The organism is Streptomyces argenteolus, assembly GCF_042902585.1.
GTDB lineage: Bacteria > Actinomycetota > Actinomycetes > Streptomycetales > Streptomycetaceae > Streptomyces > Streptomyces argenteolus.
Map to the genome: position 1 here is coordinate 114225 of NZ_JBIBEG010000010.1, position 54306 is coordinate 168530.

Annotated in this window: 59 protein-coding genes (1 of these 59 cut by a window edge); 23 read left to right on the forward strand and 36 right to left on the reverse strand. The window is 71.1% G+C overall.

All coding sequences use genetic code 11. The features are described 5' to 3' along the window. Window positions 1-86 precede the first annotated feature (86 nt). From ACFY8O_RS29110 to ACFY8O_RS29120, 3 genes are all read right to left on the reverse strand, one after another. Window positions 87-1316, reverse strand: a complete 1230-nt coding sequence (locus tag ACFY8O_RS29110) for a cation:proton antiporter (protein ID WP_387907526.1) — start codon at window positions 1314-1316, stop codon at window positions 87-89. 380 nt (window positions 1317-1696) lie between these two features. Further along, window positions 1697-2152, reverse strand: a complete 456-nt coding sequence (locus ACFY8O_RS29115) for a VOC family protein (RefSeq protein WP_387907528.1) — start codon at window positions 2150-2152, stop codon at window positions 1697-1699. Window positions 2153-2254: 102 nt separating this feature from the next. Beyond that, the gene (locus ACFY8O_RS29120) at window positions 2255-2902 is read right to left on the reverse strand and encodes a DUF6766 family protein (protein ID WP_387907530.1); all 648 of its coding nucleotides are present in this window, start codon (window positions 2900-2902) and stop codon (window positions 2255-2257) included. A 4-nt stretch (window positions 2903-2906) separates the two neighbouring features. Between ACFY8O_RS29120 and ACFY8O_RS29125 the strand changes: the two genes are divergently transcribed. Continuing rightward, window positions 2907-3032 carry a hypothetical protein gene (locus ACFY8O_RS29125; RefSeq protein WP_387907533.1) on the forward strand — a complete coding sequence of 42 codons (126 nt, stop codon included), beginning with the start codon at window positions 2907-2909 and terminating at the stop codon, window positions 3030-3032. 53 nt (window positions 3033-3085) lie between these two features. Here the strand turns inward: ACFY8O_RS29125 and ACFY8O_RS29130 are convergent, their stop codons facing one another. After that, window positions 3086-3505 carry a hypothetical protein gene (locus ACFY8O_RS29130; RefSeq protein WP_387907535.1) on the reverse strand — a complete coding sequence of 140 codons (420 nt, stop codon included), beginning with the start codon at window positions 3503-3505 and terminating at the stop codon, window positions 3086-3088. A gap of 436 nt (window positions 3506-3941) precedes the next feature. Here ACFY8O_RS29130 and lepB point away from each other — a divergent pair, with 436 nt between their 5' ends. Further along, the gene (gene lepB / locus ACFY8O_RS29135; protein ID WP_387907538.1) at window positions 3942-4601 is read left to right on the forward strand and encodes a signal peptidase I; all 660 of its coding nucleotides are present in this window, start codon (window positions 3942-3944) and stop codon (window positions 4599-4601) included. Between the two features lie 44 nt (window positions 4602-4645). Here the strand turns inward: lepB and ACFY8O_RS29140 are convergent, their stop codons facing one another. From ACFY8O_RS29140 to ACFY8O_RS29150, 3 genes are all read right to left on the reverse strand, one after another. Next, on the reverse strand, window positions 4646-5356 hold the full coding sequence (locus tag ACFY8O_RS29140; protein WP_387907541.1) for a hypothetical protein: 711 nt from the start codon (window positions 5354-5356) through the stop codon (window positions 4646-4648). Beyond that, a complete protein-coding gene (locus ACFY8O_RS29145; protein WP_387907804.1) occupies window positions 5353-5982 on the reverse strand; it encodes an RNA polymerase sigma factor in 630 nt (209 codons plus the stop codon). The genes ACFY8O_RS29140 and ACFY8O_RS29145 overlap by 4 nt, the downstream gene beginning before the upstream one ends. A gap of 63 nt (window positions 5983-6045) precedes the next feature. Beyond that, a complete protein-coding gene (locus ACFY8O_RS29150; RefSeq protein ID WP_387907544.1) occupies window positions 6046-6441 on the reverse strand; it encodes a hypothetical protein in 396 nt (131 codons plus the stop codon). Between the two features lie 309 nt (window positions 6442-6750). On the opposite strand from ACFY8O_RS29150, the gene ACFY8O_RS29155 reads away from it, so the two are divergent. The 3 genes from ACFY8O_RS29155 to ACFY8O_RS29165 all read left to right on the forward strand — a co-directional run bounded on the left by ACFY8O_RS29155 (window position 6751) and on the right by ACFY8O_RS29165 (window position 10196). Then, window positions 6751-8070 carry an amidohydrolase family protein gene (locus ACFY8O_RS29155; protein ID WP_387907546.1) on the forward strand — a complete coding sequence of 440 codons (1320 nt, stop codon included), beginning with the start codon at window positions 6751-6753 and terminating at the stop codon, window positions 8068-8070. A gap of 354 nt (window positions 8071-8424) precedes the next feature. Then, window positions 8425-8997 carry a dihydrofolate reductase family protein gene (locus ACFY8O_RS29160; RefSeq protein WP_145808565.1) on the forward strand — a complete coding sequence of 191 codons (573 nt, stop codon included), beginning with the start codon at window positions 8425-8427 and terminating at the stop codon, window positions 8995-8997. An 839-nt stretch (window positions 8998-9836) separates the two neighbouring features. Next, window positions 9837-10196, forward strand: coding sequence for a hypothetical protein (locus ACFY8O_RS29165; protein ID WP_145808567.1), 360 nt, complete (start codon window positions 9837-9839; stop codon window positions 10194-10196). A gap of 282 nt (window positions 10197-10478) precedes the next feature. Here the strand turns inward: ACFY8O_RS29165 and ACFY8O_RS29170 are convergent, their stop codons facing one another. Both ACFY8O_RS29170 and ACFY8O_RS29175 read right to left on the reverse strand, forming a co-directional pair. Further along, on the reverse strand, window positions 10479-11468 hold the full coding sequence (locus ACFY8O_RS29170) for an ArsR/SmtB family transcription factor (protein WP_387907549.1): 990 nt from the start codon (window positions 11466-11468) through the stop codon (window positions 10479-10481). A gap of 186 nt (window positions 11469-11654) precedes the next feature. Continuing rightward, window positions 11655-12455 (reverse strand): peptidoglycan DD-metalloendopeptidase family protein, encoded by an 801-nt coding sequence (locus ACFY8O_RS29175; protein ID WP_387907551.1) that lies wholly within the window; start codon window positions 12453-12455, stop codon window positions 11655-11657. A 282-nt stretch (window positions 12456-12737) separates the two neighbouring features. Here ACFY8O_RS29175 and ACFY8O_RS29180 point away from each other — a divergent pair, with 282 nt between their 5' ends. Beyond that, a complete protein-coding gene (locus ACFY8O_RS29180; RefSeq protein WP_387907552.1) occupies window positions 12738-14015 on the forward strand; it encodes a hypothetical protein in 1278 nt (425 codons plus the stop codon). Between the two features lie 159 nt (window positions 14016-14174). Here the strand turns inward: ACFY8O_RS29180 and ACFY8O_RS29185 are convergent, their stop codons facing one another. Continuing rightward, complete coding sequence (locus tag ACFY8O_RS29185; RefSeq protein WP_387907555.1) at window positions 14175-15059, reverse strand: LysR family transcriptional regulator; 885 nt, start codon at window positions 15057-15059, stop codon at window positions 14175-14177. 200 nt (window positions 15060-15259) lie between these two features. Between ACFY8O_RS29185 and ACFY8O_RS29190 the strand changes: the two genes are divergently transcribed. Then, window positions 15260-15628 carry a DoxX family protein gene (locus ACFY8O_RS29190; protein ID WP_387907558.1) on the forward strand — a complete coding sequence of 123 codons (369 nt, stop codon included), beginning with the start codon at window positions 15260-15262 and terminating at the stop codon, window positions 15626-15628. 72 nt (window positions 15629-15700) lie between these two features. Here the strand turns inward: ACFY8O_RS29190 and ACFY8O_RS29195 are convergent, their stop codons facing one another. Continuing rightward, window positions 15701-16279, reverse strand: coding sequence for a TetR/AcrR family transcriptional regulator (locus ACFY8O_RS29195; protein ID WP_387907561.1), 579 nt, complete (start codon window positions 16277-16279; stop codon window positions 15701-15703). Between the two features lie 114 nt (window positions 16280-16393). On the opposite strand from ACFY8O_RS29195, the gene ACFY8O_RS29200 reads away from it, so the two are divergent. The 3 genes from ACFY8O_RS29200 (at window position 16394) to ACFY8O_RS29210 (ending at window position 18558) form a co-directional block, all read left to right on the forward strand. Then, a complete protein-coding gene (locus ACFY8O_RS29200; RefSeq protein WP_387907564.1) occupies window positions 16394-17086 on the forward strand; it encodes an SDR family oxidoreductase in 693 nt (230 codons plus the stop codon). 49 nt (window positions 17087-17135) lie between these two features. Then, complete coding sequence (locus tag ACFY8O_RS29205) at window positions 17136-17423, forward strand: hypothetical protein (RefSeq protein ID WP_387907567.1); 288 nt, start codon at window positions 17136-17138, stop codon at window positions 17421-17423. A gap of 130 nt (window positions 17424-17553) precedes the next feature. Next, window positions 17554-18558: an NADP-dependent oxidoreductase gene (locus ACFY8O_RS29210; protein WP_387907570.1), complete on the forward strand. Its 1005-nt coding sequence runs from the start codon at window positions 17554-17556 to the stop codon at window positions 18556-18558. A gap of 468 nt (window positions 18559-19026) precedes the next feature. Here ACFY8O_RS29210 and ACFY8O_RS29215 read toward each other — a convergent pair whose 3' ends face one another. Next, the gene (locus ACFY8O_RS29215) at window positions 19027-19755 is read right to left on the reverse strand and encodes an SDR family oxidoreductase (RefSeq protein WP_387907573.1); all 729 of its coding nucleotides are present in this window, start codon (window positions 19753-19755) and stop codon (window positions 19027-19029) included. 75 nt (window positions 19756-19830) lie between these two features. On the opposite strand from ACFY8O_RS29215, the gene ACFY8O_RS29220 reads away from it, so the two are divergent. Next, entirely contained in the window at window positions 19831-20208 is a 378-nt protein-coding gene (locus ACFY8O_RS29220; protein ID WP_145808587.1) for a MerR family transcriptional regulator, read from the forward strand. Between the two features lie 171 nt (window positions 20209-20379). Here ACFY8O_RS29220 and ACFY8O_RS29225 read toward each other — a convergent pair whose 3' ends face one another. Continuing rightward, complete coding sequence (locus ACFY8O_RS29225; RefSeq protein WP_387907576.1) at window positions 20380-20961, reverse strand: TetR/AcrR family transcriptional regulator; 582 nt, start codon at window positions 20959-20961, stop codon at window positions 20380-20382. Between the two features lie 60 nt (window positions 20962-21021). On the opposite strand from ACFY8O_RS29225, the gene ACFY8O_RS29230 reads away from it, so the two are divergent. Then, complete coding sequence (locus ACFY8O_RS29230; RefSeq protein WP_387907579.1) at window positions 21022-21879, forward strand: alpha/beta fold hydrolase; 858 nt, start codon at window positions 21022-21024, stop codon at window positions 21877-21879. A gap of 201 nt (window positions 21880-22080) precedes the next feature. Here ACFY8O_RS29230 and ACFY8O_RS29235 read toward each other — a convergent pair whose 3' ends face one another. Together ACFY8O_RS29235 and ACFY8O_RS29240 are read right to left on the reverse strand one after the other, a co-directional pair. Continuing rightward, window positions 22081-22746 (reverse strand): anthrone oxygenase family protein, encoded by a 666-nt coding sequence (locus ACFY8O_RS29235; RefSeq protein ID WP_387907582.1) that lies wholly within the window; start codon window positions 22744-22746, stop codon window positions 22081-22083. A gap of 4 nt (window positions 22747-22750) precedes the next feature. Then, window positions 22751-23197, reverse strand: a complete 447-nt coding sequence (locus tag ACFY8O_RS29240; protein ID WP_387907584.1) for a hypothetical protein — start codon at window positions 23195-23197, stop codon at window positions 22751-22753. Window positions 23198-23816: 619 nt separating this feature from the next. On the opposite strand from ACFY8O_RS29240, the gene ACFY8O_RS29245 reads away from it, so the two are divergent. Next, window positions 23817-24185: a VOC family protein gene (locus tag ACFY8O_RS29245; protein ID WP_387907807.1), complete on the forward strand. Its 369-nt coding sequence runs from the start codon at window positions 23817-23819 to the stop codon at window positions 24183-24185. Window positions 24186-24651: 466 nt separating this feature from the next. Here the strand turns inward: ACFY8O_RS29245 and ACFY8O_RS29250 are convergent, their stop codons facing one another. Then, the gene (locus tag ACFY8O_RS29250; RefSeq protein WP_387907586.1) at window positions 24652-25410 is read right to left on the reverse strand and encodes a MerR family transcriptional regulator; all 759 of its coding nucleotides are present in this window, start codon (window positions 25408-25410) and stop codon (window positions 24652-24654) included. Between the two features lie 263 nt (window positions 25411-25673). On the opposite strand from ACFY8O_RS29250, the gene ACFY8O_RS29255 reads away from it, so the two are divergent. Then, window positions 25674-26279 carry an SMI1/KNR4 family protein gene (locus ACFY8O_RS29255; protein WP_387907589.1) on the forward strand — a complete coding sequence of 202 codons (606 nt, stop codon included), beginning with the start codon at window positions 25674-25676 and terminating at the stop codon, window positions 26277-26279. Window positions 26280-26385: 106 nt separating this feature from the next. Here the strand turns inward: ACFY8O_RS29255 and ACFY8O_RS29260 are convergent, their stop codons facing one another. Beyond that, window positions 26386-27213, reverse strand: a complete 828-nt coding sequence (locus ACFY8O_RS29260) for a helix-turn-helix domain-containing protein (RefSeq protein ID WP_387907809.1) — start codon at window positions 27211-27213, stop codon at window positions 26386-26388. A gap of 112 nt (window positions 27214-27325) precedes the next feature. On the opposite strand from ACFY8O_RS29260, the gene ACFY8O_RS29265 reads away from it, so the two are divergent. Beyond that, window positions 27326-28102 carry an alpha/beta fold hydrolase gene (locus ACFY8O_RS29265; RefSeq protein ID WP_387907592.1) on the forward strand — a complete coding sequence of 259 codons (777 nt, stop codon included), beginning with the start codon at window positions 27326-27328 and terminating at the stop codon, window positions 28100-28102. 922 nt (window positions 28103-29024) lie between these two features. On the opposite strand, the gene ACFY8O_RS29270 is transcribed toward ACFY8O_RS29265, so the two are convergent. Next, window positions 29025-30326, reverse strand: coding sequence for a YncE family protein (locus tag ACFY8O_RS29270; protein ID WP_208766068.1), 1302 nt, complete (start codon window positions 30324-30326; stop codon window positions 29025-29027). 557 nt (window positions 30327-30883) lie between these two features. Here ACFY8O_RS29270 and ACFY8O_RS29275 point away from each other — a divergent pair. The 3 genes from ACFY8O_RS29275 (at window position 30884) to ACFY8O_RS29285 (ending at window position 31867) form a co-directional block, all read left to right on the forward strand. Continuing rightward, window positions 30884-31051: a hypothetical protein gene (locus tag ACFY8O_RS29275; RefSeq protein ID WP_387907596.1), complete on the forward strand. Its 168-nt coding sequence runs from the start codon at window positions 30884-30886 to the stop codon at window positions 31049-31051. Then, window positions 31005-31160, forward strand: coding sequence for a hypothetical protein (locus tag ACFY8O_RS29280; RefSeq protein WP_387907811.1), 156 nt, complete (start codon window positions 31005-31007; stop codon window positions 31158-31160). Before ACFY8O_RS29275 ends, ACFY8O_RS29280 begins: the two co-directional genes overlap by 47 nt. A 494-nt stretch (window positions 31161-31654) precedes the next feature. Then, complete coding sequence (locus ACFY8O_RS29285; RefSeq protein WP_387907598.1) at window positions 31655-31867, forward strand: hypothetical protein; 213 nt, start codon at window positions 31655-31657, stop codon at window positions 31865-31867. A 639-nt stretch (window positions 31868-32506) separates the two neighbouring features. Here ACFY8O_RS29285 and ACFY8O_RS29290 read toward each other — a convergent pair. The 4 genes from ACFY8O_RS29290 to ACFY8O_RS29305 form a co-directional block, all read right to left on the reverse strand. Further along, on the reverse strand, window positions 32507-32899 hold the full coding sequence (locus ACFY8O_RS29290; RefSeq protein WP_387907601.1) for a type II toxin-antitoxin system death-on-curing family toxin: 393 nt from the start codon (window positions 32897-32899) through the stop codon (window positions 32507-32509). Next, window positions 32896-33090 (reverse strand): ribbon-helix-helix protein, CopG family, encoded by a 195-nt coding sequence (locus ACFY8O_RS29295; protein WP_031089472.1) that lies wholly within the window; start codon window positions 33088-33090, stop codon window positions 32896-32898. Before ACFY8O_RS29295 ends, ACFY8O_RS29290 begins: the two co-directional genes overlap by 4 nt. A gap of 421 nt (window positions 33091-33511) precedes the next feature. Further along, complete coding sequence (locus ACFY8O_RS29300; RefSeq protein WP_387907604.1) at window positions 33512-34885, reverse strand: class I SAM-dependent RNA methyltransferase; 1374 nt, start codon at window positions 34883-34885, stop codon at window positions 33512-33514. A 116-nt stretch (window positions 34886-35001) separates the two neighbouring features. After that, a complete protein-coding gene (locus tag ACFY8O_RS29305) occupies window positions 35002-37053 on the reverse strand; it encodes an APC family permease (RefSeq protein ID WP_387907607.1) in 2052 nt (683 codons plus the stop codon). Window positions 37054-37442: 389 nt separating this feature from the next. On the opposite strand from ACFY8O_RS29305, the gene ACFY8O_RS29310 reads away from it, so the two are divergent. Together ACFY8O_RS29310 and ACFY8O_RS29315 are read left to right on the forward strand one after the other, a co-directional pair. After that, entirely contained in the window at window positions 37443-38111 is a 669-nt protein-coding gene (locus tag ACFY8O_RS29310; protein ID WP_014153600.1) for a potassium channel family protein, read from the forward strand. Then, window positions 38111-38788, forward strand: a complete 678-nt coding sequence (locus ACFY8O_RS29315; RefSeq protein ID WP_145808634.1) for a potassium channel family protein — start codon at window positions 38111-38113, stop codon at window positions 38786-38788. Before ACFY8O_RS29310 ends, ACFY8O_RS29315 begins: the two co-directional genes overlap by 1 nt. A 74-nt stretch (window positions 38789-38862) precedes the next feature. On the opposite strand, the gene ACFY8O_RS29320 is transcribed toward ACFY8O_RS29315, so the two are convergent. The 8 genes from ACFY8O_RS29320 to ACFY8O_RS29355 all read right to left on the reverse strand — a co-directional run bounded on the left by ACFY8O_RS29320 (window position 38863) and on the right by ACFY8O_RS29355 (window position 46536). After that, window positions 38863-39729 carry a DUF3159 domain-containing protein gene (locus ACFY8O_RS29320; protein ID WP_387907611.1) on the reverse strand — a complete coding sequence of 289 codons (867 nt, stop codon included), beginning with the start codon at window positions 39727-39729 and terminating at the stop codon, window positions 38863-38865. A 3-nt stretch (window positions 39730-39732) separates the two neighbouring features. After that, window positions 39733-40149, reverse strand: coding sequence for an OB-fold nucleic acid binding domain-containing protein (locus ACFY8O_RS29325; RefSeq protein WP_145808636.1), 417 nt, complete (start codon window positions 40147-40149; stop codon window positions 39733-39735). A gap of 150 nt (window positions 40150-40299) precedes the next feature. Beyond that, window positions 40300-41007, reverse strand: coding sequence for a response regulator (locus ACFY8O_RS29330; protein ID WP_387907615.1), 708 nt, complete (start codon window positions 41005-41007; stop codon window positions 40300-40302). Window positions 41008-41062: 55 nt separating this feature from the next. Continuing rightward, window positions 41063-43606, reverse strand: coding sequence for a DUF4118 domain-containing protein (locus ACFY8O_RS29335; RefSeq protein WP_387907617.1), 2544 nt, complete (start codon window positions 43604-43606; stop codon window positions 41063-41065). Window positions 43607-43763: 157 nt separating this feature from the next. Continuing rightward, window positions 43764-44498: an ABC transporter ATP-binding protein gene (locus ACFY8O_RS29340; RefSeq protein WP_387907620.1), complete on the reverse strand. Its 735-nt coding sequence runs from the start codon at window positions 44496-44498 to the stop codon at window positions 43764-43766. Between the two features lie 154 nt (window positions 44499-44652). Beyond that, window positions 44653-45423 (reverse strand): DUF3710 domain-containing protein, encoded by a 771-nt coding sequence (locus tag ACFY8O_RS29345; RefSeq protein ID WP_145808643.1) that lies wholly within the window; start codon window positions 45421-45423, stop codon window positions 44653-44655. Window position 45424: 1 nt separating this feature from the next. Beyond that, entirely contained in the window at window positions 45425-45955 is a 531-nt protein-coding gene (gene dut / locus ACFY8O_RS29350; RefSeq protein ID WP_145808645.1) for a dUTP diphosphatase, read from the reverse strand. Beyond that, a complete protein-coding gene (locus ACFY8O_RS29355) occupies window positions 45952-46536 on the reverse strand; it encodes a PaaI family thioesterase (RefSeq protein WP_145808647.1) in 585 nt (194 codons plus the stop codon). The genes dut and ACFY8O_RS29355 overlap by 4 nt, the downstream gene beginning before the upstream one ends. Before the next feature lie 58 nt (window positions 46537-46594). Here ACFY8O_RS29355 and ACFY8O_RS29360 point away from each other — a divergent pair, with 58 nt between their 5' ends. Further along, window positions 46595-47050 carry a DUF3093 domain-containing protein gene (locus tag ACFY8O_RS29360; RefSeq protein ID WP_145808649.1) on the forward strand — a complete coding sequence of 152 codons (456 nt, stop codon included), beginning with the start codon at window positions 46595-46597 and terminating at the stop codon, window positions 47048-47050. Window positions 47051-47054: 4 nt separating this feature from the next. Here the strand turns inward: ACFY8O_RS29360 and ACFY8O_RS29365 are convergent, their stop codons facing one another. From ACFY8O_RS29365 to ACFY8O_RS29380, 4 genes are all read right to left on the reverse strand, one after another. Then, complete coding sequence (locus tag ACFY8O_RS29365; RefSeq protein WP_387907624.1) at window positions 47055-48011, reverse strand: hypothetical protein; 957 nt, start codon at window positions 48009-48011, stop codon at window positions 47055-47057. 11 nt (window positions 48012-48022) lie between these two features. Further along, window positions 48023-48319, reverse strand: coding sequence for a DUF4193 domain-containing protein (locus tag ACFY8O_RS29370; protein ID WP_003965732.1), 297 nt, complete (start codon window positions 48317-48319; stop codon window positions 48023-48025). 404 nt (window positions 48320-48723) lie between these two features. After that, window positions 48724-49965: a sensor histidine kinase gene (locus ACFY8O_RS29375; RefSeq protein WP_145808651.1), complete on the reverse strand. Its 1242-nt coding sequence runs from the start codon at window positions 49963-49965 to the stop codon at window positions 48724-48726. A gap of 7 nt (window positions 49966-49972) precedes the next feature. Continuing rightward, the gene (locus tag ACFY8O_RS29380; protein ID WP_145808652.1) at window positions 49973-50626 is read right to left on the reverse strand and encodes a response regulator transcription factor; all 654 of its coding nucleotides are present in this window, start codon (window positions 50624-50626) and stop codon (window positions 49973-49975) included. A 359-nt stretch (window positions 50627-50985) separates the two neighbouring features. Between ACFY8O_RS29380 and ACFY8O_RS29385 the strand changes: the two genes are divergently transcribed. After that, complete coding sequence (locus tag ACFY8O_RS29385; protein WP_164992724.1) at window positions 50986-51159, forward strand: hypothetical protein; 174 nt, start codon at window positions 50986-50988, stop codon at window positions 51157-51159. A 100-nt stretch (window positions 51160-51259) separates the two neighbouring features. On the opposite strand, the gene ACFY8O_RS29390 is transcribed toward ACFY8O_RS29385, so the two are convergent. Together ACFY8O_RS29390 and ACFY8O_RS29395 are read right to left on the reverse strand one after the other, a co-directional pair. Next, window positions 51260-52060 carry an inositol monophosphatase family protein gene (locus ACFY8O_RS29390; protein WP_145808653.1) on the reverse strand — a complete coding sequence of 267 codons (801 nt, stop codon included), beginning with the start codon at window positions 52058-52060 and terminating at the stop codon, window positions 51260-51262. 123 nt (window positions 52061-52183) lie between these two features. Next, entirely contained in the window at window positions 52184-53308 is a 1125-nt protein-coding gene (locus ACFY8O_RS29395; RefSeq protein WP_387907629.1) for a ferrochelatase, read from the reverse strand. 127 nt (window positions 53309-53435) lie between these two features. Here ACFY8O_RS29395 and ACFY8O_RS29400 point away from each other — a divergent pair, with 127 nt between their 5' ends. Beyond that, window positions 53436-54306: the 5' portion of an MFS transporter gene (locus ACFY8O_RS29400; protein WP_387907632.1), read on the forward strand. The gene runs 374 nt beyond the window's last position; 871 of the gene's 1245 nt are visible here — the first part of the coding sequence; the start codon lies at window positions 53436-53438; the stop codon falls past the right edge of the window.

Genomic DNA, 54306 nt, shown 5'->3' on the forward strand with positions numbered 1-54306 from the left:
CCCCCGCCCACCGGGGTGCGGGCGGTGCACGGGCACCGGCCCGGCGGGCGACCGCGCGGCGGCGGCCTGCGGGACCTGACCGCCGCTCACCACGCCTCCGCGTCCTCCGCCTCCCCGGGACCGGGCCGGTCCGTGTTCCGGGCGGGCCCGGCACGGGAGGAGCGCAGCCGGGTCGCGAGCAGAGGAAGGAGGAGTACGGAGATCATCGCGGCGCCCACCAGCGAGGCGGCCCGTTCCGTGTCGAGGATCTTCTGGTCCACACCGATGGTCGTGACCGCGACGACGAGCGGCAGGCACGTCGAGGCGAACAGTGCGAGCGCCAGCCGGTCCGTACGGTGCAGGTCCTTCGGAGCGAGGACGTACACCGGTCCGCCTCGTACGAGCAGGCACAGCAGCAGGAACACCGGAATCAGCAGCAGGGACACCGGGTTGTCGAGCAGCGCGTCGAGGTCGAACTCGATGCCCGTGACCACGTAGAACAGCGGGACGAGGAAGCCGAACCCCATGGCCTCCACCTTGCCCAGGACCTCTTCGCTGCTGACCGGGTCCGACCGGTGCAGGACGAGGCGCGTCAGGACACCGGCGGCGAACGCACCCAGCAGCACGTCGAGGCCGAAGACCTCGGCGAGGCCGAGCATGCAGGCCAGCAGCAGCATGACGAACCGGACCGCGAACTGCCCGCTGCTGTGCAGGGTCCGCTCGGTCAGCCGGCCGAACCAGGCCGGGCGCGGGCGGAGCGCCCAGAAGACGGCCGCGGCGGTGATCGCACCGAACGCGATCAGCAGGGCGGCCGATTCGGCGGGCCTGCGTCCGCTGAGCAGCAGCGCCATGGCCACGACGGGGCCGAACTCCCCGACCGCTCCGAACGCCGACACGACCGTCCCGAAGCGGCCGTTCAGCTCACCCCGGTCCCTGAGCATCGGCAGGATCGTGCCGAGCGCCGTACTGGTCAGCGCGGTGCCGACGACAAAGGCCTCGAACAGCTCGCCCTCGCTGATCAGGAAGCCCAGCCCGATGCCGAGGACGAGCGAGACCGGCCAGGCCCACAGGGAGCGGCGCAGCGTGTCGCCACGGACGGCGGCGAACTCGATCTCGTAGCCCGCCAGGAAGATCAGCATGGACAGCCCGAGGTCGGCCAGGGTGTCGACGACGTCGTCGGGGTGCGCCCAGCCCAGCACCTGCGGGCCGATGAGGACGCCGAGGGCGATCTCGAAGATGACCAGCGGCACACGGACCCGGCGCCCTGTGACATGGACGAGCAGCGGCGCCAGCACGGCTGCGGCCAGGATGAGGATGAGGGTGCCGGGATGGGACATGGGCAGCCGCCGCTCGCCGGGTCAGGGGGTGACGACGGAGAAGCCGGGCATCGTGGTCTCCCTCGCGGACGTCATGCGGAGGCCGGAGCCGTGTCGGCACCTCCGGCGACCGCCACTCTCGCCTGCCGAGGCTGCCGGGACGACCGGATGTGGGCCGTACGGAGGAACAGGTGCACCCCCGGGTGGCCCGCTCGCCCCCCGTCGGCCGGCCGGACGCCGGAACACCACCTCGGCGCCCGGCAGCCTCTGTGGTCCCCGCCGTGGCGGCGCCCGTGTCCCCGGCGCGGCGACCGGCCACGACGTCCGCTCGCCGTCCCTGACGAACAGGCCCCCCTCACCCGTCCGTTGCCACCCGCCGTCCACCGTCGCCGCGACGGCCCTCAGACGACGTCGAATTCATTGCCCTCGGGGTCCTGCATGGCGGCGGCGTGGAGTCCCGAGTCCGGATCGTCCCTGATCCGCAGCACGGTGGCACCGGCCTCGACCAGCCGCTCCACGGTGGCCTGGACCCGCTGGACGCGGACGTCCCGCGGGACGTCGCGTCCCCCTCCGACCTTCAGGTCGAAGTGCCACCGGTTCTTGGCGGCCTTCGGCTCGGGAACCTGCTGGAACCAGACCCTCGGCCCGCGCCCGGCGGGGTCGATGATCGATTCCGCGAGGTCCCCCGCACCGGGCGGCAACTCCTCCTCGGGGACCCCCGCGCTCGCCCAGTAGGCACGCCAGGTGGCGTGCCCGGCCGGCGGGGGCTCAGGCACGTAGCCCAGGGCTTCGGCCCAGAAGCTCACCATCGTCCGCGGATCGGAACAGTCGATCGTCAGCTGCACGGTCATCTCCATGCCCGGAGCATCCCAGGCGGGTCCGACAGCGGACCGGCTCCCGCCGGGAGGGGCTCGCCGTCCGTCCGGCCCTCCCGCGTGTGAGGGTGCCGTTCGGGCCGCTCACCCCTCGACACCGGTGGAGGTGTGCGGGGCACCGACGGGCTTGGACTCCGGGGACCCGCGCTGGCGCAGGTAGACGGAGAGGATGGCCATGGAGGCGACGGCCAGGAGCTCGGACTGCCAGTTCTGCAGGCTCCGGCTCCAGAAGTCCGCCGACCCGATGTACTGCGTCCAGCCCATGGGGGCTTGGAGCCGCCTCAGCTGTTCCGCGTTGTAGGCCGCGACGCCCGCGACGGACTGGGCCAGCCAGGACAGCAGGAAGATCCCGGCCATCACCAGACCGAGCGACCGGGAGAACACGGCCTGGCGCGCCCCGCCCACCCCGGCCCAGCGCGGCGATCCCTCGCGGGCGTGGGCACCGGCCCACTGTTCCTCGTCCGATTCGGTGCCGGCCTTGTGCATCTCCTTCGACTCCGGCGAACCACGCTGGAGCAGCCAGACCGTGGCGAAGATGTACAGGAAGAACTGCAGGTATTCCGACTGCCAGTTCTCCGTCACATCCACCGCGAAGTCCGAGGTCGTCAGGTAGTCGAGGAAGCCGACCCGCGCCAGACCGTCGGTGATGAGCTGGTTGTTGAACTCCGCGCACCCCGCGACGGCCTGCCCGGCGAGCGCCAGCAGGAAAGCGCCGCCGAAGCCGAGACTCATCCCGTTGTCCCGCACGAACCGGCGCAAGCTGCGTTCCATCGAGGTCTCACCCCTCCCTCTGGCCGAGGACGCCCTGGAGCGGCGGGCGGGTGGCGGTCATCGCTGCATCAGCCCCACCGCGATGAAGTAGGCCAGACCGCCCAGTACGACGATCAGACAGAGCGAGAACATGAGGCGCATCCGTCACCCTCCTTGGACCGAGCACCGGTACGGGCGGCCCGAACGCGGGACGCACCCCGCGGCGACGATCTTCCAGCCGCCCGGGAACCGGGACAGGAACAGGGTGTCCGACCGCAGCACCGCCCGCGCCTGGTGCCCGTACACGTCGACGCTCCGGACCGGCCCTCCGGCCGGGAGATCCTGGGCTCCTACGGCGTCGAGGCACGGCTTCTTCTCGGACTCCTCCACCTCGCTCCGCGTCTCCGGGGCCAGAGCCGCACACAGCGCCGCCCGGTCGTCCCCGTCCAGCGCGCGCTCGAACGCCGTGGCCGCGGCGGTCACCTGGTCACCCCGTTCGCCGGGCCCGCCGCAGCCGGCCAGCACCGGCAGCACGGCGCACAGGGTGAGGAGGACACGAGGGACGCGCCGGCCTCGTCCGTTCACGTCGGCTCCCTTCGCCACGACCCTTCACCCGGCCATCGTGGGCGACCGCCCCTCCGAATCGGCGCGGGACACGCCCGCCCCGCCCCTCACCGCGCGGGGGCGGCGAGGGCGCTTCGCCGTCCAGCGTCCGAAACCTCGCAGGTCACCGCGGCCCGAGGCCTCGGGCGGGCGAATTGTCCGTACGTTTTCGCGCCGGGCCCGGCGTGGGGTATAACCAGCCGGATTTAACCGCCACGCACTTCGGGAGGGGCCGCACGCGCGTGTCCGCACCCGGGCGACGTGCCCGCCCGGACGGGAGGCCGGAAGCGGCTGGATCGGGCGCCGAGGCGGTGGCCGCCTCCGTGGGCCGCCGTCCGCCGACGCGGTCCGCTCCCTCCCACCACCGCCCCGCCCAGGGGCCCGATCCGTCGGCGTACGGGCAAGCGAAGGACATGCGATGCAGGAGCAGCGGCACCCGTCCACCGGGCGCGGCGTACTGATAGTGGGAACGGTCCTCCTGGCCCTCGGGGTGGTCATGGCCGCCGGGGCCCTCTGGTCCCTCCGGACGTCGTACACCTCGGTGACCGCCCGTGGGGCGATGGAACCCACCTTCCCCGAAGGCACACGAGTCCCCGTGGAGAGGGTCGGCGGCGACGCGGTCCGGCGGGGCGACGTCGTCCTCTTCGCGCTCCCGAACCGGTACGGCGGACTGCCGGTGCTGCAACGCGTCGTCGGGCTCGGCGGCGATCACGTGGTCCTCGCGGGCGGCGTCCTGACCGTCGACGGCCGTCCGGTCAAGGAGCCGTACGTGAAGCCGGAGACGTTCGCGCCCGCCGGCCCCGACGTCGACGTGGTGGTGCCTCCCGGGCGAATGTTCCTGCTGGGGGACAACCGGGGGAACGCGAACGACTCTCGGTACTTCCTGTCCGAGGACTCGGGCACCGTGCCCGTCACCGCGGTCCAGGGGCGTGCACGCGCGGGGAGCGCCGCCCCGGCGATACTCGGGCTGTCCCTCGTCCTGGGGGTGCTCCTCGTGGTCGGCGGAGGCGTCTGTGTGCTGGTCGGCCGCAGGACCCGGCGGCGCGTGACCACGCCGGGGCCCGTGATGTACGTGTAGCGACAGCCCCCGGCCCCGAAGACGGGCCAGGACCCACCGCCCGCTCAGGGACGCGCCGTGCCCCCGTGGGGGCCGTGCTCCCCCCTCCGTCCCCTCGCCGGGGGTGACACGGGGTCCTCCTTCGGCCGGCCGGGGGCGGCGGACGCCGCCGGCGCGGCCGGGGCGGGGCTGCCCGCCCTCGCGCAGTGGTCCTCGACGGCGCCCTCCCCTCCCGCCGCGTCCACCGGTCGCCGCCCTGAACCCTGGAGCCGGCGTTTCTCCCACGCGTGGCACGGCGCCGCGTGGTCCGGCGGGCCGTGCACCGTCGCGGGTCCGGAGGCCGCTGGAGAGGGGAGACTCCGGCCCGGCGCCCCGGGTGTCCCGGCCGCCCCGGTCCCGGTGGGGGTGCGCGGAGCGTCCACGCCCGGCGCCCTCCCCGGTCTGTGCTCGGGTTGCCCGGGACCGGCCTGCCCGGGGAACATCCCGCTGCCGGCCGCCAGGGCCACTCCCCCGAGTGCCACGCCCGCGACGGCGGCGCCGAGCGCCACCCTGAGGGGGACGCGGACGGTGGAGCGGCGGCTGCCCGGACGCCAGTCGTCACGCCGACGGGGCCGCAGGCGCGGGCCGGCTCCGCCGGTGGCACCGAACGCCGCGCGGAACGCCGCGAGCGCCCGGTCCGCACCCTCGGTCCCGGCGTCGCCGCGGACGGCCTCCGCGAGCCTCTCGATCTCGGGCGTGACCCGCACCGCCTCCGTCGTCCGCGCCCTGCGCTTCATGCCTCGTCCTCCGATACGCACAGCGCGTCCCCTGCCCCGTCCCCGGTCCGGCCGGCGGCGTTCAGCTGTTCGGCCAGCCGTCTGAGCCCTCGGTGAGCCGCCGTCCGCACGGCTCCCGGGCGCTTGCCCAGCACGCGCGCCGCGGCGAGGCCGTCGAGCCCCACCACCACCCGCAGCAGCACCGCCTCCGCCTGGTCCGGCGGCAGCCCGGCTATCAGCGCGACCGCCCGGCGCGTCGACACCGACTCCAGCACGGCTTCCACCGTGTCGGCGCGTCCGGGCAGGTCCAGTGCGTCCTCCTCGATCAGTGAGGTTCGGGGTCTGCGCTTCTGCCGCCGCAGATGATCCAGCGCCCGGTGCCGTGCGATGGTCGCCGTCCAGCCGCGAAAGCCCGCCCCGTCACCGCGGAACCGCCGCAGATCCCGGGCGATCTCCAGCCAGGCGTCGGAGGCCACGTCCTCCGCGTCGGCCCCCACCAGGCCACGCAGGTACCCGAGAAGCCCGGGGTGGACGAGGTGGTACGCCGTCTCGAAGGCACCCTCGTCCCCCTGCTGGGCGAGCGACACCGCCCTGCCGAGCTCCAGGTCGCGCGCCTGCTCCCGTCCCCGATCCCCGCCCCTGACCACGCATGCCTCTTCGGTCGCCCAGCCCTGCTCCCCCTTCCTTCTGCGGCCTGACACACGGAATCGTCACAGCTGACGGCGAGTCGCTCCCGTCTCCGCGTACGGAGACCGGGCTAACCCGTTCACCGGCGCCCTCCCGTGCAGCAGGAAGTACATCTGCTGCACGGACTCCTCGGGCCCGACGGCGAAACGGTTGACCACCTTCCCGAGCGGGTTCCACACCCGCCCGTCGGGCATCCGGATGCCCACCGGCTGCCCGAACAGCTCCCGCTGCCCCGGGTCGAGATCCACCCACTCGGCGCCTGCCCGCCGGACGAACACCTCGCCCGCGTACGCCCCGAGCCAGAACAGGTCGCGCGCCACGGTCTCCCGCCCCGGCCCGGCCGCACGCAGCCCGTCGGTGACGCGGTCCACCACCCGCAGGCTCGCGACCGAGTAGTCCAGCGGCAACCGGTTCCGCACGGTCACCCTCCGTATGAACTCGGCCACTCCCGGCCGTATCTGACCAGCAGTCGGACGTCGCCCCGCATCCCCGCTCGCCCCCACCGTGCCCCCACGTCTCGCTCCTGGCCGGGTGTCGTCGCACCACCCGGCGGGGGCCTGATCCACCCCCTCTCCTGTTTAGCGATCGCGCGGCCCGGGACGTCACAGTGCCGGTCCGGAACAGCGCCCGCACGGGCCTGGACACGGCCTCGGCGGCGGCGTCACCAGGCCGGACGTGGTGCCCTCGGGTAGCGTGCGAAGACGATCTCGCAGCCGAGGAGTGTGACCGTGCCCCGCCCCTTCGCCCTGACCGGTGCCACGATCGTCGACGGTGACGCGGAGGGCACGGTCCTTCCCGGACAGACGGTCGTCGTCGGCCGCGCAGGACTCATCGAGGCCGTCGGGCCCACCGTCACCACCGAGGTCCCACCTCGCTACCGGCACCTGGACGTCACGGGACGCTTCGTCGTACCGGGGCTGATCAACGCCCACGCCCATCTGTTCTCCGACGGTCTGCCGCTGCCCCGGTACCTGGTGGCCGAGAGGACGAGCGGGCTGGTCGCCGCCGTGGGCAGGAGCCCGCTCGGCAGGATGGTGTTCAAGAAGCGCGCCAGGGCCAACGTCCTCACCCAGCTGCACTCCGGTGTGACGACGCTGCGCAGCCTGGGTGATGTCGCCTACGAGGTGGTCGAGGTCGCGGCGGAGATCGAGAGCCGCAGGTACCCCGGCCCGAGGGTGCTGGCGTCGGGCCCGCTCCTCGCCGTGACCGGCGGGCACGGCGCGCCACAGATCGCACTCGTCAGCGACTCCCCCTGGGACGCCCGCCGCAACACGCGCATCAACCTGCGGCACGGTGTCAAGGCCATCAAGATCGCGGCCACGGCGGGCGTGACCGACGCCCGGTCGGTCGGGTCCGCCGGGCGGCAGGAGATGACCGAGGAGGAGATGACGGCGATCTGCGAGGAGGCGCACAACGCGGGTATCCGCGTCGCCGCGCACGCCCAGGGCGCCGCCGGCATCCTCGCCGCGCTGCGCGCCGGGGTCGACACCATCGAGCACGGGGCGGGCATGACCCCGGAGATCATCGACCTCTTCCACGACAACCCCCGGTCGCTGGCGGGTTCGTCGGCCCTCGTCCCCACCCTCCAGGCGTGCCTGCCGCTGGCCAGGCTCGACCGGCGTACGACCGGCATCGACCGCATCGTCAAGGCCAATGCGGAGATGGTCCTGGACGAGACCCTGAAGGGCATTCAGGACGCTCGGGACAACGGCATCGCGATCGGCATGGGCACCGACTCGGCCCTGACCTACGTCACGCACTACAACACCTGGCGCGAACTGGACCTCCTTGTCCGTCACGGCGGGCTCACCCGGCCCCAGGCCCTCGCTGCCGCGACCCGGACCAACGCGGCGATCCTCGGCCTGGACGCCGTCACGGGCTCCGTCGAGGTCGGCAAGGCGGCCGACCTGGTCGTCCTGGACGCCAACCCGCTCGACGGGTTCCGCGCCTTCATCGACCCCGTCATGGTCGTCGCACGGGGCAAGATCATCGACCGCCCGGCCGTCACCCGCCACCCTGAACTGGACGTCCAGCTCGACATGCTCTGAGCCCGTTCCGCTGTCCGTGCCGCCGCGCGGTGCGGAAGGGCCGGGCGGTGCCGGGGCCTTCGTCCGGGGACGGGACGCCCCCACGCGTCCTCCCCGACGCGAGCGTCCACAGCGTCACGACCGGTACGCCGGCCCCGGGCCGTCGGCGGCGCTCATCGGCCTGCGCACACGCTTCGCACGGGGCTGCCCGAGGTGGCCGTCCGCCTGGGCGCCGGATCACCTCATGAGGGAGGGCTCACCTCATGAAGGGCCGGCGCGCGGGAGGGGCGATCCGGGGAGGCATCCGCGAGCCGCGATGAGTTCCGCGGGCGCCGGCGGTCATAGTGTCGAACCTGATACCGAGGAGGACTTCGTATGCGCAGCGTGACCTACTCGATGGGCGTCTCCCTCGACGGCTACATCGTCGATCCGCAGGGCAGCCTCGACTGGGGGGCACCCGACCCGGAGGTGTTCCGCTTCGTCACCGACGAGACCCGGGAGCTCGGCGTCCATCTGATGGGCCGGCGGCTGTACGAGACGATGCTGTACTGGGAGGACGCCGACCCCGAGGCGCTCGACGCCTCCGAGCGCGAGTGGGCGGCGCTCTGGAACCCGCTCCCGAAGGTGGTGTTCTCCACCACGCTGGGTTCGGTGCGGGGCAATGCCCGCCTGGCGTCCGGCGGCCTGGCGCAGGAGATCGAGCGGTTGCGGGCCGAGCCCGGAGAGGGCGGCATCGCGATCGGCGGCGCGACCCTCGCCGCCGAGGCGGCCTCGCTGGGGCTGATCGACGAGTACCGGACCCGGGTCCATCCGGTGCTGCTGGGCGGCGGCATCCCCTTCTTCCCCCGGAGTGAGCGCCGGGTGGACCTCGAACTCGTCGAGAACCGCACCTTCGCCTCAGGGGTGCTCTACCTCCGCTACCGCGTGAAGCGCGAGGCGTCGCACTAGAGCGCGCCGGCACCCCGGGGGCGTTTCCCGGGCGTCCCTCGAGGGCGCCCAGGATCGGCACGCGCCGAGGGGCCCTGGTGCCGTGCGGCACCAGGGCCCCGAAGGAACTGCTACACCATCCGCCGGCTCGCGTACATCGCCGGCTCTTCGTTTCCGCGGACCCGGCCGGAATGCTGTCGGGCGCGCGGGGATCGCGGTTGCCTGACCGGAGACCACCTCACTGTCGATGTCCTGCGGTACCCGGGCCCGTTACGTCCTCCCGGGCGATCCTGATGGCGCCTCGCTCCTCCGTTCTTCCCTCTGGTACCGATCACTTGCTGGTGCCGAACCCCCGGTGCGCGCGTCCGCAGCCGACGCCTTCACCGAGGTACTGCTCACCGACTTCGCTGCTGTGTCCTGCTCATGGCGGCCCCTGACTACCTCGGGCCCCCCGGTCCGATGGTCAGCCCCGTCACCGTCCTGCGACTTCCCTGGCTCCGGAACTCCACCACCGCACCGTCCTGCGACGTGCACCTACGCGAATCTCCCGGCAGTTCGTCTCTGCCAGGCCCTGCTGTCCCTCTGGGTACGAAAGAAACCCTAGCCGCACCACGCTCCAAAGTCTACTTCCATCGACATAGATTTCCGCGCGCTCAAAGATGAGGTAGTCGACTACGGTCCGCACAGGCGTGCGCCGGGAATCGCCACCGCCCGGAAGGAACGTTTCCGCCCGTATGCCCGCCGCGTCCGGAATGAGGGGCGGACCCGTCCGGGCCGGCAGGGCCGGGGCCGCCCGTTCCGCTGCACCCGAGGACGCCACCCCTGGAGCGGCCGATCGGGCAGTGAATAGAATCAGCCCCATGTCGAAGCCTGACGAGCTGCTCGTTGACGTCGCCGCCCTGGTGGAATCCGGGCAGAGCAATCAGATGTCGCTGACCGTGGTCACCGGTGGTGCTGTCATCACCGGTCGACTGGCCCCCGAAGCCGTGTGGAGGCTGAGGGTGTCGGATGTACTGACGGACTCGGACCGCCTGGGAGAGTTCTCGTCCGTCTTCGACGCACCCCCTGAGAGGGTCGGGCCGCCCACACATCTGCACTTCCACGTCGCCCGCATCCTGCAGGGCACGGTGGGCATTCCGGAGACGGGCGGGATGTACCGGGTCGCGATCAAGGACGTCAGCGCCTGGAGCGTGGGCGACTTCCGCTATTCCGACCACTGACCGGACCTCCTCGCCGACCCGGCCCCGCGAGGGCCGGTCGGGACCCCTCACGATGCCGAGGGCCGGTACCGATTCCGGTACCGGCCCTCGGCCATGTCCGCGCCTCCCCGCGAGAAGCGGGAGCCCTCCCGGCCGACACCGCGACGGAGCCAGGGTGACGAAGCGCCACCACCGCGGTTCCAGCCGCGCTTCCGGACCGAGCGTGTCGCCGTCGCCGCGGTCCCGGCCACGGCGAGGCGACCTACCTACCCACAGCCCGCCCACACTGCGGGCGGGAGTGGGTCACTTCAGCGCGCCCTCCAGGACCGCCCGGCCGAGCAGGGTCCGGTGGTGGAGCACACGTACCCCCTGGCGCCGGGACAGCAGCAGCCCGGCCTCACGGAGCACGGTGGCGTGACGGCTGGCCGTGGACGGTGCGAGCCTCAGGGCCGCCGCGATCTCCATCGTGCTCATCGGCCGGTCCAGCATGCGCAGCAGCTCTGCGCGTGAGGCACCGATGAGCTGGGCCGCCGGGGCGTGCGAGTCCCGGCGGGCGCGTTCGAGCCAGCCGGGAGCGGGCGAGAGCGGATGTACGAGGACCGGAGGCAGCGCCTCGTCGACCAGGGCGAGCGGGGCGCGCACACAGAAGAACGCCGGGACGAGCGTCAACGCCCGCCCACCAAGGCTCAGTTCGCGCTCCACAGGGTACGGCGCACGCAGCCTTCCCTCTTGGTAGCGCCAGCCGGGCAGGTGGTCGTACCCCTGGAACAGCCCCTCCGCACCGTGGCTGAGCACGGCGTCCGCCCGTACGGCCCGGTCGGCCGCGGCCTGGGCCCGCATCGCCGGCAGGTAGGGCTCCACGGCCACCTGGTGATAGGCGCGCAGGGCGGATCCGAGACGGTTCAGCGCCCTCGGACAGCCGTCCGCCAGCGGGTTCCCGCCCGCCGGGACGGGGCGCCCCGTGTGCGCGTGCAGCCGGGTGAGCTCGGCGCGCAGGCGGCGCCGGGGGGTGGAGAGCAGCCGGTCGAGGCCGGTGTCGAGATCGGCGTCCCCACGGCCGGGCGTCAGGAAGTCCGGGAAGTAGGAGCCGTCCGGGCACAGACGCGTCAGCGCCCCGGTGACAGAGACCAGCCCGGACCGTCGCAGGGCCGCGCCGACCTCGCGGCGCCAGGCTCCGAACACCAGGGGCGCCTGCCGGTTCTGGAGCAGGTGCAGGCTCAGCGCCGTCTCCCACAGCAGGTCCAGGCCGGGCGCGAGGCGCAGGCGGGCCAGCTCCTGGCTCGTCAGATCCACCCGCAGCACTGCGCACCCCCGGTGGTCACAGGCACGCGCCGGCACCCGCCCACCCCGGACTCTACGCGCATCACGGGCATGACGCATACATGCCACGCACCTGCGCGGTGGCCTCCCGGCAGGTCCGGCGGGGAGGCCACCGCGGTCAGGGTCCGGGGTCAGGCGTCAGGGGCCAGGAGACCGTGATCAGCAGAGCGGAACTCCGGGCAGCTTCGCGTCCGGGTGGTCGATGTAGATGTTGCTGATGAAGCCGTTCTGGTCGCGCAACTTGCTCCACCAGTTGTTGCTGTAGCCCTCGGCGTTGACGGTGTCGCCCTGCTTCTGGCACAGCACCCGCACGGCCGTCGGGCCGGCGAGGGTGGTGACGACGGGCGCGTCGACGCGGGCGTCCGCGCGTACGTTGACTCCACTGCCCCAGGTGCTGAACGGGTAGCCGCTGCCGCCGCATCCGTTGTCGCTGGTCAGGTACGCCTGGTAGTAGCTGCCGGGGTAGGACAGCGCGGCGCCGTTGATGACGATGTTCTGGCCCACGCCGTTGTAGAGCTGCTCGTAATGGATGTGCGCGCCGGAGGAGTTGCCCGTACTGCCGGTGACACCGATCTGCTGCCCCTGGGCGACCGACGCCCCGCTCGCGACCGAGTAGGCCGACAGGTGGAAGTAGTACGTCTTCCAGCCGCCGCCGTGGTCCACGGCTATGTAGTTGCCCGCGCCGCTGGGCTGTGAGTAGCGGGTCGCCGTGCCGGCCGCCGAGGCCAGCACCGGGGTACCGGCCGTCGCACCGCCGTCGGAGCGTACGAAGTCCAGGGCGCGGCGCACCTCGGCCGAGTGATGGCTGTACGTCCATTGCTGGCCGCAGGGATAGGGCGCCTTGAAGAGGGGCCCGGCCGTCGCGCCGGTCTCCCCGGCCTGTGCCGGGGTGGCCGACAGGCCGGCCAGTACCAGAAGGGCTCCGGCGACGAGGGCCGGAAGGCGTCTGAGGATCCTCACGGTTGCTCCTAGGTGGGGGTTGCGGCCCGGACGGAACACCGGGCCGAGGCGCAGTGAGACGTCGGGAACGTAACGGCGGCCCGAGCCGGTGACAAGCGTGCGGCGGACTCCTTCGACCAGGAACGAATGGCTTGCGCGGCAGCCCGGGCCTCACCACCCTGGCGCCACGTGCCCCGCCCGGCGCCGCGCCGGCGGCCCTCCGCTCCCGTGTGCCGGTACACCTGTAGGTCTGTGCGCCGTGCACCCGTACGCGACCGCCCCCCACCCCGAAGGAGTCGAACCGTGCGCCCCAACCGGAGACCGAACTCCCGCGCCTTCCTGACCCCCTTACGCCGCGGGCCGATCCTGGCCGTGTCCCTGCTGGCCGTCGCCGCGCTCTCCCTCACCTCCGGCCCTGCCGCGGCGGCCCCTGAGGCGGCGCCGGAAGGGGGGATCAGCTGGCGGGTGGACCTGTCCACGCCCGTCGGGGACGAGACCAACATCAGCCGGGCCGCCGGCACGGTGCGCCTCCGCGACCCGGGACCGCGCCTCTCCTCCTCCCGCTCCCCTCTCGGGCAGGGGACACTGCTGTCGCCCGCACGCGACCTCGGGCGCGCGGTCGACACCGTGGTCCCGGAACTCGAAGCCGCCGTTCCCGCCGGAGCCCAGGTCCTCGTGGACGTACGCGGGCAGGACGGTCAGGGCCGCTGGACCGAATGGCGCGAGGCCCGTGAGGACGCCCCGGCCCGCCTGCCGCGGGCCGTCACGCGTGTGCAGGCGCGGCTGATCCTGGTCTCGGCGCCCGGCGGCACGGCACCGGTCGTCAGCGCCCTGCGCCTGAGCGCCGAACTCGGCGTCGTGGCGGGGGAGGCCGCAGCGGCCGAGCCGTACACCGCCCGTGTCTACGCCACCCGGGAGGGCCTGGTCGGCGGCACCACCGCGAACGGGCACGTGATCGTCCCCGAGGATCACTTCGTGGCACTCCCCTCCCGGCGCGGCCTCTCGCCGGAGGGCAGCGGTCAGTACTCCGTGCGCGTCTGCGGTCCCGTACGCTGCGAGACCGCGCCGGTGTGGGACGTGGGCCCGTGGAACACCCGTGACGACCACTGGAATCCGTCCTCCGTACGCGAGAGCTTCAAGGACCTGCCGCAGGGGAAGCCCGAGGCGCAGGCCGCCTACGAGGACGGTTACAACGGCGGCCGGGACGAGTTCGGGCGCCAGGTGCTCAACCCGGCCGGGATCGACCTCGCGGACGGCACCTTCCACAACGTCGGCCTGAACGACAACGGCTGGGTGACCGTCACCTATCTGTGGACCGGTGACGGTGCAGCGACCACGTCGTTCCCGACCTGGGGCACCTCGGTCAACATACGCCTGCAGCCGACCAGCACGTCCGCGCGGGTCGCCCAGCTCGCCGGCCCCACGACCGTGCGCGTGCGGTGCCAGGTGCGCGGTCAGCTGGTCCAGGTCGACGGTCACAGCAACGACGCGTGGTCCTATCTGCCGGACTACGGGGGTTACGTCTCCAACATCTTCATCGACGTCGCCGACAGCTGGCTGCCCGGCGTCCCGACCTGCTGAGCCCCGGTGCGCACGGTCCTCGGGCGCCGCCGCGCGGCGCCCGAGGACCACCGCCGCTCGACCGGATCCCGCTTCCGCGTGTGCGCCGCGGTGTCCAGGGGACCTCGGTCGCTGCGGGACGGAACCCCCGTGCTCCCGGGGCACGAGCTGAGCCAGGCTCTAACCCCTGCTCCCGCGCGGTCCGGCGGCGGTCGGGTCACGCAGGGCCCTCGCGGCGGCCTCCGCGAAGGAACGGACCAGCGGATCGGTGGCCCCCGCGTTCCACGCCACCACCGCCCGGCTCGGCTCCATGTCGACGAGCGGTACGACGACGAGCCCCGCTCCCGGCTCGTGGGTCAGGAGCGTGATGCCGACCGTGCCGTTCCAGAGCACGGCTTGACGGCACTCCTGGACGGCGCGCACGACCGGCCCTTCACGCCGCTCACCACCGTTCCAGTACGACTGCCACAGGGGGTCGGTCCCCTCCGGGAAGACGAACCACCGGCGGTCGGCCAGATCTGCCAGGCGCAGGGCCTCGGAGTCCGCCAGCGGATCGTCGGCACGCAGCAGCACTCCCACCCGATCGGCGCTCAACTCCTGCACGGTCAGGCCGGTTTCGTCGAACGGGGCCCGGGTGAGCGCGATGTCGACCAGCCCGGCGCGCAGTCCGCAGGTGGGGTCGGCCAGGCCGGCCTCCCGCACGTGGACGTCGACGTGCGGATGACGGCGGCGGTAGTCGTCGGCCAGCCGGCGGACACCGGGATCGGTACTGTCGCCCAGGAGTCCCACGGTGAGGGACGCGGTACCGGCCGCCGCGGCCACGCGTACACGCACCCGGTCAGCGTGGTCGAGCAGACCGCGCGCCTCGTCGAGGAGCACCGCCCCCACCTCGGTGAGGGAGACGCCGGCGGACGACCGGTCGAACAGCAGGGCGCCGGCGTCCGCCTCCAGCCGCTTGATCGCCCGGCTCAGCGGCGGCTGGCTCATGTGCAGCCGGGCGGCGGCCCGGCCGAAGTGCAGCTCCTCGGCGACTGCCACGAAGTAGCGCAGCGTGCGTAGCTCCATGCCGCAACGATACCCATTCGGTATCGAGAGTCCGCAAAGAGTCTTGGACAGCCCGGCGGCCCGTCCCGTGGAATCGGCACATGCCCCGCCGCCGCGGTACGCCTGCGCCGTACCGCCCCCGGGAGACGGCAGGACCTTCACGCCCTTCCCGCGTGTGGACGCGGGTTGACGGGCGCCCCCTCAACAAGGAACGGACTTCCGTGGACGTCGCTTACTGGATCACCGCCGGCCTGCTGGCCCTCTTCTACCTGTACGGGGGCGGCCTGAAGCTGCTCCGCAGCCGCGACCGGCTCCGCCCGATGATGGCCTGGGTGGACACCGTGCCGATGCGGACCGTCCGGATGATCGGCCTGGTCGAAGTGGTGGGCGCGACCGGGCTCGTGCTCCCGCCCCTGACCGGCATCGCCCCCTGGTCGGCCCTCGTCGCGGCCATCGGCTTCGTCCTCCTCCAGATCGCCGCGACGGCGGTCCACCTGCGCCTCGGGGACCGCAGGATCGCCCTGAACCTCACGCTGATGCTGCTCGCGGCAGCGACAGCGACCGTCGGACCGGCGACGACCTGGCTGTGACGCCCCGGCCGGCCGGCGCGGCGGGTGCGGGCGCCATCGAAGCCCTCCCGAACCGGCCGCCGAGGCGGATGGTCACGCCTGTGGCGCTTGATCAGGCGCCTCGGCCAAGGCCGCGTGCGCGGCGGCAAGGATCTCCCCGGAGAGCGGGGAGCCCTTGGTGGCCCGGGACAGCACCAGCGCGCCGAACAGGGTGCAGAGGCGGACGATGCCGTCCTGGTCGTCCCCGGCCAGGAAATCGGCGAAGTCGGCCACTCCCTCGGTGTAGACGCGACGGGCCTCGCGCCCCCCACCCTCGCGCGCGATGTCGGCGGCGAGCCCGGCGACCGGGCAGCCGTCCGCCGGATCGTCGCGGTGCTCCACGGAGAGGTAGCTGTCGATCAGCGCCTGCTGGGCGGAGGCGCGCCGCCCGTCGTAGCGCTCGAGTCCGGCGCCGTAGCGCTGGGCGAGCTCGGCGAAGGCATGGGCGGTGGCCTCGTCGACGAGAGCCTCCTTCGAGGCGAACTGCTTGTAAAAGGCACCGTGCGTCAGACCGGCCGCCTTCATCAGGTCGGCGACGCTGACCTGCGTGCCCTGCTCCCGGAACAACCGGGACGCGGTGTCCACCACTCGCCTGCGATTCTCCTCCGCCTGCGCCTGCGATACGCGGCCCATGGCCACCTCCCATTTGGATGTCGACTGGCATCTATCATAGACCCGTGCTTAGATTTAGTTCGTAATCTAATTTCTCGCGGGTGCCGACCGTACCCACGACGACCAGGAGCAAGCATGGAACTGAACAACGCCGTCGCCCTCGTCACCGGTGCCAATCGAGGCCTCGGGCGGCACGTGGCCCGCCAGCTCGTGGAGCGCGGCGCGAAGGTGTACGGCGCGGCGCGGCACCCCGAGTCGGTCGACGTCCCGGGCGTCGTCCCGCTGCGGCTGGACGTCACGGACGAGACGTCGGTACGGGAGGCCGCTCGTACCGCTTCCGACGTCACGCTGCTGATCAACAACGCCGGCATCTCCACCGGTGCGACCCTGATCGGAGGCGACGTGGCCGAGGTGCGCCGGGAGATGGAGACCAACTTCTTCGGTCCGCTCACCGTGACCCGGGCCTTCGCCCCCGTCATCGAGGGCAACGGCGGCGGCGCCGTACTCAACGTCCTGTCCGCCCTGTCCTGGCTCCATCCGGCAGGGCTCGGCTCCTACGCCGCGTCCAAGGCCGCCGCGTGGGCGCTGACCGGTGCCACCCGCGAGGAGCTGGCGCCCCGCGGCATCGCCGTCTCGGCACTGCACGTCGGTTACATGGACACCGACATGGCCGCCGGCGTGCCCGCCGATCAGAAGGTCGCCGCCACCGACGTCGCGGCTCAGGCCCTGGACGGCATCGCGGCAGGCCTGCCCGAGATCCTCGCGGACGACGCCAGCCGGTACGTCAAGCAGAGCCTGTCCGCGGCCCACCAGCCGGCCACGGACTGACGCTCCCCCTCCACCCCGACGCCACCACCCATTCCTCCGAGGACAGCTCATGCGTCACACGGCCTTCGGCCACCGGACCGGACTGCGCGTCTCCGCGTACGCGCTCGTCACCGCGGACTTCGGCACCGGCTGGGGCGCGGGCGCCGAGCCGGCCGCCCAGCCCGAGAGCTGCCTCGGCACTCTCGAGGTCCAGCCGGCCGACGCGCAGTGCACCCGTCCGGCCGAGGTCAGCAGGGTCCTGCTCGGCGTGTCCCACGAGGGGATCGCCGCCTCCCCGGACCGCCTCCAGGAAGGCGCTGTCGATCGCGTCACGACTCCGGTGCCGCCGGTGGCCTGACGGGTGAACGCGGCTGAGGACGCGGTGCGCCCGCGCCCCGGCCAGGAGAGCGACCCACGCTGTCCCGTACGGGGAGACCCGGGTGAGCGAAGGCCCGACCCTCACGGACGGGAAACGAAAGGAGACGACGATGAAGGCTTTCACCCTTGAGCGCTACGGCGACCGGACCGGGATGCGCGCTGCCGATCTACCCGACCCCCAGGTAGGGGCCGACGACGTCTTGGTCAAGGTCCACGCGGCGAGCGTCAACCCGCTGGACATCAGGATCCGCAACGGGGACTTCAAGACGTTCCTGCCCTATCGTCTCCCGCTCGTGCTGGGCAACGACCTCGCGGGAACGGTCGTCAGGGTCGGGCCGTCCGTCACCCGCTTCACGGTGGGCGACGAGGTCTACGGCAGGCCCGACAAGGACCGCATCGGCACCTTCGCCGAACTCATCGCCGTACACCAGGACGACCTGGCGCCCAAGCCCGCCACGCTCACCATGGCCGAGGCGGCCTCACTCCCCCTGGTCGCCCTGACCGCATGGCAGGCCCTGGTCGAGCGGGCCCACGTACAACCCGGCCAGAAGGTCCTCATCCACGCGGGCGCCGGCGGTCTCGGTTCCGTAGCCGTCCAGCTCGCGCGGGCGCTCGGCGCGCACGTGGCCACCACCGTGAGCACCGCCAAGGTCGACCTCGCCGAGGACCTCGGTGCGGACGAGGTCATCGACTACCGCACCCAGGACTTCGAGACCCTCCTCGACGGCTACGACGTCGTCCTGGACAGCCTCGGCGGAGAAAACCTCACCAGGTCCCTGCGCATCCTCAGGCCCGGCGGCACCGCCATCTCCGTGGCGGGCCCGCCCGACCCGGCCTTCGCCCGCGAACTCGGCGCCAACCCGTTCCTGCGCCTGGCCATGACCGCGCTCAGCTTCAGGACGCGTCGCCAGGCCAAGAGCCTCGGAGTGACGTATGCGTTCCTGTTCATGAAGGCCGACGGCGACCAACTGCGCCGGCTCACCACCCTCGTCGACACCGGCGAGATCCGCCCCGTCGTCGACCGCGTCTTCCCGTTCGAAGAGACTCTCCAGGCCATGGAGCACGTCGAGAAAGGGCGGGCGAAGGCGGGCAAAGTCGTCGTCTCCATGGCATGACGCGGCAGAGTCCGGACACCGCTCACCTCCCGGAACGACAAACCGCTGCACACCCGGCCCCCGCATGCCCCCGGCCGTGAACGCACCGCCCGGCGCCTCCGCCCGTCCCGACGCCGGACGGGAAATACGCCGAACCGCGCCGCGTCCGTACGTGGCGTGACCCGTCGGCCGACGACCCGGCCCCGACGACGGCGTACCCCCTGGTGCCCCTCCGTCCGCAGTCCCGGACGAACGGCGCATCCGGCAGACGCGGACGGCCCCGGCCCATCCCGACGGCCGAGCCCCGCGGGCACCCGGTGAAGCGAGCGGGAGGCAGGGGACAGGACCCCCGCCTTCGGCGGGCACCTGCCGGCTGCCGGCCGCCACAACCGCATCACCGATGAGGTGGCCTCCTACCGCTTCTTCAACCGCGGCCACGTGACCGCCCTCAGGGACACCCGACCGAAGCCGGCACGGTTCGAGGGCCCCTCAGCCCGCCGTCAGCGCCGCCAGGGCCCGGTCCATCGCGGCGTTGAACTCCTCCGGCGCCAGCGGCAGTCGGGACTTGACGTCCCGGCTCCACCGGTCGGCGAGGACCTCGGCGGAGCCCGCCTCGACACCGTCGAGCGCCGCGTCGGCCAGGTCCGACGGCGCGATCTTGTCCACCGGCCAGCCCGCGGCCATGTCGGTGTCCGCCAGGCCAAGGTGCACCGCTGTCACGAGCGTGCCCTGCTCGGCGAGTTCGAGGCGGACGCCGTTGGTCATGGCCCAGGCGGCGGCCTTGGTCAGGTGGTAGGCGTTGGCACCCTTGCCCCCGAACCACGCCATGGCGGAGAGGACGTTCACGATCGCGCCCCCGCCGTTCCTGGCGAGCGCCGGCGCGAACTCCCGGATCATTCCCAGGTGGCCGAACACGTTGGTCTCCAGCTCGCGTCGCACCGCGTCCAGCGAGCCGGTGACCAGGTCGGTCCCTGTCTGGATCCCCGCGTTGTTGACGAGCAGCGAGACGTCCGGTGCGGCCTCGGCGGCGGCCCTCACGGATGCGGGATCGGCGATGTCGAGAGGCAGCACCTCGACCCCGGGCAGGTCCACGGTCTCCGGTCGGCGGGCCGTCGCGTAGACCTTGCGTGCGCCCCGTTCGACCAGGCGCTGGGCGAAGGCGCGGCCCAGGCCACGGTTGGCTCCGGTGACAAGGGCGACTGAGTTGTTGATGTCCATGCCCGGTACGCTAAAACCTGACGTTGACGTCAGAGGCAAGTGCCGGCCGTCAGGACTGAGGTGAGAGGAATCACCATGACCGTCACGGAACCTGCGGCCGAGCGGCTGGTCCGCATCGGCGAGGTGGCGCGGGCCGCCGGCGTCTCGGTGCGCGCCGTGCGCTACTACGAGCAGCAGGGACTGCTCATCGCGGAGCGCAGCCCGTCCGGCCAGCGCCTCTACCGGCAGGACGCCGTCGCCCTGGTGCGCTTCTTCCAGCAGATGTTCGCCGCCGGTCTGACCAGCCGAAGGATCACGGAACTCCTCCCATGCTGGGACTCCGGGCACACCGACGCCGGACAACGAGCCATGCTGCGCGCGGAGCGCGACCGCATCCAGGCCAAGGTCGACGACCTGCAGGCCGCCCTGGACCGCCTCGACGAGGTCATCGCGACCACGGACACGCATCCGTAGGCGCGGGAGGCCAGGACGGCGTACCGGCGATCCGCGGCTGGAGCACCCCCGACGCCGCGTGAACACTCTGTGCGCCTGGACGGCCCCGCCAATCCCGGACCGCAGGGCAGGCGCCCTGATCGGCGGGCTCCGGAATCGCCGCGCACCCCACATGAGGGGTCACGAACCTCGTCAACGGGGCACGGAAGCGGCGCGCACCAAGGCGGCCATCGACCGGCCGGCCACCCGGAGCGGTTCCGGATCGCGGGCAGCACGGCTGAGCATGAAAGCCCCCTCCAGCAGCATGACCAGGGAGTACGCGAGGGACTGCGCCGCCTTCGGGTCGTCCACCCACTGACCGAACCACCCCGTCGCCATGCCGACCCACTCCTCGAAGACCTCCGCAGTGGCGACCCGCAACACGTCATTGCTGCTCGCGACTTCCAAGGCCACGGTTCCGATCGGGCACGCGTCGGCGTAGTCGGCCGCGGCAAGGTCGCCCGCAGCTGCTTCGAACGCGCGCACGAGAGATTCCTCGGGATCCGACACGCTGTCCAGGAGAGCCAGGACCATGCGGCCGTACTCGGCTCCGGACGTACGGATCGTGTCCTCGGCCAGCTGTTGCTTGCCGCCCGGGAAGAAGTGGTAGATCGATCCGAACGGCGCGTCCGCCTCTGCCGCGATCCGCTTCAGGCCGGTGGCCGCGTAGCCGTGCCGGCGGAACAGCACCGTGGCGGCGCTCTGGATCCTGGCTCGTGTGCCCGACTGCCCCATTGCCCTTCCCCCCTCTTTCGTCCAATCTTACTAGAACGATCTATCAAGAGAGAGGTCGCGATGCCCAGAATCCAGTTGTCGTGCGGACCGGTTGACTACCAGGACACCCGCGGCCCAGGGCCCGTGCTGGTGTTCGGCCACGGCCTGCCGATGAACGAGACCCAGTGGCGCAAGGTGATCCCCATGCTGGGCGGATATCGCTGCATCCTGCCCACGTTGCCCCTGGGCGGGCACCGGCAGCCGATGCACCCGGATGCCGATCTCTCCCAGCGCGGCGTCGCCCTGCTTCTGGGTGAGTTCATCGAGCGGCTCGGGCTGGGCGCGGTGACCCTCGTGCTCAATGACTGGGGCGGGGGCCAGTTCCTGGTGTCCGAGGGTCAGGACCAGCAGATCGCGCGCCTGGTGCTGGTGGCCTGCGAAGCCTTCGACAATTTCCCTCCGGGACCGGCCAAGGCACTGGCGCACGTGTGCAGGGTTCCCGGCGGCGTATGGCTCCTGACGCGCCTCATGCGCGTCCCCGCCGTCCGCCACAGCCGGGGTGGATACGGCGGAATGAGCCTGCGCGGGATCCCTGACGAGATCATGGACGACTGGTTCGCCCCCGCCGGCCGCGACAAGGCCATCCGCAGGGACTTCGCCAAGTTCGCCACCGGAGCACCCGGACGGGAGACCCTGCTCGCCTGGAGCGAGCGCCTGCGTGACTTCGACCGCCCGGTGCTGGTCGTCTGGGCGACCGAGGACCGATTGATGCCGCGTGAGCACGGTCCCCGGCTGGCCGAGTTGTACCCGCAGGGCCGACTGGTCGAGATCGCGGACTCGTCCACCCTCATCCCGGAGGACCAGCCCGAACGGCTCGCCGAGGTGCTCACCGACTTCCTGATCCACACCGGAGCGGAGCCGGTCCGGCCCCTGCCCTGAACGCGGGCGGGGCCGGAGGGTCCGCAGCCGCTGCCGCCCTCCCCTCGATGCCGGACCGCCGTGGCAACGGCAGGTCCTCGCCCACCCGATCCGCCGACACTCCGGTCGCCGCGGCGCGGGGAGCGCTGCTGACACGAAGGCGGCCATGATGACGGCAGCGCCGTTCGCGGCGCTGCCGTCGCCCACTGCCGTGTGGAGGGCCTACCGGCGCGGGCCGTCGGTCCGACGACCCTGCGGTTCCTGCGAGACCGGCCCTGGCTGCGTCGTGCGGCTCTCCGTACCCCGTGCAGGGCCGGGGCGCGTGCCGCCGGCGTGGTGCTCGGCGGTGAGCGGTCGTGGGGCCGGGGAGGTGGCGGCTGCGGTCGTCTGCGTCCGGTGCGCGCCGAAGACGATCAGCGCCCACAGCAGGCAGCCGAAGGCAGCGGTGTGGAGCAGGGCGCGCACGATGTTCCCGGCAACCCAGGTGCTTTCGAAGTTCTCCCGTACAGCTGCGGGGTCCCTGATGTGATCGGGGCTGCCGGCTCTGGCGAGCTGGTCGTTGAGCGGGACGTTGAGGCCGCTGGTGACCACGAAGGCGAGCAGGTAGAGCACCAGCGCGGCCATCAGCCATGGCAGCGTGGCCCGTCCGTGGCCCCGCCAGGCCAGAACGACCGCAAGGCCGAGCAGGGGGATCGCGGCCATGAAGGGGAGCATGAAGACGGGATTGAGGATCGCCTTGTTGATGTTCTGCATCGCCTCGACGAAGGTCCGGTCGGAAGAGCGCGCCAGGCCCGGCATCACGGAGTAGGCGAAGGCCGCGAACAGTCCGGCCATCAGGCCGGTGGCGAGCGTGGTCAGGAGCAGGACGGCCTGCTGGAGGTTTTTCATGGTGTCACCTTTCGTTCCAGATGCGGGCCGCGGCGCGGCGGGCGCAGTCGGCGAAGTCGCAGGGTGGCGTCCCGGAGGGCGTCGGACGCCGGGCCGAACGCCCCACCGTCCACTGCGCGCCGGACTGCCTCAGGGCCTCCTCCGCACGCACCGCTTCGGGCTCGTCACGGCGGGAGAGCAGCGCGAGCCGGCGTACCCCCCACGCCACCGCGAGATGGCCGACCTCCTCTGCGGCGCCCGGGGCGGCAGGTCCGGGCTGGTCAGCGACGTACGCCGCACGAACGTCGGCAAGCACCGCTTCCCTCGCGGGGGGCCGCTGCCCGTCGAACGGCAGGCCGCCCGGACGGGACCCGCTCCGTACGGGAAGGCGCGGAGCCGCACGTCGCTGGACCACCCGGCGGCCCGTCCTGCCGGTACCGCCGGGAACCAGCATGGGTGGGTGTGCGCGCACGGTGGGGCTCCTTCGACCTCTTCGCTTCGATCGCTGCATCGGTCCGCGCGTCCAGCATCGGGCCGCAGCGGGTACCAGCCAACTCCGTTTGCAGACACGGTTGTTGATGTAAGGGTTGCCCCAGCGAGGCGGGGCGTCGCCCCGAGCGGGCGTGGCAGGGAGTGTCGCGGCATCGAGATCTTCCTGACCGTTGCCGAGGAACTGCCCTTCGGCCGCACTGCCGCCCGGCTGCGTGTCTTCCCCGCCCGGGTGGTCGGACCGTCAGGCACCTGAAGCGCCGCTCAGGCGAGATGCTGTCGGAGCGGTCCAGCCGCTGGGTCGCGCCCGGCCCCGTGGGACAGCGCCTGTACGACGACATCCGCCACGGCTACGACCGGATCGTCGAAGGCGTACGACGCGCCGAAACCACTGCCGGGCCACCGGAGGCATCCGGCGCGCAGGGTTAGCCGGAGCGTCGGGAGGCTTGTTCAGCCTTGTCCACGAGACCAGCTCCGGGCGGAGGACCGGACCCGGACTCCAGTTCTGGGAGGCTCAGCGTCTGGCACGGTGAGGACGGCCGATGAGTTTCCCCCTCCCCGACGGTCTGTCCAGCACCATGACCGTCCACGACAGGAGTGCCATGTCCACCATCCAGCCGGTGATCCTGACAGCCGACCAGAAGTCTCTGGCCCACTTCTACACGCAGTTGTTCGGTGCCGAGGAGATCTTCCGGATTCCCGAGAAGGGGCCCACGTTCTACCTCGGCCTGCGCATCGGCGACACGGAGCTCGGGCTGGTGGCCGATGCGGGCACGGAAGACCGGGCGGCGCCGCGGATCCTGCTGAGCATCGGTGTCGCCGACGTCGACGAGATGCTCGCCCGGGTGGAGGCACTGGGCGGTTCGGTCCGCGGTGCCCCCAACGACATGCCGTGGGGGCAGCGCGTCGCCCACATCTGTGACCCGGACGGCAACCCGGTGAACCTGACCCAGCCGATCCCGGCCCGCTGAGCACCGTCCGAGCGTCCGCAGCGGCGGCGGTGATGACGGCGCCCACGAGGGGGCTCTCGGTGCGGTACCGGTGGAGGATGTCGGCCGCCTGAACCTCTGGGCCGACCTGCCACGCGTCGCCGTCGGCATCCAGGGATTCGATGACCTCTTCTGCCCCCACCACGACCGCACGGAACCGGAACCGTTCGACGTCGAGGGCGTGATGCTGGACCAGACCGAGGCAGTGCCGACCGAGGGCAGCGGAGGTCGGCGCAGGACATCGGTGGCGAGGCCGCCCCTTGGCCGACTGTGTACACGAGTGGCGGCAGCGAGCCTTTCGCTCGTTGGAAGGCTCTCACTCGGCCGGGGTCCGATGGTCTCGACAACGGCAGCACCTCGCCCGGCAACTGACGAGCCGGGCGAGGTGAGCCTGTGGGTGCGACGGATCGACGGCTACGAGCCGGCCCCCGGGACAGCCCGCGACCGGTCAGCTGAGCCGGGTTGTGGCGTACGCCTCGATGGCGTCGCGCTGGTACGCCGCCAGGCCCGGTGCGATCGCCTCGTACGCGGAGCGCCAGGCGCTGTTGTCCACGCAGGAGCGCCCGACGGCACGGAACTCCTCGGCCGACACGGGCCGCAGTTCGGTCATGGCCTGGTACTGCGCGTCGATCTGGGCCTGCACAGGCGCGGCGTCCGCCGGGTGACCGGCGGCCATCAGGTCGGCCAGCAGGATCATCTGGGTCGTTCGCTCGCGCTGGCCGGCCTCGATGTCCTGCGGGGTCATCGCGGCAACCCTTCGGGCGACTTCCTCGGCGTGCTCGGGGAAGTCGTGCAGGCTCTCGTGGTACTGGGAGGGCTGGATGCCCTCGAACAGGTTCTCCGGTCGGTTGATGGTCATGGGATCGCCGTCCTTTCTGGACTGTTCCAGTTCGGCGATCGTGCGGGAGACGGTGCCTGCCAGGGCGTCGAGGCGGTCCCGCTCGGCGAGCAGCCGCAGGTGGTGGCCGCGCAGGGCGTCCACCTGGTCGACCTGCTCTGCCAGGATCCGGCCGACCTCGGGAAGCCCCACGCCCAGCGCCCGCAGTACGAGAATCTGCTGGAGTCGCAGCAGCTGCTGCTCCTCGTAGTAGCGGTGGCCGTTGGCCCCGATCCGGGCGGGCGGCAACAGGCCGACCTCGTCGTAGTGCCGCAGGGTCCGGGCGGTCACGCCCGACATCCGAGCGACCTCCGCGATAGGCCAGTCCATCGCTGTCTCCCTCACGATCGCGTCACCGGGCCGGCTTCTCCGGCCCTGTCAAGGACGGTAGAAGCTGCCGCAGCGGCAACCGCAAGCCCGCGCCCTCACCATCCGGAGGGCGGCCCGCGCCCCTCCCCGACTGCCCACCCAGCACAACGGCAGCTTCCCGATCACGGCCCGGGTGTGTCTCTGGGATCAGCCTGACTCCCCCCTCGGTGCCGGCCCCCGTGTGAGCGGTTCGATGGTCCGCACCACACCTTTAGGCTCATCCCATGACGGAGAAACCCCTCACCGAAGCGGAGATCGTCGAGGCCGAACGAGAACTCGGTGTTGCCTTTCCCGATGCGTACCGGGTGTATCTGCGCGAGGTGAGCGCCGGCGGGGCACTCCTCCGGCTTGAGCGGACAGGGCGTGGCTGGTGGTGGGCCGGGAACGATGAGGGGCGGCGCGAGCTGCTGACCATCCCCTTCCCGCATCCCGACTCCTACGCCGGCGCGGACGACGAACTGCTGGAGCGTGAGCCACAGCCTGAGGCGTTCGAGGGCGACGCAGCGTACCGGAAGGCTCGGCGTGCTTGGGACGACGAGGCCGACAGGTTCGAGGATGTGAAGACAGCCGGTGCGGTCGTCATCCAGGAGCATGGCTGCGGCTTCTCCACCTTGTTGGCCCTGACCGGCCCTCTGGCCGGCACGGTGTGGTGGGATGGACGGGCTACCTGCGACCTGATCGTCCCGCTGTCCTTGGATCACGTCGGCGGCGCCCAGCCCGTGGATTTCGGGCAGTGGTTGGAGCACGGTTCCTGGGCACTCCTGCCGCCGGGCTGGGGGCCATCCGTTCCATCGAGTCCCGTTGTTCACCGTGAGAGTCCGCGCAGATAGGCGCGGTGGTACCCAAACAGCGAGGCGGGTACTGGCCCTGGCGATCACGAAGGTGCAACGCTCTGTGATCATGGATTTGAGTGCCGCCTTTCCTAAGTACACCCCCTCACTCGACGGCCACCGTCGCCTGCCATGCGCCCGGGCGCATGCCTGTCGCCTTCCGGAAGAACACCGAGAAGTTGGACGCGTCGGGGAAGCCGAGCGTGTTGGCGCAGGCGGCTGCGGTGAGGCGGTCGTGTGCGAGGAGCCGTTTGGCTTCCAGGACGATCCGCTCGACGATGTACGCCTTCGCGCTGCGGCCGGTGACCTGCTGCACCGCTCTTGAGAGGGTGCGGGGCGCGTATCCCAGCGTCCGGGCGTAGTAGCCGGCGTCGTGATGTTCCCGGTAGTGCGCCTCGACGCTGGACCGGAACAGTCCAAACACCGGATTGATCGACCGTGCTTCGGCGTGCGGGGGCCGGAGCCGGGCGATGAGCGCGGAGAGCAGGATCTCGGGCAGCTCCGTCGAGCTATCGCCTGGTGGGGCGGATGCTTCGAGGAGGAGATGGTTGCGGGCGGTGTCGACGAACGGCCAGTCGGCGTCGGGAATGTTCCAGTGTGCAACCAGGTCCAGGGACCCGACGAGCTCCCGGGTGGCGTGGGTGACCGGCGCGGTCGGCACGAACAGCACGACGTGCCCAGCCACGCCAGCGATGTCATCCCATCGGTGCACAGCTCCAGGAGCGACCCACACCGCGGACCGCTCCTGGAGCGGGTGCCGGAGGAAGTCCACGGTGACGGATCCGTGCCCGGCATCGACGACGGCCAGGACGTGGAAGTCGGCACGCTGTGTCCCGCCGTCGTTCAGCTCGCGAAGGCGGTCGAACGTCATGGTTTCCACAGTGGCGGCACGGCACCCGACGGGCTGGTAGGCCATCTGCCGGATCACAGTCATCTGTCCAGTTTCCACCATCAGGCGACCAGTCATGCCGATGCCCCGGCACAGCGGCAGAGATTCAATGAAAACAAAGCACAACTGCCCCAGAACACTGATCGAGAGATTCACGATGAACACGACGCAGCAGCCGCTACTGCCCACTTATGACCACCGGCCGGGGGCCGGACCGACCCTGGTGTTTCTGCACTACTGGGGTGGATCCGCCCGCACCTGGGACCTCGTCGTGGACCGCCTGGCGGGACGCGACATGCTCACTGTCGACTTCCGCGGGTGGAGCCGCTCGAGCAACCTGGCCGGGCCCTACACCCTCCGCCAACTCGCCGGTGACACGCTCGCCGTGATCGCCGACGCGGGCGTCACCGACTACGTCCTCGTCGGACATTCCATGGGTGGCAAGGTCGCGCAGCTCATCGCGGCGACCCGGCCCGTCGGCCTCCGGGGGATCATCCTCGTCGGTTCAGGTCCGGCGAAGCCCGCCGCATGGATCACTCCCGAGTACCGGGAAGGCCTTTCCCACGCCTACGACTCCGACGAGTCCGTCGCCGGCGCACGGGATCACATCCTCACCGCGACCGAGCTGCCTGAATCGATCAAGTCGCAGATCGCGACCGACTCGCGGGCCAGCACCGACGCCGCCCGCACGGAGTGGCCGCTGCGCGGCATCGCGGAGGACGTCTGCGAGCACACCCGCATGATCGGCGTCCCCGCCCTCGTCGTCGCCGGGGAGAACGACCATGTCGAGCCCGTCGACGTGCTCGTCAACAACCTGATGCCCTACCTCTCCGGAGCCGATTTCACGGTGATTCCGAACACGGGTCACCTGATCCCGCTGGAAGCTCCGGCCGACCTCGTCGACGCAATCACGGCATTCGCACCAGCAGCCTGACCATCCGCGCTTGGGTTGCGAGCCCTCGGTCAGCGTCGGCTCCAGGTGAGGATGCCTGCGAGGTGGAGTGCGGCCTGGGAGCGATCGCGAGTTCGTCGGCTCGTGCGGCTACGCCGCGCCACTGCTTCCAGGCGGTTGATGGCGATCACTGATGCGATGTACCACCCCTGGCCCTCCGCACTACCGCAGACCAGACAGGCGACGTCCCGGCTTTCGGGAGCTGTTGTGGTCGGCATCCGCTTTCCGCCGATCGGACCCGGGTGACCGAGGGCTCGACCCGACGCCTCGCCGGCGACCGCGCGCACGCCGTCCCGCGCGATGCGGAGTCACCTCCGCCGACGCGACATCGACGCTGTCCTCCTCCACCCTTACGACCAGCTCGGCCAGCACCGCGCCCTTGCCCCCCAGCCACCTGAGCGGACCGGAGACCTCACTGCACCGGTGGCCGAAAGACGACGCCTATGCACCGGATCCTGGCCGTGAACGCCGCTCGAGCTGACCTCGGGTTCTCGTGAAGCGGGCTCCGGCAGGGGATCGGATCAGGAGCAGGGTCGCCGCCGAGACGCCATGCACGCGGTCGAACTGGTAGGCCGCTGAGCTGCACCCCTCCGCCAGCCGGTCGAGCGACCAGCGCGGATTCCCGGATCACCCGCTGCCAAGACCGGCCCAGCAACCCCACCATGCCGGTACGCCGGCGCCGGAAACAGCGTGCGCCTTCCGGCTCAGGAACAGCAGCGCGGAGGAAGCTGGCGGCGCTGTACCCCGATGGGCACCCAGGAGAAGGCCGCCCCGGCACGAACGCCGTCCCACGTGCTCCGCGCTCCGGGCGGGGAACCGGCAGAGAAACTGCACCCGCCGTACCGTCGGAGCCGGTGCGGCGGGTTCGCGTCGGAGCGGCGTGAGGCGCGGCTTCCGGTGCGTCTCAGCTGGTGGCGGGGCCGGTCCAGTCCGCGGGAACGTGGCCGAGGCGGACCCGCTGCGGGTGGTCGCCGACGGGGATGGAGAGGACCTTCTTGCCAGTGGAGAAGTCGATAGCCGTCACCTGGTCACTGCCGCTCTCGGACACCACGCAGTGCTTGCCGTCTCCGCTGACGGTGGCCCAGTACGGCTTGGAGGCGGTGACGAGCGGGCCCTCCTGGAGCGTCTCGCGGTTCACGACGGAGACGTAGTCGTCCATGGTTCCGGCGATGCAGAGCTTGTCGCCCCCGGGACTCATGGACATGCCGTGATGGCGGGAATCGTTGACGTAGGTGGTGCGTTCGTCGCTGGTGTCCGGGTTCTTCGGCAGCGTCTTCACTCGGGTGATCTTGTCGTTCTGCACGTCGTACTCGACGAAGCCGTTGAAGAAAGAGACCTGGAAATACATTGTCGACTCGTCGGGCGTAAAGGCCACGGGCCGCAGCGCGTCGGACAGGTCCTTGCGGCCGAAGGCGTCGAGTCGCTCGCGCATGTCGATGATCTTCTTGACCTCGAAGGTCTTCGCGTCGGCGACGGTGATGCGGCGGTCGCCCTTGGTGAAGTCCTGCCAGGGCGCGTCCATGTCGGTGTTGACCTCACCGATGGCCATGTTCCAGAGGTACTTTCCGCCGTCGGTGTACACGTTCTCGTGCGGCTTGTCGCCCGTCTTGAAGCTGCCTGCCTCCTTGCCCGTCGCCATGTCCAGGACGTGCACGGTGTTGGAGATGGAGGAGGAGACGGCGACCTGGGTGCCGTCGGGGGTGACCGCCATGTGGTCGGAGCGGAACCCGGACACCGGGAAGCGCCAGTTGATCTTGCCGCTGTTCACGTCGATGGAGACCACATCGGCGAAACTCGGCCGGGAGGCGACGACGGACTTACCGTCGTTCGTGGTGTACATGTCGTCGACGTACTGGTCATGCCCCTCGCCCGGGCCGAGCCGGATACCGAGGAAGAAGGCGAGCTTGACGGGGTTGAGGTAGATCTCCCGCAGGCGCTCCTTCTTGTCGGGGATCATGTCGATCCGGCCGATTTTGGCGTAGTCGCCACGGGATTTGATGACGTCGGCGGTGCCTTCCCAGTTGTTCCCGACGAAGAACACCTCCTTGAGCTCCTCCGGGGCGGCTTGCCGCGCCTGCCTCGGGATCTCGCTCGCGCCTGCCGGGCCGGAGATGGCCGGCAAGGCGCCTGCGGTCAGTCCCGCGACGACAAGGGTGGTCGCGGCGAAGGTGCGTCGGCGGTGAGGACGGGGGGTGCAGGGACGCATCACGGTGAACTCCGGAGGCAGGAAGGGGCGGCGCGCCGTCGGACAGGCCCGCATCACGTGTTACCAGAGGTAACGTAACCAGGAGACAGGGAACTTGAACAGAGCCCCATCGACATTCCTTGACGCGCGCCCCTCGATCGCCCGCCGCTTCACCGGGCCGCACAGCCGACCCGCCTCGCGCAGTGGCCGCAGCGGGAGCAGACAGCCGGTGGGCCCCAACGACCCGCTGTCCGGGTACAAGCAGGGCGGTCCGAATGCCCAGACGAACGACGTGAGCTGCGTCAACACGCGTATCCGCTACGAGAGCAGCCGCCACCCTCCGTTCACTGTCATGCCGTCGATGCCCTCCAAGCCCTGGCGAAAGCCGAGAAAGGCCAGCACCACATGTCCCTCGACCAGACGTCCTGGGAAGCCACGGCCCGCCACCTGTACGAGGACGCGTACCCGTACGACGCCACGGGCCCGCGCCGCCACGAGAACTGGGTCCTCGACGTCCTTGCTCTTACGGCTACGACCCGTCGGACAACCCGACCATCGTCACCGATCCGCTCGGCAACGTGACCAGAACCGAGTACGACGCCGTCGAAAACGTCACCTGGAGCACGGACGCCGAGCAGCGCGCCACCACCTACCGCCACGACAAGCTCGACCAGCGGTTGGACGACCGCGTACCGGCTGATCCGCGAGCACGAGTTCCCCTGCCCAGCCCTCCGCATCGGACGTAGGTACAGGATTCCGACCAACGAGCTGATGCGCGCCCTGGGGATCGAGGACCGCCCGCTGTACAGCGTGAACCCGGAAGAGGACACGGGCGATCCGAGCGTCAGCTTCTGACGGTAACCACCGTGCGGCTCCGTGGCATCGGCCACGGGCCGCACGGCCCTGCCTCCTACGACGGGCCGTTCGCCGCCGACGTGCGCCGCACGGTTCTCCACGGCTGCTCGGCAATCGGAGGGCGCAGGAAGGCGCTCCTTCTTCGCCGAGCGGTTCGGCGGCCGACAGCCCGCGCGCGTCGGCCAGTTCGTGAATCCGCCGGCGATCACCGACCCGAACTACGGCGAGCACGCCCGTCAACCCCGAAACTGCCGGCGAGCTTCCGACGCACGCTTCGGCGCCCGCGTCATGATCGCCGCGCCCGGCCGGGGCGCGGAGCTGAACGGCCCGGCGGCCCAGCCCTACGCACCGCTCGGCCACGACCGCCTTCGAGGGGATGCCCCCGAAGGTTCTCGTCGTCGTGGGCACGAAGGACTGGCGCCCACCCAATTCTTTCCGACCGGCAGGTCTGGGGAAGCGACGCCTACACGGCGCCTCCCGCAGCGAAGACCAGGTTGGACAACTTCGACGACGCGGAGCACGGGCTGGGCGGCATCCCGGCCTTCGATTCTGCCGAGGCCACCGACGAGAACCCCGACCGCGTCACCGCCGCACGAGCCCTCCTCCGGGGCGCCTACGCGCCCGAGTTGTGCCCGCAGGAACCAGACTGGTACCGGGCCACCGCCGTCCGCGCATCAGCTCCCACTGCTCCCGGTCCCGCTTTGTGAAGCCGACGCGCGTGACGTCGTGCCCTGGCGCCTTCAGTTCCAGGAAACCGGTGATGCGCCCCGATGTCTTCACCGCGTAGTCCGGACGCACCCGGGCCTCGGGCAACGGATACTCAGGATGAAGGCGAGGACTCAGCTTCCAGCGCGCCCCAAATGTTTCGACCAGCTTCGCCACCGGCAGGCTAATTGCCGCCTCCGTGTCGCTGACCCGCAGACGCTCTCCGCACTCGGATCCACAGTCCGCCACGAGAGCCCGTATCCATTCCTCCGGCACCTTGTCCCCCCTTCCGAGCTGTGGAGGTGGACGGTGGATACCGCAGACACAGCTTGTTGGAGACGAGAGGACCGGCTCAGTGCGCACGGGGGGCGCGAGGGGCACGGACAGCGCGTTCCGTGACCGCTGGGAGCAGGGGCGGGTGTTGGTCGGGAAGAAACCGCCGTAGCCAATGTGGACCTTGCCTGCCGCCCCAACGGGAAGGCGCGTGGGACGCCGTTCTCGCGCCGAGTGGACCCGCTGCCCCATCTCGCGAAAGCATAAGAATCCACCAGCTGAATGAACGGGTCAGCCCCCCGGCGGACTGCCAGAAGCCAGCACCGCTCCCAGAACCTCATTCCGTCCCGTACCCACGACGTCGAACGTCAGGAAACGGGGAACCAGGCCGAGAGCTGCTTGGCAATAGCCGGTACATCGATGGTGTCCTGCGCGACTTCCTCGACGAACGGGCCAGCCACGGAGACGGGTGGCGGCGCGGTACTGGCGCTGACGCCGTTGAACCGCAGGAAGACACGCATGGCAAGCCAGGCGGTGCGCTTGTTGCCATCGATCAGCGCGTGATTGCGAGCGACGGAGTGCAGCAGTGCCGCCGCCTTCTCGTGCAATGTGGGATACAGCTCGGCCCCGAACACGTTCGTCCGGGGCCGTTCGATCGCTGACACCAAAAGTCCCATGTCACGCACGCTGTGCTCGGTACCGTTGACCGCGCGAGCGATGGCCAGGATCTCGTCGATCTGGATGTAGCGAACGTCCGTCACTTCAAGTAGTCCAGGATCTCCGCATCGCTGTCCATCAGCTCGGCCAGGACGTCATCGACCTTCAACTCGGCCCGATCCTGGGCGTCGCGGATGGCCTCGATGGCAAGCTCCTGCTTGCTGCGACGCTCTCGACGAGCACGCTCGGTCAGCTTCGCGTCCAGGTCGTCAGGAAGTCGGAGTGTCATCGCCATACAGGAATGATACCGGACTGGTATCTGGGTGGCGAGGTGATACCAGCCACTCAAGACCTCGGACCTCGACGCCGTCCTTCGTGGCCGGTCGGGCCGCGGTCTCGGTTCCGAGGTGCGTGCGACGGGCTAGCAGCACGCGCAGCCGCTGGCAAGGTGCAGTCGGCCCCCGAACCGGATTCCTTGCCCCGCGCCGACGGCCCCGGTCTGCGGCCCAGGGCCGGACAGGTCCGAGGTTGAGGCTTCCGATATTCGAGCGTCATCCGAGCGTCAAAAATTCTGCATTGCGCATCGCCACGTCGCCGCGAGACCCACGCCGGCCCTTGAACCTGCGGCTCAGAGCGTTCTGCGCAAGCGAACGTCAGTCGACGCAATCCGCGAGCGAAACAGGTCGAGCTGACCATATGAAATGCAAAACCGCAGGTCAGGCACCCTTGTCCGCAGGCTCCAGAATCGCCACGCACTCCACATGGTGCGTCATCGGGAAGAGATCGAACGCCCGCAGCGTCCGCACCCGGTACCCGCCCTCCCGGAAGTACGCGATGTCCCGGGCCAGCGCCGCCGGGTCGCACGCCACGTACGCGATGCGGCGCGCGCCCAGGGAGGCCAGGTGCTTGACCGTGGCCTTGCCGGCGCCCGCGCGCGGCGGGTCCAGGACGATCAGGTCGCACTGTGTGATGCCCGTGCGCGGCAGGACCTGGTCGACCTTGCCGTGCTCGATGCGGACGCGGTCCAGGTCCTTCAGGTTGTGCCGGGCGTCCTCGACCGCGCGCTTGCCGGACTCGATGCCCAGCACCGCGCCCTTCTCGCCGATGCGCTGGCCGATGGCGCCGGCGAACAGGCCGACGCCGCAGTAGAGGTCCAGCGCCATGTCGGTCTTGCGGGGCAGCAGCCCCTGCATGACCGCGCGGACCAGTGTGTCGGCGGCCTGCGGGTGGACCTGCCAGAAGCCGCCGGAGCCGACGCGGTACGTGCGGTCGTCGGCGCGCTCGCGTACGAAGGCGCGGCCGTGGACGCGGTGGACACCGCCGTCCTTCTCCTCGACCCGGAGCACGGAGACCGGCTTGTCCAGCTCGACGAGCGGAAGCCGTCCGCCCGCGCGCGGGGTCAGGATGACCTGGCGGTCATGCGAGCCCGTGGCGGAGATGGCCTCCACCGCGGCCATCTGCGGCCAGTCCTGCTTCTCGATGCCGAGTTCGGAGACGCCGGGGGCGGCGATCAGGCACTCGTCGATGACCTCGACGTCGTGCGAGCGGTGCTTGCGCAGGCCGACCCGGCCGTCCTCGTCGATGGCGTACTGGACGCGCGTGCGCCAGGCCGGCACCTCGCCCGGCGGGAGCTTGTCGCCCTCGGCGGGCATGACCGTGCCGTCCCAGCCGGCCTCGTCGGGCGTGAGACCCGCGAGGCGCATGAGCTGCTCGGCGATCACTTCGCCCTTGAGGCGGCGCTGCGCGCCCGGCTTGGCGTGCTGCCAGTCGCAGCCGCCGCACTTGCCGGGCCCGGCGTACGGGCAGGGGGCCTCGACCCGGTCCTTGGACGCCTCGACGACCGTGACCGCGTCGGCGCGCAGGAAGCGGGAGCCGACCTCACCCTCGGTGACCCGTGCCACGACCTTCTCGCCGGGCAGGGTGTGGCGTACGAAGAGGACCTGGCCCTCGGCGGTACGGGCGATGCAGTGGCCGCCGTGGGCGACGGGGCCGACCTCGACCTCGTACTCCGTCCCGATCAGGGATTCCCCGGCCTGCTGCTCCCCGGTCGGCTGCTCCCCGGTCCGCGACGAGTTGGATTCGTTCTGCATGAGGGGGTGGCTCCAGAGATCAAGGGGAAACAGGGGACCGCGAAGCGGCCGGACAACAACCTACGAGTCTACGTGGGTGTCGGCCGACCGCTCACCACGAGCGGGATCCGCCCGCGTCAGCTCTTGGTGCCGTGCTCCTTGTGGTGCCGCCGCTCGACGGGACCACGGCGCACCGAGCCCGGTGCGTTCCAGTCCGCGCGCCTCCTGGCGCGCACCTTCGCCGCCTCGGAGGACTCCAGCTGGTACGGGACCGAGGTGACCATCACGCCGGGGGTGAACAGGAGCCGGCCCTTCAGCCGCAGCGCGCTCTGGTTGTGCAGCAGATGCTCGTACCAGTGGCCGACCACGTACTCCGGGATGTAGACGCTGATCACATCGCGGGGGCGGTCCTTGCGCAGGCTCTTCACGTACTCGATCACCGGCCGGGTGACCTCGCGGTAGGGCGAGTCGAGGATCTTGAGCGGGATGTCGATGCCACGGCGCTCCCAGTCCTCCCTGAGCGCCTTGGTCTCCTCCGGATCGACGCTGATGGACAGGGCCTCCAGCTGGTCCGAGCGCACCAGCTTGGCGTACGCGAGCGCGCGCAGCGTGGGGCGGTGGATGCGCGAGACCAGGACGATCGAGTGGACGCGCGAGGGCCTGACGGTGTCGTCGGACGGGGTGTCGCCGGCCGCGATCTCCTCGGCGACCCGGTCGTAGTGCCTGCGGATCGCGGTCATCGTGCCGAAGAAGATCACCATGCCGAGCAGCGCGACCCAGGCACCGTGGGTGAACTTGGTGGCCAGGACGACGACCAGGACGAGGCCGGTGAAGAACGCGCCGAAGGTGTTGATCGCGCGCGAGCGGATCATGTGCCGCCGTGCCGCCGGGTCCGTCTCGGTCCGCAGATGGCGGTTCCAGTGCCGCACCATGCCGGTCTGGCTGAGGGTGAAGGAGACGAAGACGCCGACGATGTAGAGCTGGATCAGCCGGGTCGAGTCGGCCCCGTAGATCCACACCAGCAGGATCGCGGCCCCGGCCAGCAGGACGATGCCGTTGGAGAAGGCGAGCCGGTCACCGCGGGTGTGCAGCTGACGGGGCAGGTAGCGGTCCTGCGCGAGGATCGAGCCGAGCAGCGGGAAGCCGTTGTAGGCGGTGTTGGCCGCCAGGAAGAGCACGAGGGCGGTGGCCGCCGCCAGGAACACGAAGAAGAACGTGCCGTCGCCGAAGACCGCCGCGGCGACCTGGGAGATCACGGGGTCCTGGACGAACCCCGCCCCGACGGCGGCGCCGTTGTGGATGAGGTCCACGGCCGGGTTCTCCGCCATCTTCACGTCGGTGGCCATGGCCAGTCCGATGATGCCGCAGAACATGGTGACGGCCAGGAGGCCCATCGCGGCGAGGGTGGTCGCGGCGTTCTTGCTCTTCGGTTTGCGGAAGGCGGGTACGCCGTTGCTGATCGCCTCGACGCCGGTCAGTGCGGCGCAGCCGGAGGAGAAGGCGCGCAGCAGCAGGAAGACGAGGGCGAAACCGGCCAGGCCCTCGTGCTCCGGCTTGATCTCGTAGTCGGAGGTGGGGGCGTGCATGGTGTCGCCGAGGACCAGCCCGCGGAACGCGCCCCAGAGGATCATGGCGAAGACGCCGGCCACGAACAGGTACGTGGGGATGGCGAAGAGCTTGCCGGACTCCTTGACGCCCCGCAGGTTCATCAGCGTCAGCAGGACGATGGCCCCGATGGCGCAGACCGTCTTGTGCTCGACGACGAAGGGGATGGCGGAGCCGAGGTTCTCCACGCCGGAGGAGATCGACACCGCGACGGTGAGGACGTAGTCGACGAGGAGGGCGCTGGCGACGGTCAGACCGGCCTTGGGGCCCAGGTTGGTGTTGGCGACCTCGTAGTCGCCGCCTCCGCTGGGGTAGGCGCGCACGTTCTGCCGGTACGAGGCGACGACGGTGAACATCAGGACCACGACCGCGACCGCGATCCACGGGCTGAAGTGGTACGCCGACACACCCGCGATGGAGAGCACCAGGAGCACTTCTCCCGGTGCGTACGCGACGGAGGACAGAGGGTCGGACGCGAAGACGGGGAGCGCGATGCGCTTGGGGAGGAGCGTTTCCCCCAGCTTGTCGCTGCGCAGCGCCCGGCCGATCAGGATCCGTTTGGGCACGTCGGTCAGTTTGGACACGCAGAGGATCGTAAGCGCTGGCGAGACACGCCGAGACGTCACCACCCGCCCCGCCGACGGAAAACCTTCATAATCACCCGCCCTCACCGCAAAAGTCCATGGAATCCTTAACGAAATCCTTGCAGTGCGGAAGCCGGCGGACCCGCGACCGGGAGCCTGCGGGCCTCCGCGCCGCAGGCCCCGGGCCCTGGCCGGTCGCCCCCCTTTGCCCATCGGGCCGCGGGGTACGCACACTCGGATGAGGCGGTACGGGCACGGCCGCATAAGCTCATCCCCGGGCAACGGCGGAAGTGGTTGCCCCATTGTTTGCCCCGCAAGCTGAGAGAGAAGTGTGAGCAGGGTGTTTTCGCAGGTCATCCGGATGACCAGGACGGCGAGGTAGGCGCAAGGTGCACATCGTCATCATGGGCTGCGGGCGTGTCGGAGCCGCTCTCGCGCAGACCCTGGAACAGCAGGGGCACACGGTCGCCGTGATCGACCAGGACCCGACGGCTTTCCGCCGCCTCGGTTCGGGGTTCGGCGGCCGGCGTGTCAGCGGGGTCGGCTTCGACCAGGACACCCTGCGGGAGGCGGGGATCGAGGAGGCCGGAGCCTTCGCCGCCGTCAGCAGCGGTGACAACTCCAACATCATCGCGGCCCGGGTGGCGCGCGAGATGTTCGGCATCGAGAACGTCGCGGCGCGCATCTACGACCCCCGGCGTGCCGAGGTCTACCAGCGTCTGGGCATCCCCACGGTGGCCACGGTCCGCTGGACGGCGGACCAGATGCTGCGGCGGCTGCTGCCGTCGGGCGCCGAGCCGCTGTGGCGTGACCCGAGCGGCGGGGTGCAGCTCGCCGAGGTGCACACGACACCGTCCTGGATCGGGCACAAGATCAGCACCCTGCAGGAGGAGACGGGCGTCCGTGTCGCCTTCCTCACCCGTCTGGGTGAGGCCATCCTGCCCACGTCGCAGACGGTTCTGCAGGAAGGCGACCTGGTCCACGTGATGATGCGTACGGACGAGATCGCGAAGGTCGAGGAGGCCTTCGCCGAAGGTCCCGAGGAGGGCGGTCACTGATGCGGGTGGCGATTGCCGGGGCCGGCGCGGTGGGCCGTTCCATCGCGGCCGAGCTCCTGGAGAACGGGCACGAGGTACTGCTGATCGACAAGGCGCCGACCGCCATCTCGGTGGAGCGGGTCCCGATGGCCGAGTGGCTTCTCGCGGACGCCTGCGAGATCACGTCGCTCGACGAGGCGGCCCTCCAGCGGTGCAACGTCGTGATCGCCTCGACGGGTGACGACAAGGTCAACCTGGTCGTCTCGCTGCTGGCGAAGACCGAGTACGGCGTGCCGAGGGTCGTGGCGCGGGTGAACAACCCGAAGAACGAGTGGCTGTTCAACGAGTCCTGGGGTGTGGACGTCGCGGTCTCCACCCCACGGCTGATGTCCGCCCTCGTGGAGGAGGCGGTGAGCGTCGGCGATCTGGTCCGGCTGCTGCGCTTCAGCCACGGCGACGCCAACCTGGTCGAGCTGACCCTGCCCCCGGAGTCGGCGCTGGCCGGCATCAGGGTGAGCGACGTGGACTGGCCCGAGGACACGTCGCTGGTGACGATCATCCGCGGCACCCGTGTGCTGACGCCGAGCCCGGAGGAGACCCTGGAGGCCGGCGACGAGCTGCTGTTCGTGGCCGCCCAGGCGCGCGAGGAACAGCTGGAGGACCTGCTGTCGGTCCGACGCGAGTCCGTGGAGGACTAGCGCCCCCGGCGCATGCGGAAGGGCCCGGACCGTTCGGTCCGGGCCCTTCCGCATGCCTGCACGAAACCCTGAGGTCAGGGCCTCCGGTGGTCTCCGGTGCGTCCCGCTCCGTGCTCGGTGTCCCCGAAGCCCGGGGCCAGGACGTCGCCTTCGGCGCCGGCGAACCCGGGGGCCGCATCCCCCTCGGCCGCCGTGCGGGCCCGGTTCTCGCCGGCCGCCTTGCGGTCCTTCTCGGCCTGCTCCTCAGCTTCCATCTCGGCGAAGACGTCGATGGGCGCCGGCGCCTTGGCGAGGAAGACCCAGGTCAGGTACACCGCGAGCAGGAACGGCGGGATCTTGAGCGCGACGAGCACCCAGCCGAGCTCGGTGGTGTCGGCCCACCAGTACAGCGGGAAGAGGATCGCGCACTTGGCGAGCAGGATCAGACCCCAGGCGTAACTGGCCTTGGTGTACGCCTTCTTGCGGCCGGGGTTCCTGGTGCGCCAGGAGAGGTTCTCCTTGAAGACGGGTCCGAGGATCAGCCCGATCAGCGGCACCCCCGCCAGGGCGGTCACGAGGTAGGCCAGGGCCAGCCCGAGCGTGTAGAGCATGCCCGGGAGGTAGAAGTCCTTGGCGTTGCCCGTCATCATCGCGAAAGCCACACCGAAGGCCACACCGAAGACACCGCTGAAGGCGTGCTTGACGGTGTCCCTGCGGATCAGCCGTACGGCGACGAGGACCAGGGAGACCGCCAGGGCGGCGATCGCCGAGGCCTTCAGGTCCTTGTTGATGGTGAAGATCGTGACGAAGAGCAGCCCGGGCAGGACTGTCTCCACCATGCCGCGCACGCCGCCGAAGGCCTCGAAGAGCGCGGCTTCCGTGACCGCCTTCGCGTCGTCGGCCTGCTGGTCGGTGCGGTGGGGCTGGTCCGTGTCGGACGTCGGCTTGTCGAGAGACGTCACCGGCTACTCCTTGCCGAGTGGTCGGAGTTCGTATTTGGGGTTGAACAGCACCCGGCGGCCGTGGCTGATGGCGATACGGCCCGACGCTATGAGCTTGCGGCCCGGTTCGATGCCGACGATGGACCGCCGGCCGAGCCAGACCACGTCGAGCGGCGCGGTGCCGTCGAAGAGCTCCGCCTCCAGGGCGGGAACTCCCGCCCGCGGACGCAGGGTGACGGTCCGCAAGGTACCAGTCACCTTGACGATCTGGCGGTCTGAGCACTCGGAGATGCGAGTGCACCCCGAGGCGTGCGCGTCCTCCCGCAGCTCCTCGGACTCCAGGTCCTCCTGGGAGCTGGACAGCCGGTCGAGCATGCGTCGGAAGCGGCCGGACGGCTTCTCCGTCCTGCCGGGCTTCTCGAATCGGGGAACAGCGCTCATACCCGAAGGGTACCGGTCTCCGGTGTCAGGGGCGGGGTGGCGGGGGTCTCACCCGGACGAGTGAGGCCGCTCCTCCGGGAAACCGCTCTCCGTGCTCGTCCGGAAGCTGCTCCGTCGGTCACTCGGGCACCTGCTCAGCTGCTCCGACGGTCACTCGGGCACCTGCTTGCCCCGCTCGAAGCGGTAGCCCATCCCCGGCTCGGTGACGAAGTGCCTGGGGTGCGAGGGGTCCGCCTCGAGCTTCCGGCGCAGTTGGGCCATGTAGACCCGCAGGTAGTTGGTCTCGGTGCCGTACGAGGGCCCCCAGACCTCCTGGAGCAGCTGCTTCTGGCTGACGAGCCGGCCCGCGTTGCGCACCAGCACCTCAAGGAGGTGCCATTCGGTGGGGGTGAGGCGTACGTCCCGGCCCTCGCGCTGCACCTTCTTCGCCGCCAGATCGACGGTGAACCCCTCGGTCTCGACGGTCACCTGGTCGTCGGCCCCGTCGGGGCCGACGGGTTCCGCCCTGCGCACGGCGGCGCGCAGCCGTGCCAGCAGTTCGTCCATGCCGAACGGCTTGGTGACGTAGTCGTCGGCGCCGGCGTCCAGGGCCTCGACCTTCTCGTCGGAGGTGTGGCGGGCGGAGAGCACGAGGATCGGCACCCGGGTCCAGCCGCGCAGGCCCTTGATCACCTCGACGCCGTCCATGTCCGGGAGCCCGAGGTCGAGGACGACCACGTCGGGGTGACGGGCCGCGGCGAGCTGCAGGGCGGTCGCCCCGTCGGGCGCCGCGTCCACCTCGTACCTGCGCGCCTTGAGGTTGATCACGAGGGCGCGCACGATCTGCGGCTCGTCGTCGACCACGAGCACCCGGGTCATCGCGGACCTGCCTTTCCGGAATACGTGGAGGGGGCGGTGGTACGCCCCGTGGATCTCATGACGTCACCCGCGCGGACGGCGGGGAGGCGGGGCGCACCTGTCCCGGCGCGGCGGTGAGCGTGAGGACCATGGTGAGCCCGCCGCCGGGGGTGTCCTCGGCGCCCAGTGTGCCGCCCATGGACTCGACGAATCCGCGGGCCACGGCGAGGCCGAGACCGACCCCGGCGCCGCGCGGAGCGTCTCCGTACCGCTGGAAGGGCTCGAAGATGCGCTCCTTGGCCTCGTCCGGGACCCCTCGGCCTCGGTCGGCCACCCGTAGCTCGACCCGCTCTCCGAGGGCGCTGGCGGCGACGATGACGCGTTCCCGGCCGTTGCTGTACTTGACCGCGTTCTCGACGATGTTGGCGACCGCCCGCTCCAGCAGCCCCGGGTCCACGGCGACCATGGGCAGCGTCTCGGGAATGTCCAGGTCGACGCTCCCCTCGGGAACGCCGCCGAGCGCCATCGGGACGACCTCGTCGAGGTCGATCTCGCGGATCAGCGGGGTGACCGTGCCGGTCTGCAGGCGTGACATGTCGAGCAGGTTGCCGACCAGGTGGTCCAGGCGGTCGGCGCCGTCCTCGATGCCGGCGAGGAGCTCCGCCTCGTCCGACTCCGACCAGGAGACGTCGTCGGAGCGCAGGGAGCTGACGGCGGCCTTGATCGCGGCGAGCGGGGTGCGCAGGTCGTGGCTGACGGCGGCGAGGAGGGCGGTCCTGATGCGGTTGCCCTCGGCCAGCCGCCTCGCCGCCTCCGCCTCGCCCACCAGGCGCTGACGGTCGAGCACGACGGCGGCCTGCGCGGCGAAGGCGCCGAGGACCCGGCGGTCCTCGGCGGGCAGCACCCGGCCGGAGAGCGCCAGGGCCATGTGGTCGCCGACGGGCATGTCCACATCCGCGTCGTCGGGGCGGGCCACCGGGGCGGGCCCGACGGAGCCCGCGCAGGTCCACGGCTCGACGTCGCTCTGCCGCTCCAGGAGGGCGACGGACTCCATGCCGAAGGTCTCGCGCACCCGGTCCAGCAGGGCGTCCAGGGCCGTCTCCCCCCGCAGGACGCTCCCGGCGAGCGCGGAGAGGATCTCGGACTCCGCCCGCAGCCGGGCGGCCTGGTGCGTACGCCGGGCCGCGAGATCGACGACGGAGGCGACCGCGACCGCCACCGCGAAGAAGATCACGATGGCGACGAAGTTCTCCGGGTCCTGCACCGTCAGCGTGTGGGTGGGCGGGGTGAACCAGTAGTTCAGGAGCAGGGAGCCGACGGCCGCCGAGGCGAGGGCGGGGGTCAGCCCGCCGAGCAGGGCGGCGGCCACCGTCAGGAAGAGGAAGAGCAGGACGTCGTTGGCGAGTCCCGGCCCGTTCTCCATGCCGTGCAGGAGCAGGGTCAGGAGAGCGGGTCCGCCGACGCCGGCCAGCCAGCCCGAGATGATCCGGGTGCGGCTGAGTCTGGCCCCGCGGGCGATGGGCAGCCCTCGCCCCTTGGCGACCTCTTCGTGCGTGACGATGTGGACGTCCAGGTCGGGGCCGGACTCGCGGGCGACGGTGGCGCCCACCCCGGGGCCGTAGATGTACTGCCAGGTCTTGCGGCGGCTGGACCCGAGGACGATCTGGGTGGCGTTGACGCCCCGGGCGAAGGCGAGGAGCGCGGTGGGTATGTCGTCGCCGATGACGTGGTGGAAGGTGCCGCCGAGGTCCTCGACGAGGGTGCGCTGGCCGGCGAGCTCCTTGGGCGAGGCGGAGGTCAGTCCGTCGCTGCGGGCGATGTACACCGCGAGGATCTCGCTGCCGGAGCCCTTGGCGGCCATCCGGGAGGCGCGGCGGATGAGCGTTCGGCCCTCGGGACCTCCGGTGAGCCCGACGACGATGCGCTCGCGGGCCTTCCAGGGGGCGCTGATGTCGTGCTCGCCGCGGTACTGCTGGAGGTACTCGTCGACCCGGTCGGCGACCCACAGGAGGGCCAGCTCGCGCAGGGCGGTGAGGTTGCCGGGGCGGAAGTAGTTCGACAGGGCCGCGTCGACCTTGTCGGGCTGGTAGACGTTCCCGTGGGCCATGCGGCGCCGCAGCGCCTCGGGCGACATGTCGACGAGCTCGATCTGGTCGGCCCGCCGGGCGACCTCGTCGGGGATGGTCTCCTGCTGCCGCACGCCGGTTATCGACTCGACGACGTCGCCGAGGGACTCCAGGTGCTGGATGTTGACGGTGGACACGACGTCGATGCCCGCCTTGAGGAGCTCCTCGACGTCCTGCCAGCGCTTGGCGTTGCGGGAACCGGGCACATTGGTGTGGGCCAGCTCGTCCACCAGGGCGACGGCCGGCGCGCGTTCCAGTACGGCGTCGACGTCCATCTCGGCGAACACGGCCGAGCGGTGCTCGATCTCGCGCCGGCGGATCTGCTCCAGGCCGTGCAGCAGCACCTCGGTGCGGGGGCGGTCGTGGTGCTCCACGAACGCGACCACGCAGTCGGTGCCGCGTTCCACCCGGCGATGGGCCTCGGAGAGCATCGCGTACGTCTTGCCGACGCCGGGTGCCGCACCCAGGTAGATCCGAAGCTTGCCGCGTGCCATGGCCCCATTGTCTTCTCTGATCAGGCTTCCGCAGCCGCGGGAGCCCGCCTCGAAGTTACCCCGAGAATTTCCGGCACATGGGGCCAGGGGCGGACGGGGGGTCCGTCTTGACAGGATTCTGATGCGGCCGGACGCTCACCCGCGCACTGCCGTGGCCTTACGCGTGCTCGACGATGTGCCCGTCGCTGAGCTCCAGGACCCGGTCGGCGAAACCCAGCAGCTGGGGGTCGTGGGTGGCGACGAGGAGGGTGACGCCCTCGCTGCGCACGACGGCCCGCAGGAGCTGCATGACCGCGAGTCCGGTCTCCGCGTCGAGCTGGCCGGTGGGCTCGTCGGCGATCATGAGCGCGGGCCGGTTGGCGAGCGCGCGGGCGATGGCGACCCGCTGCTGCTGGCCGCCCGAGAGCTCCCCGGGGCGCTGCTGGGCGTGGTCGCCGAGGCCGACCAGGGACAGCAGCAGGGCCACCCGGTCCTCGCGCTCACCGGGATCGGTCCCCCGCAGTCGCATGGGTACGCCGACGTTCTCCGCCGCGGTGAGGATCGGGATCAGGCCGAAGGACTGGAAGATGAAGCCGATACGGTCCCTGCGCAGCCCCAGGAGCCCGTCCTCGCCGAGGCCGGAGAGGTCGGTGCCGCCGACGGCGATCCGGCCGCTGTCCGGTGTGTCGAGGCCGCCGACCAGGTTGAGCAGCGTGGTCTTGCCGGACCCCGAGCGCCCCTTGAGCGCGACGAGCTCGCCTCGTGGGATCTCGAAGGAGACCCCGCGCAGCGCGTGCACGGCGGCGGCGCCGGTCCCGTACGAGCGGTGCAGGTCCTCGACCCGCACCATGGGGCCGTCGGCCGGGCTCTCGGCCAGGGCCGTACCGCTCTGCGCGCCGGTGCTGCGTGTCATCGTTCTCCCCCGTGCGTACGCGGCCGTGCGTACCGCTCCCTCGGCAGCCGCCAGTATGGGCGCGTGCCGCCCGGTGAGGCAATGCGTGGGGCCGGTGGGCCGTGCCCGGGCAAGGGCACGGCCCACCGGCCCCACGGCTGCGGGGCGGGGTGGCTCAGCGCACCTCGGTGATCTCGGGTCCGCGCTGGAGCTGGCCCATGCCACCGGAGAACTTCGAGCTCTCCTGGTCCTCCTGCTGCACGCCTTCCGGCACCATCTGGGCGTCGTTGGGCAGCTTGAGGACGATCGGGTCGCGCGGCGCCATCGGGCCCTCACCACGGACCACGACGGTGTCGCGGAAGATCGTCTCCAGCAGCCCGGCGGCCTCCGGCTGCACGGCGCCCTGACCGGAGATCACTCCGCGCAGGAACCAGCGCGGCCCGTCGACACCGACGAAGCGCACCAGCTGCACGCCGTTCTTCCCGTCCGGGAGCTGTACGGGGACCTGCGCGCGCAGCTCCCAGCCCAGCGGGCCCTCGACCTCGTCGATGATCCCGCCCTGCTGGGTGATGCCCGAGGCGATCTCCTCGCGCACCTCGCCCCAGATGCCCTCGCGCTTGGGGGCGGCGAAGGCCTGCAGCTGCACCGCGCTGTCGCGCAGCACGACCGTGGCCGCGACGATCGCGTCGCCGGCGACCTCCACCCGGAGCTCCATGCCCTCGACCCCGGGCACGAAGATGCCGCCCAGGTCCACCCGGCCCTCGCCGGGCTGGGACACCTCGGAGATGTCCCACGGCCCGTCGGGACGGGGCGCGGGGGGCAGGTTGGCGCGGCGCGAGCCGCTGCCGGTCCCGGCGTCGTCGAGCTCGTCGGCGACCTGCTCGGCCTCGCGCGCTTCGTCCGCCGTGTCCTCGGCGGAACCACTGTTCTTGCGACGTCCGAACACGTCAACGTCCTTCCCGGTCGGATACGACCGAAGCGTAGCTGTTCCCACCCTGGGTGTTACCGCCCGTGACGCCGTCCACAGCGGCATGGCCGCCGGTGGATCCGAAGCCCCCTTCGGCACGCGCCGAGCCGGGGAGTTCCGTCACCTCGTGGAAGCGCACCTTCTCGACCTGCTGGACGACCAGTTGGGCAATCCGGTCGAACCGTTCGAACCTCACGGTCTCGCGCGGATCGAGATTGACCACGATGACCTTGATCTCCCCACGGTACCCGGCATCAACCGTCCCTGGGGCGTTCACGAGAGCCACTCCGCAGCGGGCCGCGAGGCCGGAGCGCGGGTGGACGAAGGCGGCGTAGCCGTCCGGCAGGGCGATGGACACCCCGGTGGGGAGCACCGCCCGTTCCCCGGGGGCGAGCTCGGCGGCCTCGGTGGTCACCAGATCGACGCCGGCGTCGCCCGGGTGCGCGGAGGACGGGATCGGCACGTCCGGGTCGGTCCGGCGGACGAGGACGTCGACAGGGTGGCGCGTCACGGGTTCACCTCGAAGGCTCGGGCACGCCTGACCTGATCCGGGTCGGACATCGCCGCCTGGATCTCCTCGGGCCGGCCGTTGTCGATGAAGTGGTCCACCTTGACCTCGATGAAGAGTGCTTCCGCCCGGACCGCGACCGGACCCTCGGGGCCACCGATGCGCCCCGTGGCGCGGCAGAAGATCTTCCGGCCGAGCACGGCCGTGACCTCGGCCTCCAGGAAGAGCACCGTGTCCACCGGTACCGGCAGCACGTAGTCGGTCTCCAGCCGTCCGGTCACGGCGATCACGCGCAGCAGCCAGTTCAGCGAGCCGAGGGTCTCGTCCATGGCCGTGGCCAGGACGCCTCCGTGCGCAAGTCCCGGAGCGCCCTGGTGGGCGGCCTTCACGGTGAACTCGGCGGTGACGTCGACGCCCTCTCCGGCCCGCGCCTGGAGATGCAGCCCGTGCGGCTGTCCCCCGCCGCAGCCGAAACAGTGTTCGTAGTGGGAGCCGAGGAGCTCGCCGGGGGCCGGGGCGTCGGGATGGCGGACCGGTTTCACCGCTCCGGCCGGGGGTGTCAGACGTGCAGATGTTCCACTCACAGGCGCAGACCTTACCCGCGCGCCCGGCCGCGGGTCGCGCCGTGCCAAGCTTGCTTTCATGCAGCCTTCCGCACCTCCCTTCGACGAACGTCTCACCGCGCCTCGCAGCTGGTGGCTCATCGCCTTCGGGATCGGCGTCGCCTGTGCGCTGATGCTCCTGCCCCTCGGCCTCCTGCCCATGCTCGGCGGCCTCGTCGCCGGGACGGCGGCGGCATGCGCGGGCGTGAGCTCGTACGGCTCCGCGCGTATCCGGGTCGTGGCCGGCGCGCTCGTCGCGGGGGATGCCCGGATCCCGCTGGACGCACTCGGAGACGCCGAGGTGCTGGACGGGGAGGAGGCGCGCGCCTGGCGCTCGTACAAGGCCGATCCGCGCGCTCACATGCTGCTGCGCAGCTACATCCCGACGGCGGTGCGGGTGAAGGTCACGGATCCGGCCGACCCGACGCCGTACGTCTACCTCTCGACCAGGGAGCCCCAGGCGCTGGTGGCGGCCCTCGCGCCCGTCCCCGCCTGAGGGTTCAGCCGTCCGCGGGGCCTTCCAGGCCCTTGGGCAGCTCGTGCGGGGGCTCCGCGGGCTGCTCCAGCGGCGGGAGCTCCGGGAGGCGGTCCCAGGGGATCTGCCCGCGCCGCAGGTCGTTCCTGACCCGGTCGGCGAGCTTCTTGGTGTCCCGCCGGTTCATCATCGCGCCGACGGCGGCGCCGATCATGAACGGGATGAGGTTCGGCAGGTCGCGCACGGTGCGCTTCATGATCTGCTGGCGCAGTTCACGCTTCATCTGCCCGCCGAGGGCGGCGTTGAGCGTGGTGGGGCGGGAGACGTCGATCCCGCGCTCCTCCGTCCAGGAGGTCAGATAAGCGGTGCTGCGCTGCCCCAGATTGCCCGGGGGGCGTCGGCCGTAGACCTCGTGGAGCTCGGCGACGAGCTTCATCTCGACGGCCGCGACGCCGGTGATCTCCGCCGCGAGTTCCGCGAGCATGGCGGGCGGTACGGGCATCATCGCCGCCGCCCCGATGCCCGCGCCGACCGCGGCTGTGGCCTTGCAGGCACCAGCGACCAGCTTGTCGGCGAGCTCTTCGGGGCCGAGCCCCGGGAACTGCCTGCGCAGGGTGGCGAGGTCCCGCACGGGGATCCGGGGAGCGATGTCGATGATCCGGTCGGCCACCACGCCGACCGCCGCGACGGCGCTCTCCCTGCTCTTGAGCACGCCCCGTTTCAGTGTGTTCAGCCGGCCGGTTCCCTTCGGGGGCCCGTCCGGGCCGTCCTGTCCGGGCTCCTGGGAGCCCGCGGCGCGTACTGCTTCGAGCGAGGCCGCAAGGCCCCGCTCGTCGTCAGATGCGCCGGGGGAGGCCGGCAGGGCGGTCCTGTGCTCGGCAGCGGGGCTTGTGCCCTCTGCCGGGCGCGTGCCGCCCTGATGCGCCTCCGACGACTTCGTACGCCGCAAGCGCCGCTTCCACAACGGTGTGTCGCCTGCCACGGCCGGCCGACTCAGTCGCAGTCGCGGCAGATGGGCTGACCGTTCTTCTCTCGTGCCAGCTGGCTGCGGTGGTGCACGAGGAAGCAGCTCATGCAGGTGAACTCGTCGGCCTGCTTGGGCAGGACCCGCACGGCGAGCTCTTCGTTGGACAGGTCTGCGCCGGGCAGCTCCAGTCCCTCCGCCGCGTCGAACTCGTCGACGTCGACGGCGGATGCCGTCTTGTCGCTCCGACGAGCCTTGAGCTCCTCCAGGCTGTCCTGATCGACGTCGTCGTCGGTCTTGCGTGGGGTGTCGTAATCCGTTGCCATGTCGCTCTCCCCCTCATGGGTGTCTGCGGTGTCTCAGCGCACGTAACGCGTGAGAGGCCGGACTTGTGCCCGACCTGAGGCGGAGATTTTGCCTCACATCAAGGTCTGTTACTCAATCGACACCCAACCGGACCGCTCGTGAGCGATCAGCTTGGGTGGCGATGGGGACCGTACACGGTCCGTTTGCTGCACTTCACGGGCGCCACCCCGTGTACTTCCCGTGATATCGGCCCCCGGAAACCCGGACGTTTCCAGGCTTTCGAGCACAGATGTGATCACGGAGAGTGGAGGGACGAGAAATCGCGCCTGTGATCGATCACACAGGGACGGAATGGTGATCAGGTTCTAAAATTCCGCCCAAAGCGAACAGAGCGATCCCATACGGCTTCACCCGGTGAAGCCTCTCAGGCCGGCAGGGTGACGCGCATCACGAGACCACCGCCCTCGCGGGGCTCCGCGATGATACGGCCTCCGTGCGCCCGAGCGACGGACCGTGCGATCGACAGGCCGAGTCCGACCCCCTTGTCGCTGCCTGTCCGCTCCGTGCGCAGACGCCTGAACGGCTCGAAGAGGTTGTCGATCTCGTAGGCGGGGACCACGGGGCCCGTGTTCGAGACCAGCAGGAGCGCCTGGCCGTGCTGGAGCTCGGTGGTGACCTCCACCCAGCCGCCCTCCGGCACGTTGTACCGCACGGCGTTCTGCACGAGGTTCAGAGCGATCCGCTCCAGGAGCACGCCGTTGCCCTGGACCACCGCCGGAGCACGCTCCCCCCGGATCTCCACGCCCTTGTCCGCGGCCTCCGACCGGGTCTGGTCGATGGCGCGGTCGGCGACCTCGGCCAGGTCCACGGGCTTGCGCTCGACGATCTGGTTGTCGCTGCGGGCGAGGAGCAGGAGCCCCTCCACGAGCTGTTCGCTGCGCTCGTTGGTGGCCAGGAGCGTCCTGCCGAGCTGCTGGAGCTCCGTGGGGGCCTCCGGGTCGGAGAGATGGACCTCCAGCAGTGTGCGGTTGATCGCGAGCGGTGTGCGCAGCTCGTGCGACGCGTTGCCCACGAACCGCTGCTGGGCCGTGAAGGCCCGCTCCAGGCGGTCCAGCATCTCGTCGAAGGTGTCGGCGAGCTCCTTGAGCTCGTCGTCGGGCCCGTCCAGCTCGATCCGGCGGGACAGGTCGGTGCCGGCCACCCTGCGGGCGGTGCGGGTGATCCTGCCCAGCGGGGACAGCACGCGGCCCGCCATCGCGTAGCCGAAGGCGAAGGCGATGATGCTGAGGCCGACAAGGGCCAGCAGCGCCCTGTTCAGCAGGCTGTCCAGGGCGTGCTGGCGCTGCGCCGCCGTGCAGTCCTTGATCGCCTCGTTGAGCTGGCCGTTGTTCTGGGCGGAGCCGAGCTGCGGGCACATCTCGCTGGAGATCTGGACGTTCGTCCCGGAGACCTGGAACTCCAGGCCGCCGGCGTCGTGCAGGGCCTGCGCGGCCAGCATGTAGATGATCGAGAGCAGCAGGATGCCCGCGATCAGGAACATTCCGCCGTAGAGCAGCGTGAGCCGTATCCGGATGGTGGGCCGCAGCCACGGATAGGGGGCCTCCTGCTGTTTCGGCTCCCAGGTCGGTTTCGGGGGCGCGGCGACCGGGCCCGGAGAAGCTGCCATCACGCCCTCAGATCCGGTATCCGGAGCCGGGGACGGTGACGATGACGGGGGGCTCGCCGAGCTTGCGCCGCAGGGTCATGACCGTCACCCGCACCACGTTGGTGAACGGGTCGGTGTTCTCGTCCCATGCCTTCTCCAGCAGCTGCTCGGCCGAGACGACCGCGCCCTCGCTGCGCATGAGGACCTCCAGCACGGCGAACTCCTTCGGGGCGAGCTGGATCTCCTGCTCGCCCCGGAAGACCTCGCGGCGGTTGGGGTCCAGTTTGATCCCGGCCCGTTCCAGCACGGGCGGCAGCGCGACGGTCGTACGGCGCCCCAGGGCGCGCACCCGTGCGGTCAGCTCGCTGAAGGCGAAGGGCTTGGGCAGGTAGTCGTCCGCTCCGAGCTCCAGGCCCTCGACCCGGTCGCTGACGTCGCCGGACGCGGTGAGCATCAGCACCCGGGTGGGCATGCCGAGCTCGACGATCTTGCGGCAGACGTCGTCGCCGTGCACCAGCGGGAGGTCCCGGTCCAGCACGACGACGTCGTAGTCGTTGACCCCGACACGTTCGAGGGCCGCGGCTCCGTCGTAGACGACGTCGACGGCCATGGCCTCCCGGCGCAGTCCGGTGGCCACCGCATCGGCGAGCAGCTGCTCGTCCTCGACGACGAGTACGCGCACGGCGCAGTCCTTCCCTAGATCCAGAAAAACGGCGAGCGGCCCTCGTTCCGGCCGCTCGCTGCACGTCAGCGGCACCGACTGTGCGCGTCCATCCTGCCCGCAACGCGCATAAACCGGCGGTAAGACGGCGCGGGAGGGGCCGCCGCCCCGGGGAATTGGTCGGACTCCTCTGCAAGTTGAGGTTTCTCGCGGGGCGCGCACGGGGAGGACGACCTCACACCCGCGATCACGCCCTGCATGGGGCGCACCACAGCCCGTCCCGCATCCAGAGGGACTGCGTGATCACCCGCACTCCGGCCCCGGGCCGGGGACCTCCGGGCACACCCCCGTGCCACCGACCCACGATGAGGGGGCGCTTCATGGACGCTTTCACCGCAGGTCTGCTGCAACGAATCAAGACCACCGAGTCCGACCTCACCAGGGCTCGCGAGACAGGCGACGACTTCCTCGCGGACGTCGAGCAGGGAGAGCTCGACGACCTGCACCGCCTCGCCGCCGAGCACGGCGTCGAAATCGGCGCCACAAGCGTCTGAGCCGCTACGAGAAGGCCCCGGGAGCCGTACCGGCTCTTCCGGGGCCTTCTCGCATCACCGCGCCCTCCACGGCGCCGTCAGGGCCGCCGGGAGCGGTACCTCAGTCGTGCCAGGCGCCCAGCTCTTCGAGGATCGCCTGGAGAGGTTCGAAAACGCCCGGCGTCGCCGCGACGGTGAGGTCGTTGTCGGCGGGCAGGCCCGGCCGGCCGCCGGTGAGCGCGCCGGCCTCGCGTGCGATGAGATCGCCCGCCGCCACGTCCCACGGATGCAGCCCGCGCTCGTAGTAGCCGTCGAGCCGGCCGGCCGCGACGTCACAGAGCTCGATGGCGGCCGATCCCCCGCGCCGGATGTCGCGCAGCCGCGGGATCAGCTGCTGGGCGACGGCCGCCTGGTGGGTGCGTACCTCGGTGACGTAGTTGAAGCCGGTCGACACCAGGGCCTGGTCGAGGGGCGCCGTCGGGCGGCAGTGCAGCGCCTGTCCGTTGCCGTACGCGCCGCCGCCGAGGACCGCGTGGAACGTCTCGCGCCGCATCGGGGCCTCGACCACCCCCACGATCCGCTCCCCGTCGCGCTCGGCGGCGATGGAGACCGACCAGGTGGGCAGGCCGTAGAGGTAGTTCACCGTGCCGTCGAGGGGGTCGATGACCCAGCGGATGCCGCTGGTGCCCTCGGCGCTGGCGCCCTCCTCGCCGAGGAAGCCGTCGGCGGGGCGGTGCTCGGAGAGATAGCCGGTGATCAGCTTCTCCGCCTGGATGTCCATCTCGGTGACGACGTCGATGGGGCTGGACTTCGTGGCGGCCACCCCCAGGTCGGCGGGGCGGCCGTCCCGGAGCAGGGCTCCGGCCCGGCGGGCCGCTTCCAGGGCGAGGTCGAGCAGTTCGGGCAGGAGAGGGTCGGTCACGGCGCTCCAGAGGTGGTGGCGCGGGGGGCCGGACGGGCTGTCGGCTCCCGCGGGGAGGGCGGGCGGCCTTTCGGCCCCCGGGGCGGCGGCTCTGCCGGACCCGGGGGCCGGGGAAGGCGGGACTCAGAAGGGGCTGTCGGCTCCCGCCGCGGCCGGCTTGGGGGCCCTGGCCGGACAGCAGCCGACCGGGCAGACGTCGTGGGAGGGGCCGAGGCCGCCCAGGGCGCACGGCGTGACCGGACGCTCCTGTTCGGCGGCGGCGCGTTCCAGGAGGAGCTCGCGCACGGCCGCGGCGAACCGGGGGTCGGCGCCCACCGTCGCCGACCGGCGGACCGGCAGCCCCAGCTCGGCCGCCTTGGCGGTGGCCTCGGTGTCGAGGTCGTACAGCACTTCCATGTGGTCCGAGACGAAGCCGATGGGGGCCATGACGACCGCAGGGACGCCTTCGCCGTGCAGCGTCTCCAGGTGGTCGCAGATGTCGGGCTCGAGCCAGGGGATGTGCGGGGCACCGCTGCGCGACTGGTAGACGAGCTGCCAGGGGTGCTCGACTCCGGTCTCCTCGCGCACGGCCTCGGCGATCAGCCGGGCGACGTCCAGGTGCTCGGCCACGTAGGAACCGCCGTCGCCGTGCGTCTCGACCGGCCCGGAGGTGTCGGCCGCGGAGGTCGGGATGGAGTGGGTGGTGAACGCGAGGTGCGCTCCCGCCCTGACGTCCTCGGGCAGGCTCGCCAGCGAGTCCAGCACGCCGTCGATCATGGGCCGTACGAAGCCTGGGTGGTTGAAGTAGTGCCGCAGCTTGTCGACCCGGGGCACCGGAAGCCCTTCCGCCTCCAGCGCCGACAGCGACTCCGCGAGGTTCTCGCGGTACTGGCGGCAGCCGGAGTAGGAGGCGTAGGCGCTGGTGGCGAGCACGGCGATGCGCCGCCGGCCGTCGGCGACCATCTCGCGGAGGGTGTCAGTCAGGTACGGAGCCCAGTTGCGGTTGCCCCAGTAGACCGGGATCTCCAGGCCGTGGCCGGCGAAGTCCTCGCGCAGGGCGTCGAGCAGGGCCCTGTTCTGCGCGTTGATCGGGCTCACGCCGCCGAAGAGGAAGTAGTGCTTTCCGACCTCTTTCAGCCGTTCCTCGGGGATTCCCCGGCCACGGGTCACGTTCGCGAGGAACGGGACCACGTCGTCGGGGCCTTCCGGACCACCGAAGGAGAGCAGCAGCAGAGCGTCGTAAGGAGCGGGACCACGCGGATCGGACATGCACCCGATCCTGCCACCCGCCTCCGGCGGCGCGGCAACCGCCGTCGGCGCGTCCTGGGAGCACCGTGGGCGCCCGTAAGCTGTATCGGCCCCCCGCACACCTGACAGGCTTCACCGGAGCTCCCCCTTGCCCAGCCCTTACCGCGCCATCTTCGCCGCTCCCGGCGCCCGGGAGTTCTCGGCGGCCGGATTCTTCGGCCGGATGCCGCTTTCCATGATGGGGATCGGCGTCGTCACGATGATCTCCCAGCTCACCGGCCGTTACGGACTGGCGGGGGCACTGTCCGCGACGCTCGCCATGTCGGCGGCGGTCATGGGACCCCAGGTGTCCCGGCTGGTCGACCGCCACGGGCAGCGCCGGGTGCTCCGCCCCTTCACGCTGTTCGCCGCCGCGTCGGTCGCGGGGCTGCTGGTCTGCGCGCAGCAGGGGCTGCCCGACTGGACCCTGTTCGTCTTCGCGGTGGGAGCGGGCTGCGTCCCGAGCGTGGGTTCGATGGTCCGGGCCCGCTGGGCGGAGATCTACCGGGGCTCGGGCCGGCAGCTGCACACCGCGTACTCCTGGGAGTCGATCGTCGACGAGGTGTGCTTCATCTTCGGGCCGATCGTCTCCATCGGGCTGTCGACGGCCTGGTTCCCGGAGGCCGGGCCGCTGATCGCCGGTGTGTTCCTGGTGGTCGGCGTCTTCTGGCTGACGGCCCAGCGCGCCACCGAGCCCGCACCGCACCCCACGGAGCACCACACGGGCGGTTCGGCGCTGCGCTCGTCCGGACTCCAGGTGCTGGTCGTCACCTTCGTCGCCACCGGGGCGATCTTCGGGGCGGTGGACGTGGTGACGGTGGCCTTCGCCGATGAGCTCGGCCACAAGGCGGCGGCGAGCCTCGTACTGGCGGTCTACGCGCTCGGTTCCTGTCTCGCCGGAGCCGTCTTCGGGCTGCTGCACCTGCGGGGCAGGGCGTCCACCCGGTGGCTGGTGGGGGTGTGCGCGATGGCCGTGAGTA

What these genes read in the sequence shown, in the direction of transcription:
- ACFY8O_RS29110 (WP_387907526.1), bottom strand. Translation starts at nt 1,316, where the DNA reads ATGTCCCATCCCGGCACCCTCATCCTCATCCTGGCCGCAGCCGTGCTG.
- ACFY8O_RS29115 (WP_387907528.1), bottom strand. Translation starts at nt 2,152, where the DNA reads ATGGAGATGACCGTGCAGCTGACGATCGACTGTTCCGATCCGCGGACG.
- ACFY8O_RS29120 (WP_387907530.1), bottom strand. Translation starts at nt 2,902, where the DNA reads ATGAGTCTCGGCTTCGGCGGCGCTTTCCTGCTGGCGCTCGCCGGGCAG.
- lepB (WP_387907538.1), top strand. Translation starts at nt 3,942, where the DNA reads ATGCAGGAGCAGCGGCACCCGTCCACCGGGCGCGGCGTACTGATAGTG.
- ACFY8O_RS29140 (WP_387907541.1), bottom strand. Translation starts at nt 5,356, where the DNA reads ATGAAGCGCAGGGCGCGGACGACGGAGGCGGTGCGGGTCACGCCCGAG.
- ACFY8O_RS29160 (WP_145808565.1), top strand. Translation starts at nt 8,425, where the DNA reads ATGCGCAGCGTGACCTACTCGATGGGCGTCTCCCTCGACGGCTACATC.
- ACFY8O_RS29165 (WP_145808567.1), top strand. Translation starts at nt 9,837, where the DNA reads ATGTCGAAGCCTGACGAGCTGCTCGTTGACGTCGCCGCCCTGGTGGAA.
- ACFY8O_RS29185 (WP_387907555.1), bottom strand. Translation starts at nt 15,059, where the DNA reads ATGGAGCTACGCACGCTGCGCTACTTCGTGGCAGTCGCCGAGGAGCTG.
- ACFY8O_RS29195 (WP_387907561.1), bottom strand. Translation starts at nt 16,279, where the DNA reads ATGGGCCGCGTATCGCAGGCGCAGGCGGAGGAGAATCGCAGGCGAGTG.
- ACFY8O_RS29200 (WP_387907564.1), top strand. Translation starts at nt 16,394, where the DNA reads ATGGAACTGAACAACGCCGTCGCCCTCGTCACCGGTGCCAATCGAGGC.
- ACFY8O_RS29205 (WP_387907567.1), top strand. Translation starts at nt 17,136, where the DNA reads ATGCGTCACACGGCCTTCGGCCACCGGACCGGACTGCGCGTCTCCGCG.
- ACFY8O_RS29210 (WP_387907570.1), top strand. Translation starts at nt 17,554, where the DNA reads ATGAAGGCTTTCACCCTTGAGCGCTACGGCGACCGGACCGGGATGCGC.
- ACFY8O_RS29215 (WP_387907573.1), bottom strand. Translation starts at nt 19,755, where the DNA reads ATGGACATCAACAACTCAGTCGCCCTTGTCACCGGAGCCAACCGTGGC.
- ACFY8O_RS29220 (WP_145808587.1), top strand. Translation starts at nt 19,831, where the DNA reads ATGACCGTCACGGAACCTGCGGCCGAGCGGCTGGTCCGCATCGGCGAG.
- ACFY8O_RS29225 (WP_387907576.1), bottom strand. Translation starts at nt 20,961, where the DNA reads ATGGGGCAGTCGGGCACACGAGCCAGGATCCAGAGCGCCGCCACGGTG.
- ACFY8O_RS29230 (WP_387907579.1), top strand. Translation starts at nt 21,022, where the DNA reads ATGCCCAGAATCCAGTTGTCGTGCGGACCGGTTGACTACCAGGACACC.
- ACFY8O_RS29235 (WP_387907582.1), bottom strand. Translation starts at nt 22,746, where the DNA reads ATGAAAAACCTCCAGCAGGCCGTCCTGCTCCTGACCACGCTCGCCACC.
- ACFY8O_RS29245 (WP_387907807.1), top strand. Translation starts at nt 23,817, where the DNA reads ATGTCCACCATCCAGCCGGTGATCCTGACAGCCGACCAGAAGTCTCTG.
- ACFY8O_RS29250 (WP_387907586.1), bottom strand. Translation starts at nt 25,410, where the DNA reads ATGGACTGGCCTATCGCGGAGGTCGCTCGGATGTCGGGCGTGACCGCC.
- ACFY8O_RS29255 (WP_387907589.1), top strand. Translation starts at nt 25,674, where the DNA reads ATGACGGAGAAACCCCTCACCGAAGCGGAGATCGTCGAGGCCGAACGA.
- ACFY8O_RS29260 (WP_387907809.1), bottom strand. Translation starts at nt 27,213, where the DNA reads ATGACTGTGATCCGGCAGATGGCCTACCAGCCCGTCGGGTGCCGTGCC.
- ACFY8O_RS29265 (WP_387907592.1), top strand. Translation starts at nt 27,326, where the DNA reads ATGAACACGACGCAGCAGCCGCTACTGCCCACTTATGACCACCGGCCG.
- ACFY8O_RS29270 (WP_208766068.1), bottom strand. Translation starts at nt 30,326, where the DNA reads ATGCGTCCCTGCACCCCCCGTCCTCACCGCCGACGCACCTTCGCCGCG.
- ACFY8O_RS29295 (WP_031089472.1), bottom strand. Translation starts at nt 33,090, where the DNA reads ATGGCGATGACACTCCGACTTCCTGACGACCTGGACGCGAAGCTGACC.
- ACFY8O_RS29300 (WP_387907604.1), bottom strand. Translation starts at nt 34,885, where the DNA reads ATGCAGAACGAATCCAACTCGTCGCGGACCGGGGAGCAGCCGACCGGG.
- ACFY8O_RS29315 (WP_145808634.1), top strand. Translation starts at nt 38,111, where the DNA reads ATGCGGGTGGCGATTGCCGGGGCCGGCGCGGTGGGCCGTTCCATCGCG.
- ACFY8O_RS29325 (WP_145808636.1), bottom strand. Translation starts at nt 40,149, where the DNA reads ATGAGCGCTGTTCCCCGATTCGAGAAGCCCGGCAGGACGGAGAAGCCG.
- ACFY8O_RS29330 (WP_387907615.1), bottom strand. Translation starts at nt 41,007, where the DNA reads ATGACCCGGGTGCTCGTGGTCGACGACGAGCCGCAGATCGTGCGCGCC.
- ACFY8O_RS29335 (WP_387907617.1), bottom strand. Translation starts at nt 43,606, where the DNA reads ATGGCACGCGGCAAGCTTCGGATCTACCTGGGTGCGGCACCCGGCGTC.
- ACFY8O_RS29340 (WP_387907620.1), bottom strand. Translation starts at nt 44,498, where the DNA reads ATGACACGCAGCACCGGCGCGCAGAGCGGTACGGCCCTGGCCGAGAGC.
- ACFY8O_RS29360 (WP_145808649.1), top strand. Translation starts at nt 46,595, where the DNA reads ATGCAGCCTTCCGCACCTCCCTTCGACGAACGTCTCACCGCGCCTCGC.
- ACFY8O_RS29370 (WP_003965732.1), bottom strand. Translation starts at nt 48,319, where the DNA reads ATGGCAACGGATTACGACACCCCACGCAAGACCGACGACGACGTCGAT.
- ACFY8O_RS29375 (WP_145808651.1), bottom strand. Translation starts at nt 49,965, where the DNA reads ATGGCAGCTTCTCCGGGCCCGGTCGCCGCGCCCCCGAAACCGACCTGG.
- ACFY8O_RS29385 (WP_164992724.1), top strand. Translation starts at nt 50,986, where the DNA reads ATGGACGCTTTCACCGCAGGTCTGCTGCAACGAATCAAGACCACCGAG.
- ACFY8O_RS29395 (WP_387907629.1), bottom strand. Translation starts at nt 53,308, where the DNA reads ATGTCCGATCCGCGTGGTCCCGCTCCTTACGACGCTCTGCTGCTGCTC.